This window comes from Aurantiacibacter xanthus (assembly GCF_003584015.1).
Classification (GTDB): domain Bacteria; phylum Pseudomonadota; class Alphaproteobacteria; order Sphingomonadales; family Sphingomonadaceae; genus Alteraurantiacibacter; species Alteraurantiacibacter xanthus.
In genome coordinates this window covers 1-56,114 of sequence record NZ_QXFM01000145.1, presented here as the reverse complement: position 1 = coordinate 56,114, position 56,114 = coordinate 1, and the positions used below count along the sequence as shown (strand labels likewise).

At 60.9% G+C, this 56,114-nt stretch carries 55 protein-coding genes (1 of these 55 running past the window's edge); 26 read left to right on the top strand and 29 right to left on the bottom strand.

All coding sequences use genetic code 11. The features are described 5' to 3' along the window. A protein-coding gene (locus D2V17_RS20520; RefSeq protein WP_119594995.1) for an MbcA/ParS/Xre antitoxin family protein crosses the window boundary here: on the top strand, positions 1–393 show its 3' portion. Its footprint begins 21 nt before the window's first position; 393 of the gene's 414 nt are visible here — the last part of the coding sequence; its start codon lies off the left edge, out of view; it ends in the stop codon at positions 391–393. Further along, positions 390–1,109, top strand: a complete 720-nt coding sequence (locus D2V17_RS20515; protein WP_119594994.1) for an RES family NAD+ phosphorylase — start codon at positions 390–392, stop codon at positions 1,107–1,109. Before D2V17_RS20520 ends, D2V17_RS20515 begins: the two co-directional genes overlap by 4 nt. Before the next feature lie 39 nt (positions 1,110–1,148). Here the strand turns inward: D2V17_RS20515 and D2V17_RS20510 are convergent, their stop codons facing one another. Continuing rightward, positions 1,149–1,634 carry a hypothetical protein gene (locus D2V17_RS20510; protein WP_082135037.1) on the bottom strand — a complete coding sequence of 162 codons (486 nt, stop codon included), beginning with the start codon at positions 1,632–1,634 and terminating at the stop codon, positions 1,149–1,151. Between the two features lie 167 nt (positions 1,635–1,801). On the opposite strand from D2V17_RS20510, the gene D2V17_RS20505 reads away from it, so the two are divergent. From D2V17_RS20505 to D2V17_RS20475, 7 genes are all read left to right on the top strand, one after another. Next, positions 1,802–3,781 (top strand): ParB/RepB/Spo0J family partition protein, encoded by a 1,980-nt coding sequence (locus tag D2V17_RS20505; RefSeq protein WP_119594993.1) that lies wholly within the window; start codon positions 1,802–1,804, stop codon positions 3,779–3,781. A gap of 155 nt (positions 3,782–3,936) precedes the next feature. After that, positions 3,937–4,878, top strand: a complete 942-nt coding sequence (locus D2V17_RS20500; protein ID WP_119594992.1) for an ArdC family protein — start codon at positions 3,937–3,939, stop codon at positions 4,876–4,878. Positions 4,879–4,889: 11 nt separating this feature from the next. Next, positions 4,890–5,312 carry a hypothetical protein gene (locus D2V17_RS20495; protein ID WP_119594991.1) on the top strand — a complete coding sequence of 141 codons (423 nt, stop codon included), beginning with the start codon at positions 4,890–4,892 and terminating at the stop codon, positions 5,310–5,312. Positions 5,313–5,613: 301 nt separating this feature from the next. Continuing rightward, positions 5,614–6,567, top strand: a complete 954-nt coding sequence (locus tag D2V17_RS20490; protein ID WP_119594990.1) for a DUF2493 domain-containing protein — start codon at positions 5,614–5,616, stop codon at positions 6,565–6,567. Positions 6,568–6,684: 117 nt separating this feature from the next. Next, entirely contained in the window at positions 6,685–7,122 is a 438-nt protein-coding gene (locus tag D2V17_RS20485) for a DUF6878 family protein (protein WP_119594989.1), read from the top strand. A gap of 10 nt (positions 7,123–7,132) precedes the next feature. Beyond that, positions 7,133–7,561, top strand: coding sequence for a DUF6915 family protein (locus D2V17_RS20480; RefSeq protein WP_119594988.1), 429 nt, complete (start codon positions 7,133–7,135; stop codon positions 7,559–7,561). Between the two features lie 300 nt (positions 7,562–7,861). Further along, positions 7,862–8,251, top strand: a complete 390-nt coding sequence (locus D2V17_RS20475) for a single-stranded DNA-binding protein (RefSeq protein WP_038575578.1) — start codon at positions 7,862–7,864, stop codon at positions 8,249–8,251. 116 nt (positions 8,252–8,367) lie between these two features. On the opposite strand, the gene D2V17_RS20470 is transcribed toward D2V17_RS20475, so the two are convergent. Further along, positions 8,368–8,598: a DUF6437 family protein gene (locus D2V17_RS20470; RefSeq protein ID WP_119595022.1), complete on the bottom strand. Its 231-nt coding sequence runs from the start codon at positions 8,596–8,598 to the stop codon at positions 8,368–8,370. Between the two features lie 326 nt (positions 8,599–8,924). Here D2V17_RS20470 and D2V17_RS20465 point away from each other — a divergent pair, with 326 nt between their 5' ends. After that, positions 8,925–9,161: a hypothetical protein gene (locus tag D2V17_RS20465; protein WP_119594987.1), complete on the top strand. Its 237-nt coding sequence runs from the start codon at positions 8,925–8,927 to the stop codon at positions 9,159–9,161. A gap of 102 nt (positions 9,162–9,263) precedes the next feature. Here D2V17_RS20465 and D2V17_RS20460 read toward each other — a convergent pair whose 3' ends face one another. Next, positions 9,264–9,464 carry a hypothetical protein gene (locus tag D2V17_RS20460; protein ID WP_119594986.1) on the bottom strand — a complete coding sequence of 67 codons (201 nt, stop codon included), beginning with the start codon at positions 9,462–9,464 and terminating at the stop codon, positions 9,264–9,266. 434 nt (positions 9,465–9,898) lie between these two features. On the opposite strand from D2V17_RS20460, the gene D2V17_RS20455 reads away from it, so the two are divergent. From D2V17_RS20455 to D2V17_RS20440, 4 genes are all read left to right on the top strand, one after another. Further along, entirely contained in the window at positions 9,899–10,231 is a 333-nt protein-coding gene (locus tag D2V17_RS20455) for a ribbon-helix-helix protein, CopG family (protein WP_119594985.1), read from the top strand. Next, positions 10,221–12,605, top strand: a complete 2,385-nt coding sequence (locus D2V17_RS20450; protein ID WP_119594984.1) for a type IV secretion system DNA-binding domain-containing protein — start codon at positions 10,221–10,223, stop codon at positions 12,603–12,605. The genes D2V17_RS20455 and D2V17_RS20450 overlap by 11 nt, the downstream gene beginning before the upstream one ends. 37 nt (positions 12,606–12,642) lie before the next feature. Further along, positions 12,643–15,579 carry a MobF family relaxase gene (gene mobF, locus D2V17_RS20445; protein ID WP_119594983.1) on the top strand — a complete coding sequence of 979 codons (2,937 nt, stop codon included), beginning with the start codon at positions 12,643–12,645 and terminating at the stop codon, positions 15,577–15,579. Positions 15,580–15,642: 63 nt separating this feature from the next. Then, the gene (locus D2V17_RS20440; RefSeq protein ID WP_245978843.1) at positions 15,643–15,891 is read left to right on the top strand and encodes a hypothetical protein; all 249 of its coding nucleotides are present in this window, start codon (positions 15,643–15,645) and stop codon (positions 15,889–15,891) included. Positions 15,892–15,924: 33 nt separating this feature from the next. Here D2V17_RS20440 and D2V17_RS20435 read toward each other — a convergent pair whose 3' ends face one another. From D2V17_RS20435 to D2V17_RS20420, 4 genes are read right to left on the bottom strand one after another with little or no spacing between them, the layout of a single operon-like run. After that, on the bottom strand, positions 15,925–16,122 hold the full coding sequence (locus D2V17_RS20435) for a DUF6961 family protein (RefSeq protein ID WP_119594982.1): 198 nt from the start codon (positions 16,120–16,122) through the stop codon (positions 15,925–15,927). Continuing rightward, complete coding sequence (locus D2V17_RS21620; protein ID WP_220474174.1) at positions 16,122–16,430, bottom strand: DUF5818 domain-containing protein; 309 nt, start codon at positions 16,428–16,430, stop codon at positions 16,122–16,124. Before D2V17_RS21620 ends, D2V17_RS20435 begins: the two co-directional genes overlap by 1 nt. Next, complete coding sequence (locus D2V17_RS21860) at positions 16,421–16,846, bottom strand: thermonuclease family protein (RefSeq protein ID WP_119595020.1); 426 nt, start codon at positions 16,844–16,846, stop codon at positions 16,421–16,423. Before D2V17_RS21860 ends, D2V17_RS21620 begins: the two co-directional genes overlap by 10 nt. Positions 16,847–16,857: 11 nt before the next feature. Continuing rightward, a complete protein-coding gene (locus D2V17_RS20420; RefSeq protein WP_007011047.1) occupies positions 16,858–17,502 on the bottom strand; it encodes a S24 family peptidase in 645 nt (214 codons plus the stop codon). A gap of 689 nt (positions 17,503–18,191) precedes the next feature. Between D2V17_RS20420 and D2V17_RS20415 the strand changes: the two genes are divergently transcribed. From D2V17_RS20415 to D2V17_RS20405, 3 genes are all read left to right on the top strand, one after another. After that, positions 18,192–20,195 carry a site-specific DNA-methyltransferase gene (locus D2V17_RS20415; RefSeq protein WP_119594981.1) on the top strand — a complete coding sequence of 668 codons (2,004 nt, stop codon included), beginning with the start codon at positions 18,192–18,194 and terminating at the stop codon, positions 20,193–20,195. Further along, on the top strand, positions 20,196–22,532 hold the full coding sequence (locus D2V17_RS20410) for a DEAD/DEAH box helicase family protein (RefSeq protein WP_119594980.1): 2,337 nt from the start codon (positions 20,196–20,198) through the stop codon (positions 22,530–22,532). Positions 22,533–22,867: 335 nt separating this feature from the next. Then, positions 22,868–23,098 (top strand): hypothetical protein, encoded by a 231-nt coding sequence (locus tag D2V17_RS20405; protein ID WP_119594979.1) that lies wholly within the window; start codon positions 22,868–22,870, stop codon positions 23,096–23,098. Between the two features lie 4 nt (positions 23,099–23,102). Here D2V17_RS20405 and D2V17_RS20400 read toward each other — a convergent pair whose 3' ends face one another. From D2V17_RS20400 to D2V17_RS20315, 18 genes are read right to left on the bottom strand one after another with little or no spacing between them, the layout of a single operon-like run. Continuing rightward, complete coding sequence (locus D2V17_RS20400; RefSeq protein ID WP_119594978.1) at positions 23,103–25,805, bottom strand: conjugal transfer protein TraG N-terminal domain-containing protein; 2,703 nt, start codon at positions 25,803–25,805, stop codon at positions 23,103–23,105. 39 nt (positions 25,806–25,844) lie between these two features. Continuing rightward, a complete protein-coding gene (locus D2V17_RS20395) occupies positions 25,845–27,269 on the bottom strand; it encodes a conjugal transfer protein TraH (protein ID WP_119594977.1) in 1,425 nt (474 codons plus the stop codon). Position 27,270: 1 nt separating this feature from the next. Then, a complete protein-coding gene (locus tag D2V17_RS20390) occupies positions 27,271–28,107 on the bottom strand; it encodes a conjugal transfer protein TraF (RefSeq protein WP_067184712.1) in 837 nt (278 codons plus the stop codon). Further along, positions 28,088–29,791 carry a conjugal transfer protein TraN gene (locus D2V17_RS20385; RefSeq protein WP_119594976.1) on the bottom strand — a complete coding sequence of 568 codons (1,704 nt, stop codon included), beginning with the start codon at positions 29,789–29,791 and terminating at the stop codon, positions 28,088–28,090. Before D2V17_RS20385 ends, D2V17_RS20390 begins: the two co-directional genes overlap by 20 nt. Beyond that, positions 29,788–30,498, bottom strand: coding sequence for a type-F conjugative transfer system pilin assembly protein TrbC (trbC, locus tag D2V17_RS20380; protein WP_119595019.1), 711 nt, complete (start codon positions 30,496–30,498; stop codon positions 29,788–29,790). Before trbC ends, D2V17_RS20385 begins: the two co-directional genes overlap by 4 nt. Positions 30,499–30,548: 50 nt before the next feature. Then, positions 30,549–31,577, bottom strand: coding sequence for a conjugal transfer pilus assembly protein TraU (gene traU, locus D2V17_RS20375; protein WP_119594975.1), 1,029 nt, complete (start codon positions 31,575–31,577; stop codon positions 30,549–30,551). After that, complete coding sequence (gene traW / locus D2V17_RS20370; RefSeq protein ID WP_191229331.1) at positions 31,574–32,218, bottom strand: type-F conjugative transfer system protein TraW; 645 nt, start codon at positions 32,216–32,218, stop codon at positions 31,574–31,576. The genes traU and traW overlap by 4 nt, the downstream gene beginning before the upstream one ends. Then, positions 32,215–32,739 (bottom strand): S26 family signal peptidase, encoded by a 525-nt coding sequence (locus tag D2V17_RS20365; RefSeq protein WP_119594974.1) that lies wholly within the window; start codon positions 32,737–32,739, stop codon positions 32,215–32,217. Before D2V17_RS20365 ends, traW begins: the two co-directional genes overlap by 4 nt. Beyond that, positions 32,726–33,121, bottom strand: coding sequence for a TrbI F-type domain-containing protein (locus D2V17_RS20360; RefSeq protein ID WP_245978841.1), 396 nt, complete (start codon positions 33,119–33,121; stop codon positions 32,726–32,728). Before D2V17_RS20360 ends, D2V17_RS20365 begins: the two co-directional genes overlap by 14 nt. Positions 33,122–33,129: 8 nt before the next feature. Then, entirely contained in the window at positions 33,130–33,525 is a 396-nt protein-coding gene (locus D2V17_RS20355; RefSeq protein ID WP_119594972.1) for a hypothetical protein, read from the bottom strand. Positions 33,526–33,557: 32 nt separating this feature from the next. Further along, entirely contained in the window at positions 33,558–36,104 is a 2,547-nt protein-coding gene (traC, locus tag D2V17_RS20350; protein ID WP_119594971.1) for a type IV secretion system protein TraC, read from the bottom strand. After that, entirely contained in the window at positions 36,104–36,859 is a 756-nt protein-coding gene (locus tag D2V17_RS20345) for a TraV family lipoprotein (protein WP_119594970.1), read from the bottom strand. The genes traC and D2V17_RS20345 overlap by 1 nt, the downstream gene beginning before the upstream one ends. 5 nt (positions 36,860–36,864) lie before the next feature. After that, complete coding sequence (locus tag D2V17_RS20340) at positions 36,865–37,755, bottom strand: DsbC family protein (protein ID WP_119594969.1); 891 nt, start codon at positions 37,753–37,755, stop codon at positions 36,865–36,867. After that, positions 37,752–39,086 (bottom strand): TraB/TrbI/VirB10 family type IV secretion system protein, encoded by a 1,335-nt coding sequence (locus D2V17_RS20335; protein WP_119594968.1) that lies wholly within the window; start codon positions 39,084–39,086, stop codon positions 37,752–37,754. Before D2V17_RS20335 ends, D2V17_RS20340 begins: the two co-directional genes overlap by 4 nt. After that, complete coding sequence (locus D2V17_RS20330; protein ID WP_119594967.1) at positions 39,083–39,838, bottom strand: type-F conjugative transfer system secretin TraK; 756 nt, start codon at positions 39,836–39,838, stop codon at positions 39,083–39,085. The genes D2V17_RS20335 and D2V17_RS20330 overlap by 4 nt, the downstream gene beginning before the upstream one ends. Then, positions 39,838–40,410 carry a type IV conjugative transfer system protein TraE gene (locus D2V17_RS20325; protein WP_119594966.1) on the bottom strand — a complete coding sequence of 191 codons (573 nt, stop codon included), beginning with the start codon at positions 40,408–40,410 and terminating at the stop codon, positions 39,838–39,840. The genes D2V17_RS20330 and D2V17_RS20325 overlap by 1 nt, the downstream gene beginning before the upstream one ends. Positions 40,411–40,422: 12 nt before the next feature. Continuing rightward, positions 40,423–40,710, bottom strand: a complete 288-nt coding sequence (traL, locus tag D2V17_RS20320; protein ID WP_119594965.1) for a type IV conjugative transfer system protein TraL — start codon at positions 40,708–40,710, stop codon at positions 40,423–40,425. A 26-nt stretch (positions 40,711–40,736) separates the two neighbouring features. Further along, entirely contained in the window at positions 40,737–41,081 is a 345-nt protein-coding gene (locus D2V17_RS20315; protein ID WP_119595017.1) for a TrbC/VirB2 family protein, read from the bottom strand. A 348-nt stretch (positions 41,082–41,429) separates the two neighbouring features. Here D2V17_RS20315 and D2V17_RS20310 point away from each other — a divergent pair, with 348 nt between their 5' ends. The 3 genes from D2V17_RS20310 to D2V17_RS20300 all read left to right on the top strand — a co-directional run bounded on the left by D2V17_RS20310 (position 41,430) and on the right by D2V17_RS20300 (position 43,124). After that, positions 41,430–41,891 (top strand): transcriptional regulator, encoded by a 462-nt coding sequence (locus D2V17_RS20310; RefSeq protein ID WP_119594964.1) that lies wholly within the window; start codon positions 41,430–41,432, stop codon positions 41,889–41,891. Between the two features lie 49 nt (positions 41,892–41,940). Further along, positions 41,941–42,192 carry an AlpA family transcriptional regulator gene (locus tag D2V17_RS20305; RefSeq protein WP_119595016.1) on the top strand — a complete coding sequence of 84 codons (252 nt, stop codon included), beginning with the start codon at positions 41,941–41,943 and terminating at the stop codon, positions 42,190–42,192. A gap of 134 nt (positions 42,193–42,326) precedes the next feature. After that, a complete protein-coding gene (locus D2V17_RS20300; protein WP_119594963.1) occupies positions 42,327–43,124 on the top strand; it encodes a 4'-phosphopantetheinyl transferase family protein in 798 nt (265 codons plus the stop codon). Positions 43,125–43,313: 189 nt separating this feature from the next. Here the strand turns inward: D2V17_RS20300 and D2V17_RS20295 are convergent, their stop codons facing one another. From D2V17_RS20295 to D2V17_RS20285, 3 genes are all read right to left on the bottom strand, one after another. Beyond that, positions 43,314–44,393 carry a transposase gene (locus D2V17_RS20295; protein WP_119594962.1) on the bottom strand — a complete coding sequence of 360 codons (1,080 nt, stop codon included), beginning with the start codon at positions 44,391–44,393 and terminating at the stop codon, positions 43,314–43,316. Between the two features lie 134 nt (positions 44,394–44,527). Then, a complete protein-coding gene (locus D2V17_RS20290) occupies positions 44,528–44,758 on the bottom strand; it encodes an MbtH family protein (RefSeq protein WP_119594961.1) in 231 nt (76 codons plus the stop codon). Between the two features lie 49 nt (positions 44,759–44,807). Next, on the bottom strand, positions 44,808–45,998 hold the full coding sequence (locus tag D2V17_RS20285) for an aromatic ring-hydroxylating oxygenase subunit alpha (RefSeq protein WP_119594960.1): 1,191 nt from the start codon (positions 45,996–45,998) through the stop codon (positions 44,808–44,810). 98 nt (positions 45,999–46,096) lie between these two features. On the opposite strand from D2V17_RS20285, the gene D2V17_RS20280 reads away from it, so the two are divergent. Both D2V17_RS20280 and D2V17_RS20275 read left to right on the top strand, forming a co-directional pair. Beyond that, positions 46,097–47,344, top strand: a complete 1,248-nt coding sequence (locus D2V17_RS20280) for a cytochrome P450 (protein WP_119594959.1) — start codon at positions 46,097–46,099, stop codon at positions 47,342–47,344. Continuing rightward, positions 47,341–48,591, top strand: a complete 1,251-nt coding sequence (locus D2V17_RS20275; RefSeq protein WP_119594958.1) for a cytochrome P450 — start codon at positions 47,341–47,343, stop codon at positions 48,589–48,591. Before D2V17_RS20280 ends, D2V17_RS20275 begins: the two co-directional genes overlap by 4 nt. A gap of 18 nt (positions 48,592–48,609) precedes the next feature. On the opposite strand, the gene D2V17_RS21075 is transcribed toward D2V17_RS20275, so the two are convergent. Continuing rightward, positions 48,610–49,422, bottom strand: coding sequence for a CmcJ/NvfI family oxidoreductase (locus D2V17_RS21075; protein ID WP_281270625.1), 813 nt, complete (start codon positions 49,420–49,422; stop codon positions 48,610–48,612). Between the two features lie 82 nt (positions 49,423–49,504). Here D2V17_RS21075 and D2V17_RS20260 point away from each other — a divergent pair, with 82 nt between their 5' ends. From D2V17_RS20260 to D2V17_RS20245, 4 genes are all read left to right on the top strand, one after another. After that, complete coding sequence (locus D2V17_RS20260) at positions 49,505–50,398, top strand: ABC transporter substrate-binding protein (RefSeq protein WP_245978840.1); 894 nt, start codon at positions 49,505–49,507, stop codon at positions 50,396–50,398. A gap of 11 nt (positions 50,399–50,409) precedes the next feature. After that, positions 50,410–52,377, top strand: a complete 1,968-nt coding sequence (fhuB, locus tag D2V17_RS20255) for a Fe(3+)-hydroxamate ABC transporter permease FhuB (protein WP_245978839.1) — start codon at positions 50,410–50,412, stop codon at positions 52,375–52,377. Further along, positions 52,374–53,168, top strand: coding sequence for an ABC transporter ATP-binding protein (locus D2V17_RS20250; protein ID WP_119594954.1), 795 nt, complete (start codon positions 52,374–52,376; stop codon positions 53,166–53,168). Before fhuB ends, D2V17_RS20250 begins: the two co-directional genes overlap by 4 nt. Before the next feature lie 547 nt (positions 53,169–53,715). Further along, positions 53,716–56,114: non-ribosomal peptide synthetase (locus D2V17_RS20245; RefSeq protein WP_119594953.1), on the top strand; the 2,399-nt coding region annotated here is incomplete at its 3' end.

Here is a 56,114-nt window from a genome sequence, read left to right as displayed (position 1 = left end):
GATACCGTCCCCCACGCCTTCCGACCCGATCCTGTAACTCAGGAGGAAGCATCGGCGATGTTTCGCGCCGTGCTAAACCTGTTCGGCAAATGGGAACTCACAGACGAGCAGGCAGCGACTTTGCTCGACATGCCGGTTCGCTCCTACCGGCGGTGGAAGGCTGAGGGTGCGGGCCGTGTCTCGCGCGATGGTGCGGCACGGCTCTCCAACCTGATGGGTATTCACAAGGCGCTGAGGATCATCTTTTCCGAAGCCCAGCGGGGCTACGCCTGGATCAAGGCAGGTAACGCCGCCTTTGCCGGAGCGAGTGCGCTCGACGTCATGCTTGGCGGTGAGCTGACTGATATCATGCGGGTGCGTCGCTATCTTGATGCCGAACGTGGTGCCTGGTGATTGATTCCAAGGCAATTCCGGTTGCCCAGGTCGAGTGGAAAGGTGCTGTGCGGATTATCCGCAGTGCCTTTCCACCGATCGACCTGTTCGAAGATATCGCAGACCCCGCAGATTGGCCGCTGCTGATCTCTGCCGAGCAAAAAACCAATCCCCGCATCATGGCGACGATCGGCAATCTCGATCTGGTACCTGCTGACCGCCGGGTAGGGGGCAACGGCGCATCCTATCTGATGGCCCCGTTCACGCATGTCAGCACTGACCGACCAAGTCGCTTCACCGATGGGACTTACGGCGTCCTATACGCGGGGGATTCATTCGAAACTGCGCTGTTCGAGACAATCCATCATCATGCCCGCTTCATGGCTCGCACCGTAGAAGCGCCAGGCTGGACCTCACAGTTCCGTGAGATCATCTTTTCGGTAAGCGCCGATCTTCACGATCTCAGGAGCCTTGTCGCAGGCAATCCCGCGCTTGACCCCGACAACTATGCCGCATCGCAAGTCCTCGCTGTTGCGCTCAAAGGGGGCGGGGCCGAAGGTCTTGTCTATCCGAGCATCCGGCATCCGGGTGGTGAATGTGTCGGCTTGTTCTACCCGGATTGTGCATCCGACCCCACTCAGGGACGTCACCTTGACTATCACTGGGACGGAAAGGGTGTCGATCTGGTTCGAGACGCTGGTACAGGGGCGGTGTTTCGGGTGGTGGGTTCTGCTTGAGCGAAAGATCCACGGCGCGCAGGCTAAAAAGCAATCCAGCTATGAAACGACATCCGCCCAACTTAATTTCAACGAAGTGCCCTTCACCTTGGGCAGGGCTTTGCGGTCGATCAGCTTGCCCTGCACCTCAAAGTCAGAATCAATCTTCACGATCAGGACCTTGCTAAAGTTGCGCTTGAGATTGAGCGTAATTGTGTCGTTGCTCTTGAAAGGCGTAATCGTCTTCACTTCAACGAAGTGATTGCCAATTTTGCCGTCCGACCCTTGTGCGTAATTCCGATGCAGTTTGAGCCCGTGAGTGATGGCCCCATAGAGTTCACCGAGATCGCCATACACCTGAAGGTGGCTGCCCGTGAGCTCGTAATAGTTCTGCGCAACAGCGAGCAAGTCTTGAAATATCGGAACCAGATCGACGTCGAGGTTCGGGAACCGGGCTTCGAACTCCAAACGCGCGAGATGTGTGTTGATCTCAGTCCAGGTAATCCATTCACCATCGTCGTAAATGGCGTTGTCTTCGTTCCACATGTCTGTTGGGCCGTGCATCATATTGGCATGACATGCCATCTTACCAGTAAATGACTGGTTTCCCTATCAACGACTGCGCCCAGAGAAGAGGAAAGGAAGCTTGCTTCTGACTGAGCCGAAGGAGCGTCGATGGTCGATGCTTGAGCTCGCAATCAGGAGTATGTCCCATGATCAAGTCGATCCCGCTGACCAAGTTGGTCCAGTCCCCTCGCAATGTACGCCGTCACGGTGACCCAGTCGCAGATTCCGAACTGAAAGCGAGCATTGCAGCCCATGGGTTGTTGCAGAACCTCATTGTTCGGCCTGCGGCTCGTGGCAAATTCGAGGTCGAAGCCGGAGAGCGCCGCCGGTGCGCCTTGCTGGCGCTTGCCGAAGAGAAAGTCCTGCCGAAGGGCTACGAGGTTACCTGCCTCGTGCTTGAGGACGATGCGGAAATAGCCGTCGAAACGAGCCTGGCCGAAAACTTCCATCGCCTCGCGATGAACCCAGCCGATGAAGCGCAGGCGTTCGCTGCCCTTATTGATGCTGGTGCCTCGACGGAAGATGTCGCGCGCCGCTTCGGACTGACGGTCCGCTTCGTCGAAGGCCGGCTGCGTCTCGCGACCCTTGCACCCGTCGTCCTCGATGCTCTGGCATCCGGCGAAATCACTCTCGATCTCGCCAAAGCTTTCGGCGCGACCTCCGACCAAGAAATTCAGGCTCGCGTCTATGAACAGTCGTCCTCGGGCTATTATGCGCCCAGCGCCGACAGCATCCGGCGCATGGTGCTCTCCGGCACGGTTCGCGGCAGCGACGCTCGGGCCCGTCTTGTCGGGCGCGAGGCCTATATCGCTGCAGGTGGCCGGATCGAACGCGAACTATTCGACGACGATGACAGCGAGTCCTGGGTTGATGTCGCGCTTCTGGAAAGCCTTGCCTCGGAGGAAATGGGGAAACGCGCCAAGGCGCTCGCAGCAGAGCAGGGTCTTGCCTGGGTCAAGCCGACGCTTGACGCCTATGCCAGTCACGATCTCGTAGAAGGCCTCATTCGCCTTCCAGCGGAGCCGGCTCCGTTGACTGACGCCGAACTGGCCCGCCTTGACGAGCTCGATGCTTCCTACGACGAGCATGCGGCTATTCTCGAAGACGAAGACAGCGCCGAAGAAGCAGTTGCCGCGGCCGAGGCGACGATCGAAGCGATCGAACGCGAATGCCAGGACATTCGGGCAAAGCCCCCGGAGCTGGCACCCGAACTGAAGGCCGATGCCGGAATGATCCTCGTCCTCTCGCGCGACGGCACACCGGTTCTCCAGCCAGTGTTCTACGGCGAGCGCGACATCGAAGTCGTTGGTGACGAAGATGTCGTCGAAGTCGTCGCGAGTGATGACAAACGCCGTGCAGCTCTTTCCAAGCGTCTGGTCGACGAACTTGCGATGCAACGTCGTGACGTGCTCGCGCTCCACGTGGCATCGGATCCCGGCCTTTCGCTCGACATCATGGTCTTCACCCTCGCGGATGCCGACACCCACGACTGGCGGTCACGCGCGGCCACGACCCTGCGTGGCGGCGTCCCCGCGGGTCCGATTGTCGGGTTCGAAGCGAAGGATGCGCCGGCAAGCGCATCCCTTGCGGACCTGCGCTCGGGTCTCGATGAGAGCTGGAGATCTGGCGAAGACGCTTCGTCGCGCTTCAAGATGTTTCGGGCACTCGCTGATGAAAGGCGCGCAGCATGGCTCGGCTTCGTCGTCGCTCGCACACTCGAGGCGAGCCTCAACATGGCAGGCGAACGTCAGATCACGTTCCAGGATCATCTGGGCAGCACGATCGGCATCGACATGGCGCAATGGTGGCGTCCGACCGCGGCAAACTACTTCGACCGCGTCTCGAAGCAGGTCATCCTTGATGCGCTCACCGATGTTGGCGGTTTGGAACTGTCCTCACGCTTTGCATCGGTGAAAAAGGGCGATCTCGCGATGAGCGCCGAGCGCGTCTTCGCCGGGACCTACATCACCGAGGTCGAAGTTCGGGAAAGAGCCCTCGCCTGGGTGCCCGAAGTCATGCGTTTTGCCGACCAGCCGGAAATTCCTGCCGATAACGAAGCGCAAAGTCCCGATGCGGATTTCGTCGCCAACGACGACAATCAGCCCCCGAGCGAGCTGGCCGCCTGACCTCCTCCTGACAGGAACGGCTGCTCGCCACCGTGAAGCGGTCCTCCGGCACATGCCGGGGGGCCGCTTCCTTCATGGAAAGAGAGCGGAGGGGGCTCCGGGATCTCCGGCACTGACCGACGGAACTGTCGTCAGGCCATTTCAGGAGATACAACATGGCCTATCGGAAGGGACAAAGCGGCGGAATGTCGCCTGCTACCCGTATCACCCAGGAAATCATCGCCCGCCTCGAGTCCGGCACGAAGCCGTGGATCAAGCCATGGCGCGGTGTGCCAGTCTCGCGCCCATTGCGGGCGTGCGGCATCCCTTATCGCGGCATGAATGTATTCTGGCTCTGGATGGTTGCCGACATGTGCGGTTACGCCTCGCCGTTCTGGATGACCTACAATCAGGCCAATGAACTGGGCGCACAGGTGCGCAAGGGTGAAAAATCCACCATCGCCATCTTCTACAAGAGCTACACCAAGGAAGTCGAAGCCCCCGACACCGGCGAAAAAACCGACGAAAGTCGTCGTGTGTTGAAGGCCTATCCGGTTTTCAATGCTGATCAGGTCGAAGGTCTGCCGGAGCGTTTCCATCCCGCCGCGACGCTTGAGGTGGTGGAGCCCGAGGGCCGTCAGGCTGAACTCGACTCATTCTTTGCCCGTATTCCGGCCGTCCTACGTCATCAGGGCGACGAAGCCTATTATGAGCCGGTAGCTGACCGGGTGACAATGCCGCCCGCGCATCTCTTCTCGGGCTTCGACCACTATTACGCGACGCTCGCGCACGAGCTGTCGCATTGGACCGGTCATGCCAGTCGCCTCGACCGCAATCTCAAGAATCGATTTGGTTCTGCAACTTACGCTGCCGAGGAACTCATTGCCGAACTTTCGAGCGCTATGCTTGGCGCTGAACTCGGTCTGCCAGTCACCCACCTCGATAGCCATGCGAGCTATATCGAGCACTGGCTCAAGCTCCTGAAGCAGGATGACCGTGCCATTCTCACCGCTGCCGCAAAGGCGGAGGAAGCATCAAGCCTTCTGCTCAGACTCGGAGCACGGATATCTGCCGATGATCCCGACGAAGCGTCCGCCGACGCTGCGTTGGCCGCTTGAAGGAGGGTATCATGGGCCGATCGGTCAGTTACCCCAGCGGGGCCATCGTGGCCTTCACGGTGCTCGAAGTCGAAAACGACGACGACTGGGACTTCGAATATGAGTGGCTCCGCGAGGATCTGCGTGAGCGCGCAGGGCAGGCATTCCCTTCTCTGATCGCGCACGACGGTTGGCGAGGCCGCGAAGACCGCATCCTCATGCGCAATGCCTATGCGGATTTCGGCGTGTCGGTTTACGCCGGCCTGGTTGCGGTATGGATCGTCGAGCGTGACGATGGCGCCTATTGGGATGCCGATTGGCGCACGGCCAGATCGCCCAGAGCACAACGCTGGCTGTCCCAGATCGCCTCACGCTTCGAAGCCTTATTCGGCGACTACGTCTGCCTCGGTCACATGTCGAACGGTGAAGGCGTCTACGCAAAACGGGTGGCCTGAATGCGCCGCTCACCCGTGAGCGTATACATGTACCTGTCCTGCCTGACGAAGCCTGCATGTGCGCTCATGGTCTGAAGCCATACGAGAGAGGCCCTGGGCCAGCCGCCAGTCTTCCGCAACCCGGCTTGCGCAGGCCCGAGTTGGCCCGGCCCTGTGGGCCGTTGGCCTGCCCGCGCCAGCCTGCCCAAGCGGGTTTCCCCTGTCGGGTGCGGAGACTGCCTCAAGCTGGCCCTGACGGGCTCTCGCTGGCGCAGCCATGAGCGGGTGCGTCAGCCTCACGCCAGTCAGGAGGACAATACCCATGCACTCATCATTTTCTGACCAACTTGCCGGCCTCGATCTTTCCGGTTTTTCGATTGGTCCTGCCCCGGTTTCCACCAATGACTTTCCGGTCCACGAGGCGGTCGTTCAGACTCTCGAAGCGGTCTGGTCCGATCTCTTTGCAATGGTCACGGGGACTGCGCTGGAGGCCGATGCCGAGGACCTCGGCTGGGCGTTCGTCAACATCTTCCACCGTTCCGCGACCCGCAAATCGACCGCCGTCGACCGCGCAACCGACGAAGTCCGAGCGCTCGTCGCCACTGCAGATGGGTCCGAAATTCACACCCATGAACTCGAGACCCAGGTTGAGCGTGCGCAGTGTGCCGAAGGGGCCATGATCGCTCTCGAAGAGATGCGCGAAGTGGCCGCTGCCCTCTATCTCAACGAATTCGGCTCCTCGTGGAAGCCCGTGTCGAGTTCGCGCTTCAATCACAGCGCCATGCTGACTTCCGCGCTTGTGGAGGGCCGCGAGTTCGTCCGAGCCCGGTCCGAAGCCAAGCGCCGCGCCGCCATGCCAGAAGGTACGCCGGTGATATTTGCCGGTGGCCGCACACGCCATCCAAACGAGCAGGACGCTCTCACCTTTGCCAACAATGTCTGGGCTACTCTGGACAAGGTCCACGACCGGGTTCCTGACATGGTTCTTGTCCATGGCGGTGATACCAAGGGTGTTGACCGTCTGGCATCCTCATGGGCGGAACGACGCAACATCCCGCAAATCAGCTTCTCCCTCGACATGCGCCTGGGGGCACGCGCAGGCTTCAAGCGCAACGAGCGTATGCTCTCGCTCGACCCCCGTTATGTCGTCGCCTTTCCCGGAAACGGAGTCCTGGAGCGCCTCGTCATCGAAGCCAAATCCCGTCGGATCACGATTGTAGATCGCCGTGGTCCGCTGGGCACTTCCCCCAAGCGCGCGGCGCAGGATACCGACTGATGCGTCGGGCATCGCGCCAGCGCTATCGGCGCTGGCGCAGCCCGTCAGAGGAAAGAGATCGCCTGTTATCGTGGGCAAGACGATTGGTGCTTGCCCGCACATATCAGGAGATATCTCATGACTGATTTTCAGGCAATTATGGCGGACTTTGCTGTCCGCCAGGCCGAACGCGCGGCGCAGGCACAAAGTGAAATCCAACGGCTCAAGGCAGCTATCATTGACCCGCTGCTCAATGCCGAAATTGCCCGCGTAGAAATCCGCTTCGATGGGTGCGGCGACAGCGGTGCGGTCGAAGAATGCGTCTTCTCTGACGCCGTCGGGGCGAGTGTTCCGTGTCCCGAAGTTACGATCGACTGTGCTGGAGAAGGCGACGACCAGAGCCTCAATTCCGCCCTCGAGCAACTGACTTACCTTGCTCTCGAACGCCATCATCCCGGATGGGAAATCAATGATGGTGCTTGCGGCGAACTGCTCATCGACGTGGCTACGCCGAGTTTCGTTCTGGACTGCCAGCTGCGTTACACGGCGACCGACGACCATTCGACTGATCTCTAGGAGAGGTGCGATGGCTCATTGCTACTATCACGCCCTATCGTCAGTCCGGAAATGGGGAGGGGTGGTGGAAGATTACCTGCCGCTCCACCAATGGTTTGACCAGTCGAAGGCGATCTTTGCTGATCCGCGGCACCGCGCCCTTCGGCACCATGCCGAAGGCATTTTCACGCTCGAAACGCTGTTCGGGCCTACCATCGTCAACGCCGACAACCGTGTCGTGCCTGTTCGCCTTGAAGGCGAGCAGCACGTCCGCGAGGACTTGGGTACGATTCCTTCCTTTGCGGATTGGGGGCGCCTCATCACACCCCAAGACTGGATGTTGCGGGGGCACCGTCTAGACGAGCCTATACCGCTTGGCACTGTTGAGACTGCTGCTGGCGGTGCGTTTTCAGGGGGTCTTTCGTCCGCTTCGGGAGGAGCGTCCGTAGTCGAGATATGATGTCGCCTTAGAAGGTAGGCGAGGTCAGGGGGTGCGTCGCATCCCGATAATACGAAAAGTCATGGCTTGGCCTGTTGCAAGGCAGTCGGGACCAACCCGGCCTGTAAGCAAACCTTTCCTGAAGCATCCCCGTCGAGACGCGCAACCCCGATCAGGTCCGGCCGAGTTGCCGGGCTGCGCCCGGCTGCCCGCACCACCCGAACCAGATCGAGGTTTCCCTTCGGTGCGCTTCGCCGTGGCCGCTTCCTAGTCGGGTTTGCAGCCGGGATGGACCCGGAATGCTCGATCAGGAGAAAGACCATGACCAATCTCGTTATCCTCGTTGGCCGCATCGCTCGCGACCCCGAAACCCGCACGACCCAGGGCGGCACCAACATCACCTCGATCTCGGTCGTCACCGACCGTCCCGCCCGCAAGGACGGCAAGACCTACAAGGACGAAAACGGCTACACCGCCAAGGACAGCGAATTCCACCGCGTGACCTGCTTCAACGGTCTCGGCCAGAACGTCGCCAAGTACTGCACCAAGGGCCAGCTCGTGACGGTCGAGGGGCGCATCCACTATACGCAGTGGGAAGACCAGGACGGCACCAAGCGCTACGGCTGCGAGATCATCGCCGACAAGGTGGACTTCCTCACCAAGGGCCGGGCGTCGAACAATGAAGGTGCGCCCGACATCGATGAGGACTGAGTTCCTCCCGCAAACGACAAGGCTCCGATGGTTCGCGCCATCGGGGCCTTTTTTCTGCTCGCAGGCGTGAACGGCGAGGCGGAGCATCGAGCCCACACCCCGCCGCGGTTGAAGCATCAGGCGGGGGAGAGCCTTTTGAGAGCATCGTCGATTCCGATGGTGAGCGATGCGCGGATGAGCTGCTTCAATTGCGCAGGTTCGATAGTCTCGGCTCCGCATTCAAGAAGAACCTTGCCCAGTTCGCCTGCCGCTTCCTCGCGCAGCCTGGTCTCCTGTGCATCGAGTTCTTCGCGCTGCTCGCGCAGCTTTTTGAGCGCATTACGCGCGCTCGGTTTGGACCTGGCCATCAGATTGTCCTTTCGCTGGCCGTTGGTCCCCTCCACGCGCGACAGTGCCAGCATGGGGCCATGTAGGAAAACGGTTTTTGCCGCGATGCCAGTGCTTCTTACGCTGACGTTGGAGAGGTCTCTCTCGCAGAAAGTCCAAGCGTGATGCGGGCTTTGGGGCCGCGTCAAGGACGACGGGGCCCCACCATTTTTACCGGGCAAGCCCGGCAAAAATCGTTTCCCCCATCGCCGCTTCGCGGCCGCGCTATGCGCGGTCCCTGACCCGGCCCGTCGCCCACATCCTCGCAGCTCCTGATGCGACGCATCGAACATCAGGAGGAAAGATCATGTACGCTTCACTGAATATCGCGCAGGGTTTATTCCAGGCAGATCAGGCAGCCTTCGTTGCCGCACTCGACAAGGCTCATGCCCGGTCCCTTCACAGCTACTTCACCCAATATGTCCTGACCGATGGTGAGGCAGGTTACATCGCGGTCGATGAGGGCGATTACGGCGCACTGCCCAAGGCCATGCTGGACCGGGTCATCGACACAGTGCCTGGAAAGCTGAGCGATGAATTCTGATGCCACACACAAGGAGGAAGTCCGTCAGGGCTTCCTCCTATCTTTTTGCTCGGGTCCCGTATTGTCGCTCCCGCAGGCATCGCGCGAGCATTCCCTGCAGCATCAGTCCTCGGCGTCCGACGCATCGAATTTCTCGAGCCGATCGGGCATGTCGAGTACCTTCATGGCCGCTGCTGATATCGCTTCTGCCTTCGTCGAAAAGGCTTCTGCCGAACTGATCGACACGCCGCTCGAATAGGTCACGGTTGCCTGGAATCCGTTGCCTTTGGGCGTCGCGCTCAGTGTTACATCCGCCGTAGCCATGCTCCTGGTGGGATGCCCGCGATACCATTCTTCCTGCTGGCGGACTCGATCGATCTTTAACACAATCGGCAATCGAGCGGCATGGTATTCATCCCTTGCTTTTGGGACTTCAAAACCGCCGATCCCGTGCTGGTCATGACACTGGAACCTACCCTCTAAGCTGGGGACGGAAGAGCACACCGTACGCGACAAATCGCATTCGGATGGGGTTAAAAAGCATGGTATATCAGTTAGTTGAGAGTATTTTTGCGAAATGGCAGCTTCTCAATCAGAAATGGATGGGCCTGCATCTGCCAATCATATTCGGATGAACAGGGGCTCGAAACGGCGCAATTCCGCGCTCCGCTATGTTCTTGACATGTTCTCATTTCTGATTTAGACAAGCCAGGCCTTTCGCAGTGCGTTCCGGGCTCCTGACCACAAGGAGTCCGTGCATGACACGGCCAAAATCGCTCCAAGTTCATGTTTCCCTCGACCTCGCCGAGCGGGTTCGCGCTGCCGCCAGGCGGCGGGATATCAGCGTCAGCGAATGGATCAGATCGCTCCTGTCGCGGGCCTGCGATGACGACGATCTTGTCTCCAGGCTCGAGACAACGATGGAGCGCGTCAGCCGTCAATCCGTCTTTGTGATGGTCGGCGTCGATGCGCTTCTCGCCGGGCATGCCGATCACAGTCTGCGTGAGCGAGCCCATCAAGCCTACGCGCGCAAATGCAAGGAACTGGGGCTTACCGCAAACGCCGGCGAGGGAGGTTCCGATGAAGCGTAACCTCGTCAACTTCACGCGCGGAAGTCAGCTGCTCGGACATTTCAGCTTCATGTTTGCAGCAGGTCTCAAGGGGCCGCTGATCATCGCCGCCATCGGCATTTCCTGGACTAGCTGGTGGACCATTTCGGCAGGGCTGAGCGATCACGAAGCCTACCTCGTCTGGATGCGAATTTATGCTGCCATCTACGGCTTCATGGAGTTCGATCCAGCCAAACAGGTCGCACTCGAAACGGGGTTTGGAGGAACCGTCCAGCTCCCCATCATCATGCTCGATGCCTATCCGCCGGTGATCAATGCCTGGGATCATCTGCTCGACTTGCTGGGCGATGCTCTGGTGCGTTCGGCCTTGCTTCTCGTGCCGGCCTTCGTGTTGTTCTACTGGTTCGCAGCGCGCTTCGGCAGTCGCTCGAAAGAGCGAAAGCATGAACGCGGGGCCATGCTCGTTACGCTACCGGAACTGGTCGATGAGCTGCGCGGGCACAACCAGCGCGAGCGCGCCCGAGAGCTTTCGAGCGCCATGGGTTGGAAATGGCATCTGTGTTCGCCCAAGGAACTGTCCGCGGCATTTCCATACCGGCCCTCGCATCTTGCGACGGTTGTCTATCCCTGGCGGCTCGAGCAGAGCCATGCCATGCTCATCGGGACCACCGGCATGGGCAAGACAGTCGCCATGTCGGACATGATTGCCGAAGCCCGCGCCAAGGGACAGCGCTGCGTCGTATTCGACCTAACCGGCGCTTTTATCGAACACTTCTACCAGGCCGACCGGGACATCATTCTGAACCCGCTCGACGCGCGCTGTCCGCAATGGAGCCTCTTCGACGAATGCCGCACCGAAGGTGAATTCTGGGCGGCAGCGGAAGCCCTCGTACCCCATGATGGGGGCGGGGAGGCGCAGTTCTGGGTTATCGCGGCGCGTGCCCTATTCGTCGAGTTCTGCCTCAAGCTGGTGGCCGAAGGGCGGGGCACCAATGCTGCGCTTGCCCGCGAACTGATGACCGCTGATCTCTCGCGGGTCCACGCAATGATGCGAGGCACGATCGCTGATCCCCTGACTGCTCCTGAAGCCGCGCGCATGGCGGAATCGATCCGGGCAGTGTTCAACGTGAACGCCAAGGCGCTGAAGCTCCTGCCCACTTCCGGGCGCCGCTTTTCGGTCCGCGACTGGATCGAGGAGGGCGCCCATGACGACGAAGGCACGAACGCCAAAAGAAGTGGCTCGATGGTCTTCATCTCCGCGCGCTACGTCGACATGAGCGTGTGCGCGCAGCTGCTCACGCTGTGGCTCGATACGGCGATGAACACGCTGATGACGATGCCTCGCACCAAGGACCTCAAATGCTGGTTCTTCATCGACGAGCTGGGTGCGCTTCACCGGCTCCCCGCTCTCGAAAAAGGCCTGCAGACGGCGCGCAATTTCGGCGGCGCAATCGTCACCGGCATCCATGCCTATGCCAAGCTCAAGGAGGTCTACGGTGAGAACATGGCGATGACGCTTGCATCGCTTGCCAGGACCAAATTGATCCTCGGTACGGCAGACCGCGAGACGGCCACCTGGTGTTCCGACTTCATCGGTCATCGCCAGGTTCGCGACATGGAAGAAGGCTACACCTACGGCTACAACAATGCCCGCGACGCCGTCAGCCTGACACCGCGCAAGCATATCGAGCCTTTGCTGCTGCCCGACCAGTTGATGAACCTGCCGCGCCTGTCGGGCTTCATCAAATTCCCGGACGGCTTTCCAGCGGCACCGGTTCGCCTGAAACCAATAGACCGGGAAAGAATCGCGCACGTCTTCGTCGGCCGGGCCAAGGATCGAGAGCCCATCCGGCAGGTCGAAGGCAAACCTGAGGGCGGCCAGGCAACTGCCAATCCCCGAGCAGACCAGAGCGAGCATCCCTCGTCGAACGATGACGGGGCAGGCAAGCCTCTCGTCCCAAAGCAAGGTACTCTTCCGCTCGAACCGGCAGCCGTGGCCGATGCCAAACAGGCACGCCAGCAGGCGGCCAAAAAGGCCGAGAAGGACATTACCGACGACACTGAGAAGGCTTCAGGCAAGTCCGGTCATCCGCGAAAATCGTCGCCCCAAGCGCGCAAGGCAACGCCGCGCAATTCCCGTCCGCTGCTGCCGACGAATGCGACGCTCCGAAAAGGCGATCATCCCGATGAGAAGGATCCGTCGAATAGCGCGAAGGAGGGACAACGAAGCGACTTGCCGCGGGCCAAGCCGCCCTCGGATAAGCCGCAAGCCGTCGATCGGACAGCCCAACGCCAGCTAGAGGCGGAGGCCCGCAAGCTCATGCTCGAAGACGGCGTTCCCGAACAGGATCAGCCATCGCACGAGGGTCCCGATCTCGGCGATTTTGAACTGTGACGCACGAGGCAGACGCCGCCGGGCGGAGTGAGACCTGATGCTCTCTGTAGCCAATGTCCGCACTGCTGGCGGCGCTGCCAACTACTTTGCCGCCGACAATTACTACACCCGCGCCGATGCCGAGAGGTCGGGTCAATGGCTTGGTAAAGGCGCGGAGACGCTTGGACTGCGAGGCGTTATCGAAGCCTCGCAGTTCGAGGCCGTGCTCAAGGGCAGGCTGCCCGATGGAAGCCGTGTCGGGACCGACAACAGGGCCCATCGCGCTGGCACTGACCTCACATTCTCGATGCCCAAGAGCTGGTCCATCCTTGCCCTCGTCGGCGGCGACAGGCGTATCCTCGATGCCTATGGCGCTGCCGTCCGCGAGACGCTGGCCTGGGCCGAGAAAAATCTCGCCGAAACCCGCATGGATGTCCGAGGTAAGGAGCGAGTGGTCGCGACACGCAATTTTGTGATCGGTCTTTTCCAACACGATACCAACCGCAATCAGGAGCCCAACGCGCACTTTCACGCCGTGATTGCCAATGTCACCCAGGGACCCGATGGCAAATGGCGAGCGCTGAGAAACGACAAGCTCTGGGAGCACAACACGCTGCTCAATGCCATGACCATGGCGCGCTTCCGCCTGGCGGTCGAAAAGCTCGGCTACCAGGTTGGGGAATACGGCAAGCATGGCAATTTCGAAGCGGTGGGCGTTCCTAAACCCGTGCGTGATGCCTTCAGTTCGCGCCGCGCCGAGATCCTCGACAAGCTTTCGACGATGGAGAGCAAGGGCCTCGCTGCGCGTAACGCGGCCAATCTGATGACCCGCGCCGACAAAGGGCCAGTGGCAGACCGCCAGGCTCTCGTGAGCCAATGGCGTGAGGCAGCCGCGCAGCTGGACTTTGATCCGAGACTTGTCATTGCGCAGGCCAATGCACGGGCCGCCACCGACATTGGCTCCGTCTCCGGAATTGGAAATTTGGTGCGATCGATCGGCCAGCGGGCGCGCCTTCTGGCTGCGACCTTCGCGGAGCGTCTGGGGCTGCGTGAGGGCGACCCGCTTGTGCCTCGCGACATGGGGCGCCGGACGCCCGAGCAGATCGCGGCGGTTCATGCGGTTGCATCGGCGATCCGGCACTTGGGCGAACGCGACGCGGCCTTCTCGCGGACCGAGATTTATCGCTCAGCGCTTGGCTTTGCCTTGCCCACCACGCTCACCGACATCGAACACCGCGTCGACCAATTGCTGCGCCAAGGCCACCTGCAAAAAGGCAGGGGCGCAGATCGGAATCTTGTCACAACCCGCGATGCGATCGGGCTCGAACAGCGCATCATTGCGGCCGTCGAAAGCGGACGGGGACATGGCATAGCCGTGGTCGAAGCTGATGTAGCCGGAGAGCGCCTTCAGGCGCTCTCCCAGCTCAAATACGGCCTGACATTGAACCACGGCCAGGAAGGGGCAGGGCGCCTGCTTCTCGCCTCCCACAACCGGATTGTCGCGATCCAAGGCGTAGCTGGCGCCGGCAAGAGTACCGTTCTCAAACCCGTTGCAGACATCTTGCGCGAGGAAGGCAAGTCCGTGCTCGGGCTCGCAGTCCAGAACACGCTCGTGCAGATGCTCGAGCGTGACACCGGCATACCCTCGATGACGGTTGCGCGCTTTTTACACCAACATCAGGGCCTTCTGGAAGGAGCGGACCAGGCGAGGCTTGCCGAAGCCCGCGCGTCTCTGCGCGGCACCACGGTGCTGCTCGACGAAGCCTCGATGGTCGGCAATGCCGACAAGGAAAAGCTCGTGCGCCTCGCCAACCTGCTCCAGCTCGACCGCTTCGCGAGCATCGGGGACCGTAAGCAATTGGGCGCTGTCGATGCGGGCAAACCTTTCGATGTCATGCAGAAGGCAGGCGTCGAAATCGCCGTCATGAACACCAATCTTCGGGCGCGCGAGAAGGCACTGCGCGACGCTCAATATGCAGCCCAGGGCGGACATATCGATGAGGCCTTGCGGCATCTTGGTCCGCATGTCGTCGCGTCGGGAAATACAGCCGCCGTCGATGCTGCGGCGGCCTGGCTCTCGCTATCGCCGGTCGAGCGCGAGGTCACCGCGATCTATGCGTCGGGTCGCAACTTGCGCGGACAGGTGAATGACGCTGTCCAGATTGGGCTCAAAGCCAATGGGGAGTTGGGGCCGGGTTCCTTGCGTCTCAATGTGCTGTCGCGCGTCAATCTGACGCGTGAGGAAATGCGCTATGCGCGCAGCTTTGCGGCCGGCATGGTGCTCGAAGTCGACCGCCGGCAACGGGGGCAGGGCCTTCAGAGAGGGCGCTATGAGGTGATCGAAGCCGATCCCACCCGCGAACGCGTGATGCTGCGGAACGAGCGGGGCAAGCGCTTTGAATTCCGGCCAGGCCAGATGCGGCCGCAGGGTGATCAGGATCCGCTGCGCCTGTTTGAGGTTCGCCCGCTCGAAATCCACGATGGCGACCGCATCCGCTGGACGGCGACCGATCACAAGCGCGGCCTGCTCAACGCCGATCAGGCGCGCATCGTGGCGGTTGATGCGAAGGGTGTCACGGTGAAAACCTCGCTTGGCGCCGAACACCGGCTGGGGCTAGGCGACCCCATGCTCGAGCGTCTTGATCTCGCCTACGCGCTCAATGCGCATATGGCGCAGGGCTTGACCTCTGACCGCGGGATTGCCGTCATGGACAGCCGCGAACGCAATCTTGCCAACCAGCAGACATTCCTCGTCACAATAACCCGTCTGCGCGACGGTCTGACCCTGTTTGTCGACAATGCGGGCAAGCTCGAAGCAGCCGTTGAGCGCAATCCGGGAATGAAGCGCTCGGCGCTCGAAACGGTCAATCAGCTGCGCGATGCGGCAGCAACGGGCCAGGCGAAGGGCAAGGCGCCTGATCGTTCGCAAGAACCGGCTCGCGAGCCGCCCGAACTTGATCGCTCGATCACCAAGCCCTTCGAAATCGGAATCTGACGCAGCGTCTATCCGCATGGGTTCATATGGCACCGGTTGACTGTTAGTTCTGTTTTTGTTCTCATGGCGGCCATGTCCCGAATCGCCGATGAAATCCTGTTCACGCATATCGAAGTCGCGCTTGCGGTTGCGTCCGAGGCAACGCTTATCGGGCTCGGCGCTGACGATCCTCGAACCCAGCGCAATGCTCGTGTCGATCTCGCGCGCCATCTGGTCGAACGCATGCAGGGTTTGGAGATCGAGAGAGAGGGGAATGCGGGCAGGAGCTCTCAGCCCACTCTCTTTCCGGGCGATCTATCGCCGATAGGCTAACCGCTGTTGTGACTTGGCTGAGGCAGTTCTGGTTTATTGAAGCTGGGTCGGGCCTTCCTTGCCCATCAGCTCCGCCACGCGTTTGGCAATGGCTTTCCAGGTGGCGATGCCCACCTCGTCCTGTGCAAGCGCCAGCGCGCCGATCTGCTCGGCGACATGAAGCGGTGCATTCTCACCGTGGGTCTTCAGGACCTGGTTGGCACAGGCCCAGAGTTCCCAATCGCTCAGCATCAGCCGAGACGTCCAAAGAAGCCGAGGAAGAACGCGATCAAACCGTAGCCCACGACACTGCATGCCAAGAGTAGTTCGATATCAAATTTGGAGCGAGGAGGGCGGGGTTGTCCTGCTGGCCAGATCTGATCGCAGATGAGCTCATTGAAACCGCCGCGGCGTCCGCAGACTTCCACTTCGCATCCAAGCAACCGGCGTGCTCCACGCCCGGTGTCGAGCTCCCACACCCCGCCGCCCGAATGCAGTTCAAGTCCGAAGGGGCCTTCGGCAAGACGGCCTGTCAGACAGAGTTCCGGGCCTAGCGGCATGCAGGCCCTTTCCAGTAGCGATCCCAGCGCAGCACTGTGCGTGTCTGGATCATCGCGCAGGAGAGATTGGCTCCGTTCGGTAGTCGGCACCAGGCAGCCGTCCGGTTGCCGCCTGCCGAACCTTCCGACCGGCACGTCAATCTCGGTCCACGAACCACGACGTGCCTTGTCGAGATGGTACCGCGAGGGCCACCAAGAAGATCGACGAGCGCGTCGCGCGCTTCGATAGCCGACGCGTCGGGGCAGGGCTGGTTGGTCCGGCATGTCCCGTCCATTTCGCGCGCGGCGATTCCTGCAATGCGGACATGGGGGCCTTCGGCGCACCATATGGGCCCGTCGCCATCCCAGACATGCGTGGGCGTGCAGGTAAAGGTCTGGCCGGCAGCGACGATCGAGGCAGCAAGAAGCGCAAGCATGGGTTCGCTACCTAGCGCAGCGCGCGGCCGAACCAAAGCACGCGGCCGACAATATTGATCGTCCGCTTCTCCAGACCGCGCCAGCTAGGATAGGCCGGATTGTCGCTGAGTACAGAAACCCGCTTGCCCTGCGGTTCGATAGCGACCCTCTTGACGCTGAGCATGTCATCCATGCGCAGCACATAGATCCCGTCGCGCAGCCGCGACTGTCCATCATTCAGGTCAACCATGACTTCATCGCCGTCATGCAAGGTCGGCTCCATCGAATCCCCGTGCACGGCGATGATCGAAAGGCTCGTTGCCTTGCTTGCGGTCAGACGGCGCAGCCACTTCTCGTCGAATCCGAACTGGGCGCATTTGGATTCCATTTCGGCCAAAGCGCCGTGCCCTGCCGAGGCTTCGACATCGAGAACCGGGACATGGACCAGTTCGACGACTGGGCCGGATCGCCGTTCGGGCGCACCGAGGATCTTCTCGTCTACACCGAAGAAGCGGGCGAGCACGGAGCGGTCCTGCTCGTCCAGTTGCCGGGGACTGCCGCGACGGATGTATTGCTGGATGTAGGCCGCGTTGCGTCCAAGAAGGCGAGAAATCGAGGAGTAATTACAGCCTCGTTGCTGGATCAGATCGTCCAGTGCTTTGCGTGCATCTTCCATCGCTGCGGGTCCTATCGCATCCGTCTAGGAAATTCGATCCTAGACTCTAGGAAGCCTTCCTAATAAGAACATAACAAGAACGCAAGCGGAAAGCGAGTCGAAGGCGATGGAACTCCTGGAGCAGATTGAGGGCTATTTGGCGCGAAGCGGTACGAAGGCTAGCATGTTTGGGAGGGACGCGGTCGGAGACCCCCGGTTCGTTCAAGACCTGCGCGAGGGACGGCAGCCGAGGCGTAAGACGCAGCAGAGGGTCAGGCAATTTCTAGCGGAAAGGGACTGAGTTCTCGCTTCTTCCGCCCACGACGCGGTATTTCATGTCTTCAGAACCGTCTGACAAAGCCCGACGTACTTGCACGCGATGGTCTATCGGTGAAATTGTCCGCCAGCGTCAGTCTGCATTGGTGATTGGAGGTGCATACCAAATGACAACCGATAAAAGAACGGAGTTCATAACGGCACGCTGCGACAAACGATTATGGCTCTGCAGCGGGCGAAGCTGGCCGGAATCGGCACGTGTTTCGAAGGTCCAGCGATAGTCGACTATGAGCGAAATGTGCTCCTAGCCAAGAGCCGGATTGTCTGTCTAGAAGATCAAATCAGGGCGGGGCATTGCCGACAAAGGCGGAACACACTAGGAACATTCTGGCGGCAGACGGGCCGCACTTGAGAGATGAATAGGGCGCGCATTAATGTCGATACCGCAGGCCGATGAGTTGGGCAGAGAGCTAGCGAAGCTTGATCGCGATGACCTAGAACGAATGGTGCGGGGTTTGCTCACGAATGGGGTGGCTCTGAGTTTTCACGGCAAGCGTACAGCTATGGAGATTGCCCGCCGCGTCAGGCCGCGTGTGACCCGGCGAGAAGCGAAGCTGCATGTTGGCCCCGCAGCAGATCAGGCGAGGAACCTGTTGATTGAGGGTGAAAACCTTCAAGCTATGGTCACGCTCTACAAATATCGCGGTGAGGTCGATCTGATCCTAACTGACCCCCCTTACAATACGGGTCAGTATTTTCGATATAATGACCGGTGGGATAGCGATCCAAATGACCCTGAGCTTGGCACATTGGTCGCCAAGGAAGATGGGTCCCGCCACACTAAGTGGATAAAAGCAATGATGCCACGACTTCAGGTGATGAAGTTGATGCTCAAGCCATCTGGCGTCATTGCCGTCTGTATTGATGACAACGAGCTGTACCATCTTGGGATGATGATGGACGAGGTCTTTGGTGAGGAAAACCGGCTCGGCATAATCAACTGGCAGAAGGCATACTCTCCCAAGAACGATGCTAAGACTGTATCAAAAACCACGGAATACGTCCTCGTATATGCCAAGGATAAGTCGCGTTCTCGCACTGGCCGCGTCGACTTTGATCGTGGATCGATTAAGAACCTTGATAGTGATCCGAATGGCGATTGGATTCCAAGCGATCCGACTGCGCGCCAGCACCGGAAGGATACCGCTTATGCCATCCAATCGCCAGTAACCGGGAACCTTCACTATCCCAATGGCGAATACCGCTTCGACGGGCTGCTACCCGAAGCCCGATCGCACTGGGTCAACTTTACGAAAACTGAGGCCAAAGCATACTTGGCGGAGTGGGGATCGCCTTATGTCGAAAAGGACTTAGGGGACGGTCGTGGTAAAGCCCTCGTTATTAAGGGTTCGGGCGTCACACTAGAGAATTATGATCCGTCCAACGATCCAGCCGTTATCAAGGCAGCGGAGCGCGCCCTTGCACGTCGCAATGCTGGCAACTGGCCAAGCCTCTATTTCCGCGATGACAAGAGCCGGCGGCCCGGCCATGGGCGGCCTCGGCTAAAGACCTATGTCGATCGGATCAAAGAGGGAAAGGTTCCAACGACGTTCTGGGACGAGGACCAATACGGCGCCCCGGTCGACATCGGGTCGGTCACGTGGCCCCATGCTGAATCAGGCCACACCGATCTCGCCAAGCGCGAATTAGACGAGGTAGTAGGACGCGATCACGGCTTCGATACCGTCAAGCCGCTCCGCCTATTGAAGAAGATTATCCAGATTTGGTGTCCCGATGGCGGTCTGGTTATGGACCCATATGCCGGGTCTGGTTCGACCGGTCATGCGGTCCTTGAGATGAACGCAGAGCAAGACGCTGCTCGCCGCTTCATCCTTATCGAACAAGGCGCACCTGAAAATGGTGATAAGTACGCCCGGACCCTGACTTGGAAACGACTGCGTAACGCTGTCACCGGAGAAAGGCCGAATAACGCAAAGGCGGAACCCTTGGGCGGCGGCTTTGAATATCGCCTTCTCACAAAGACTATTGATGCGAAAACTGTGCTGTCAATGCAGCGAAATGAACTGATTGATATAGTGCTGACTTCGCATTGGGAAAACCAACGCCGAAGCGCACCAAATCTCAGCGTTTTTGATAACGCAGATTATCAATACCTGATTGGAACGGACGATGACGGCGAAGGCTATTTTCTGATCTGGGATAACGGCGGTCCAGTCGGCTCCCTCGATTTGGATACGTATAAAACTGTCGTGACAGAAGGAAAGCGCGCTGGGGTGAAAACGCCGTACCACGTCTATGCGCGGTACGAGACGTTCCAGTCCCCTAACGTAAGGTTCTGGAAAATTCCCGATCGCATCTTGGCTCATCTTGGCCTTAATGAGAACGATGAATTTAATAACCCAGAAGGGACGGAATAAGTGGAGCTTTTCGGGTTTCAGGAGCGGGCGGCTTCCTCTATTGCAGAGCGCTTTGCAGAGTACGCTATCAATCCACTCATGGTTGATAGAACCACAACCGTGCCTTTCATTCAAACCCTAGTATCGATTACCGGCAGCGGTAAGACACTTATTCTTGCTGACGCCGTATCCCAGATTCGTGATCGTCTGCCTATACAGCCAATTGTCCTTTGGGTTTCAAAGGGAAAGATCGTTGTATCTCAAGCGTATTCCAATCTTTCGGCCGGGAAATATGCCGATAATCTTCCGGGCTTTACTGTTAAGCCTCTCCTTCAGGTTGCACCATCGGATCTGGAGGATTCAACACGTCCGGTACTTTTAGTAGCGACAGTCGGCAAATTTGCAGTCGAGGATGAAGAGGGCGGGGATCGTAAGGTCTTTGAGGCGCAGCTTGATTTAGCCACTGATTCCCTGTGGGAGCTGCTAAAGCGTAGGCGGGCGGCGAGCGGCGCGCGACGTCCGCTAATTGTGGTTTATGACGAAGGGCATAATCTATCGGACCTCCAGACGCGCAGGCTATTAGAGCTGTCACCTGACGGACTGATCGCCGCAAGCGCGACGATGACGCTTCCATCCCGTCTGGAGAACACCATTACCCGCCTACGCACTGATCGAGGCTGGCAGGATAGTCAGTTTACAACGGCAGTAGCCAGCAAAGATGTCGTCTCGGCAGGACTGGTGAAAGAGCGAATTGCCATTGGCGGTTATGTCACTCCCATGGAAACGGCCGTTGATGCTATGCTGTCGGACATGGCGGAAGCTAGAGCTGCCGCCGCGCTACTCCCGGCTCCATACAAACCAAAGGCAATATACGTTTGCAGCACAAATACTGTTGATGGAGTTCCGATAGCTGAGGATACGAAGCGACCATTTAATGAGAGGCAGGCTCGCCCTATTCTTATTTGGCGGCATCTTGTAGAAAATGCGAAAATCGATCCGTCGAAGATCGTCATATACAGTCAGTTAAAGTTTACCAAAGATGCTCCAGCCCCCAAGGGGATGCGGGTTCTGTCTGGTGGTGATAAGGATTACACTGACTTCATTGAAGGCGATTTTGAACACATCATCTTCAACCTTGGCCTGCAAGAAGGCTGGGACGATCCAACTTGTGGATTTGCCTATATTGATAAAGAAATGGCGTCACCAAGACAAATAACGCAGGTCATCGGTCGTGTTCTTCGTCAGCCTGGCGCAGAACACTATACAAATCCTGTCCTAAACACCGCACACTTTTATATCCGCACAGACGAACGCGGTGTCTTTGATGAAATTCTTGATGATATTCGTCGTCAGCTTGTGTCAGAGCATCCTGCGGTGTCGCTGCTGATTAAGTCTGATAGCACCGGCAGGGTTATGGAGAAGGTGCATCCGGAGCCACCTCGCACGGTCCCGACAATTGGCATTCACTCTGCAAAGGCGAAGGACCCGATCGCCAACCTTATAAACAAGATGATGGACTTTTCCGCTGGTGGCCCAAACACGGTGGGTCAAGGAAGCCGTATGCTAGTCCTTCAGGAAATTGGAGCTGGAGCAGAGTCATCTTTTGAATGGATTGAAGTAGAGCATAGCAATCGCGTCACCGTACGATCAATATTTAGGCGAGAACTTCAAAGGCTCTATGCCGGCGCGCTACGGCGTGCTGGTGGCCCCGTCAATCTTGTCGATATCGAGTTGCCAAAATTTGATGCGATGATTGAGCTAACTAGCCCTGCGGCGGATCATGTCCGATCCGTGGCTAGGTCAGTTGTAGAAGCTTACATTGCCCATTCTCGAATCTTTCAAAATGATTTTGATGCACCCTATTCAGTGGGCCCGGTGGCAATCGATCTTCGCGATGCGACCGATTTTAGTAAATCACTGCACGCGAAATATTCTGGGCTAAATCCACTTGAACTACGCTTTTGTCGCGCGCTTGACCGCACCCAGCGAGTATGGGCGCGAAATCCGCGAAACAGTGGATTTTACATCCCCCTTTTGGATTTAGCGTCGTCATCTACCTACTGGCCCGATTTTCTCGTCTGGGTAGATAAGACCGTCATCGCTATCGATACAAAGGGCGATCATCTTTTGGCTGAAGCGAGCGTTGGCAAGCTTTTTGATATTGATACTCTCGGCGAGCCTGCAAAGGTTGTGCTGAGACTCATTTCCGAAGGCGAGGCCGAAGCATTACCCTCCGGCCAGATCAACAAAGTCGGGAAGCTCGGCTTCACTGTATGGAGTTGGAAAAACGGCAGACTGCATGGAATCCATGCTTCGGATGAGCGAGCCGCGATAAAGCTAGCGTTGGACCTATCATAATGATGACGGCTAATGGGAACGGGGCGACCATGGTGGGCGCCCCCCGTTGGGGTCGCGAGGCGCGTGTGATGACGGCAGCGGGACACCGCTTACTTTGATTTCAGATGTCACGTAGTTGATCGTTACTCGACAGAAACTGCGGCGCGTCGCTCACAGTAGGACTGGTAGTGCCAATGTCCGCTTACTCAAATTTCGTTGCCACAAGCTGATCGAGCGGATTGTCGCCGCACGCAGTCATCGCAGAGTAAAGGCGCGCGTGTGGCACACGAGCGCGAGGGCGCGAGTTTCCGCTGTCTTTGAGCCATTGTTTTCGCTATGTTCCAAGGAGAAGCAATGTGAACGCGATCATGACGAATTTCGACATTGAGAATGCAGAGACGCGCGGACCCCGCAAGTGGGAAGGGCTGTCTGAGATCGATCAGGCGATCCATGACAATCGTCTGATGGAGTATCGGATCAAGAAGTCCTGGGCCGATCCTTGGGGACGGAAACTCACAATCGCGGTATTTCTAGTTCTCGCGATTTTCGCCTCCTTTGTCCTCTACTGGGATGTCTTGAAGGGCTGAAACTCTACCATTCCTTGACGTCATCGGCTGCTTCCGCGCTTGCTCCATGCGCTCCTTTGGTAACCTCGTCCAGACGTCCTCTGGATCCGCGGATCCGCTGGCGACCGGCATCCTGAGCGCGCAGCACTTCGTCGTGAACATTGCCCGGGTCCACCTGCGGCACGGTTCCTGAACCCCCTCCACCAATTTGGGCACGACCACGGATAGATTCGGGTCCTGTCACCGAAGGGCGCGAGATTGGCTGTCCTGGCGTCAGTACGAGCCTCTCCTCGATTCCGTCGCGCAGCTGTTCCGCGTAGCTTTCGATGAATTTGCCCTGCAGCGCCTGACCTTCCGGGCTGAGCTGGAAGGACAGGTCGTCGAAGCGGACATTGCCGTAGAAGTCGCGATTGCGTTCAATTTCGACCAAACCCCATTCGCGGTAGGCCTGTGACAAGTTTAGGCTGCCTGCGGCGCTGTTACCTTCAAAGAACGATGCCTGGCTTTCGAGGCGGTTCGCCAGTTCCTCAGCCCGCCGTGCTTCGCGACTGTAACTCTGGGCCTCGGTCAGCGAAGCGTTCATGCCACTCGCGGTCGACGAAATCGAGGAACTCGACGAGGTGCTGACGCTGCGAACAAATCCATCGCGCGTGCTCGACCAGTTCCGACTGTCCGACATCTGCGCGAGGCTCCCGAAGATGCGTGAGCGGTCTTCGGATGCGATGCCGATGTCGCTGTCAGTCCACGATTGGTTTCGCCCACCCTTCGCTCCGATATTCGCGGAAGCCACACCATTCGTCACACCAGCGCTGGCGCCGGCCTCGCCGTTAAGGAACCAGGCAACAGTAATGTCGTCAGCGGCCTTTCGTGATAGGCCGAACTGACGCTGCAGGTTGGTGGACGCCTGGTCGACCTCGCTGAAGGCGGTCTGGATGCTGTCGGAGTTCGATGTGCCGGTTGCGCTCTCGAAAGCCGATCCGCGGCTGAATTGGCTGCGCAGCTCCCGGAACTTCGTGACCGCGCTGGTGGTCGATTCCGTCGCAATGTTCGCATAGCTCTCGCTGTTCGAGCGGGCCTGCGATGCCATCGTCGACAGGCGCGAGGTGAACTCCTGTCCGAGGCTGGGCGTGAAGGGATAGCTCGAGTTCGGAAGCTGGTCATAGCTGGCTTCAGGGAAACTCGTCGTCATCGAGCCCGTGTCGCTGAATGTGCGGGTCTGCGCCGCGCCATAAGTGAAGCTTGGCGCGATCGTCCCTTGTGCGAACTGGCGCGTCAGAACGCTCGAATTCTCGAAGCTGGTATTGCCCAGCGAGACGTTGCCCGTGCTCGCCTCGCGCGCCGCTTCCTCGGCCGCGTTCTGGCTCGGATTGAGATAGCTAGTCGCATGGTGTGAAATCGCCATGGCGCCCTTGGCAACGCCGCCTGCCAGAAACGGCACCGAGGCGATGAGATAGCCTGCAAGCAGCCCGATATCGCTGTTCACATCGGCCATGCCGGTGAAGCTTGCAAGACTGAGACCATTGCCACCGGCAACCGCGCTCATGTCCGCGGCGCCTTTGTACATCAGCATCATGTGCAGAATCACGAACAGCGGCCCCCATGCTGCCAGGTAGAAGAAACCTGTCACATAGCCTTTGAGTGCCAGCGGCCCGGTCTTGGGCAGCAGGAACAGCGGGAAGAGGACCGGAAACAGGGCGTAAAAGAGCACGGTCAGCACGACATTGAGGAGCGGCACCCACTTCATCGCGTTGCTGGCGATCGAACCATAGGTCCGCTCGGTCTGAATATCTGCGCGCGTCTGAGCGTAGACATCGACATTGCCCGCGCCGCTCGTCGCCGCCATCGAATGCATGGCCTGGCTCATCGCGTTGATCGTCAGCGTTTGCTTGAAGATCTCGGTTGCATTCGCGGAGACTCCACTGAGATACTGGTAGGCCACTGGCAGGTCGGCAAAGAGCTTGGCCTTGGCGAGGGCGGCAGTCTGGTTGGGATAGAGCTGGCGCCCGAATACCGTGCCCATTGCGTCGATCAGTCCGGCCCACTGCGTGTTCAGCGCATCATAGGCCTCACGGCAGGTGATGATGTTGGATGTTACCTGTCCAGTCCCCGCATCGCGGGTCAGGAAGCGCTGGGCCCGCGCCTGGCTGCCGGGGGCAATGGTCGCCCAGATATCGCCCGATTCGGCGAGTTCCTTCATTGAATAGCGGCCAAGCAGCACGTCGTAGAACACGCATTGCCGGAAATGCTCATCGAGATTGGCGGCAAATTCCGGGTCGGAAATGCGCAAGGACCGCGTGGCATCGTAGAGCCGCGCGCCGTAGATCATGCCATTCTTCGAGTAGTTGAGATCGCCCGGCATCCCGAACACCACCTCGGCAGAGCCAGTCAGATAGTCGCCGACCTGGCTCGTGAAGCTCGCCATCAGTGCAAGCCCCAGCGGCACATTGCTGACATTGGCAGGGGCGAGACTGGGGTTTAGCCGGTCGGTCACATGGACGTCGAGCCGCGGCACCATCAGGCACGAATAGATCAGTGTCGCACCAAGGAACCAGTTGATCCAGGCCCGCCAGTCCTGATTGAAGGCCAACGTAATTGCGGAGAGGCCGAGCCCCATGACCATGACGACCTGCAGAAGGCTCTTGTAGCCCCCATTGCCCGTCCAGGCGGCGACCGCCTGAAAGACATTGACCAGGTAGTCGCCGCCGCCAACCGTGAAAATCTCGACCATGATGCTGGGCTCCCGCCGCTTTCGGCGCGCTGAAAGGGATCAGTGGGTAAGGGCGCGCGACTGCACGCCGCGCGACCAGTCGAGCGAGGCGGCCATGCCCGGCGACATCGAGGCGGCGAGCACGTTCTCGATGAACGCGGTCTTCTCGATGATCTGCATGATGGCGTTGACCTTGAGGTGCGTGTTCGCCTGCCTGTCGGCGAGTGCCTGCCGAACGACATTCACCTGGCCCTGCCACATCGCGATCTTGGCTTCGTCCGCGCCGATAAAGCTCGACATCGAGCGACCCGCCTCGCTGACGATCCGGTCGAGGACCGCGAACAGCAGGTCGACGCTGGCGATCTCCGCCAGCGTCTCGCGATCGTCGGTTGGCATCCCGCGGCCATAGGCCGCCTGGACCGTCAGGATCTTGTAAAGCGGGATCGAAGCCACCTGGAGCAGCTCCTTCTGCGCGTCGGTGATCGCGGTGTCGTCATTGATTGCCTGGATCATGCCGGCGATCAGGGCCGCAACGCGCGGGCGCAGCGCCTTTGATGCGGGAAGGCTGAGCGACTTGAAGCCGGGATCGAGGCACTTGTCCGGCTCGTCGCAGTCGAAGATCAGGACGTTCCCGTTGCTCGTTCCATCGAGCAGTGAAGTAACCAGCGTCGAGGACGCTTCCCCAACGATCGGCACAAACTTGCCCGGCTCATCGTCCGTTGGGGGCACGTAGATTATCGTGCCGAGCAGCGTCATCGCATATTCGGCAAGTTCCTCGTCAAAGGTGCCATTTGGCGAGAAGAACGCGGATTTCTTGAGGATCGTCCAGGTGTAGTTCCTCGCCACGGCAGGATTGACGTCGTCATATTTGCCTGCGCCTTGCGCCGTGGTGCTCGAACGCTGGCCCTTGGTTCCGCAGCCATGCTTGGCGGCGGCATAGTCGGTAAAGATGCCTTCCGAATTGCCGATCGCCTCGCAGATCGCCTTGTCGGCCAGATCGCCCTTGGGCCAGATGCCGCCCACCAGCCCCTGCGCCATCTCGCAGGAGTTGATGTTGAGGTTGTTCATGAGCTGAGCCTTCTGGCTGAACTCCTGCATGATCTTCGAGCATTCCGGGCAGACCGTGTCGATCGCCAGGCTGAAAGCGAAGCCGACCGCATTGTTGGCCACCGCCTTCAGCATCGCGACGATCTCGCTCGCGTTGATGAAGCTGAAGGACCCGGCAAAAATGTCGATACCGCCGCACCCCGCACGGGCGCGCGGCAGTTGCAGGTTGGCGATGTTGGTCGTCTTCTGAGGAAAGCGCGTCCAGACATTGCCGAGGCTGTAGTATCCGGCCGACTGGCCTTCGAATGCGGTCGGCCCATTGATATTCGCAGCGCCGCCGACATCGTTGAGGAACGAGTCCATCGAACTGCCGACATCGGCCGATGCACTGGTAAGGGGCAGGGTGGCCGCGAGGATCGCGGCGACGGCACGTTTCATCCTAGTAGTCACGTCCGGCTTCCTTCGATGTGAGGAGGTAAATGCGGTCCTGAAGCTCGTCGGCGCTCATCACGCCGTAGCCGATCGGGATGGGCTGGCCCTTGGCGGCGTCCCAGAGCACGACCGCCGGCGTGACCTTGGGCTCGAGCCCCATCCGGCTGCGCTGGTTGGTCTCGACCGTGTAGTTCGGGAAATGGCGCGAGGGCCCGCCATCGGTCGAGATTGCGCGCACGGTGATGTGCCAGGTCGAAGCTACGCTCTGGACGATCGGGGACATGACTTCGCAGGCGCCGCAGCTTTGCGCGAAGAAATAGAACAGTCCGTAGCGCTCCGAGAGCTGCGCCATGACCGCATTGCGCTCAGCGCTGCGCGTGTCCTGCCATTGACGCTTGCCGAGCGTCGAGACCGGACGCTGGAGCGTGTAGTCGAGATCAGGATCCTGCCAGATTGCCCGCTGCCAAACATCGCTGAACAACGATGCCCGATCGAGCTGGGCGCGCTGGAATCGGATATAGGCCGTCACATTGGCCGGTGTGGGCTCGAGGATAGCCTTGGCTTTCAGTTCGCGCAGATTTGCCGTGATGGCGTCGAGCTGGCTGGTCGCGCTTGGCGTGACCGCCGGTGCTTCGACTTCCATTTCGGGCGGCCTGGGCTTCGAGCAGTAGAACCAGTATCCAAGCTTTCGCTCCTCGCAGTAGAAGCTGTCCTGCCGGTCGCTGGTTGTGACGAGGGGCGGTTCCTGAGCCTGCGCCGAAGTGCTGAAGGCACTCGGCACAAGGCTAAGGGTGAGGCAGGCGGCAAGCAGCCGCCAGGCGGCCTTATTGGCTGGCGCGGGCATAGTAGTCCTCGATTTTTTGTTGGATTTCGGTGGCGGCCTGAAGCTCGTCGGGCAGGCGGGCAGCATCGGTGAACTCGGCGTAGACTTCGCTGAAATCCATCTTCGAGAGATCGAGCCGCGAAAACTCTTCAATGGTGAAGCCCAGGCATTGCTCGGTCTTGGGCTTGCCCCAGGGCTTGTTCAGCTGCTGGCGGCCCTGTTCCTGTAGAATCCGTGAGAGCTTGGATTCAAAGCAGCAATAGACCTTCTTCTTGGTCAGGCAGACGCCGAGGAAGCTGTCCGAGCAATAGGTCCCGACATAGGCGCACAGGCCCTGCGCATCGCGTTGGTGGAGCAGGATCTCTTCGCGGCTGCAGCCCAGTGCAACGAGCAGCTGGATGCCCGGGATCAGCGGAAACCCCTTGCCCTTGCAGCAATTGAGCACGCCGAAGACTTTGGATGAGCAGGTGTTCCGCGTGCCCCTGAACAGGGTGAGTGTGTCAGGATCGAACTCGCGCCGCGCCTGGTCCATCGCGTTGAGCGCGACAACCGCATCCTTGAACTCGTCATTGGCCTCGCGCTCGATCGTCTCGCACGAGCCATCGATGCAATAGACGTCGCCGTCGCAGATGAACTGGCTGGTATCGGCAGGCTGGTCTGGGACCGGGCAATCGTAGACCCGCTCCCAGGTCCGACAGGGCTCACCCGAAAGGCAGTCCTCGCGCACGAGCGAGCAGCCGGACGTGTTCTCGAGGGTCTGGCAATCCTGCGCCTCGGTGAACTGGGCGCAGGTGTAGCTGCGAGCCCATGCCCAGCAAGGCTGGGTGACCGCGATGCCATCGACGATCCGGGTGACCGGATCGCTGTCGGTGCAGGTCTCGGTGTCCTGCTGGCAGGAACTGTCCGCGGCGAGGCCAGCGCATTGGCTTTCATCGCGGCTCGTCGAGAATTCGATTCTGGAACTCGTTTGGATGATGCGCTGACCCGCGACGGTTTGCGAGCAAGTGTATTCATCGATCGGATCACCTGGTTCGGTGCAATGAAAGCCCCAGCCATCCTTGTAACCCTGCAAGCACGGTCCAGGATGACTGCCGCTTCGCCGACAATATGGGAGGTCATAGATCGTGCATTCGGGATCGAAACGCGGACAGTAATAGAGATAGTCGGTAACCGTTCGTGCAGCGGCGCGCAGCGGGATAGCGCAGCTGCGCGTTTCCTGCGTCGCTGTATAGCCAACGTTGCAGGTCGCCATGTAGCGCGCCGCCGTGCCGCTTCCGGGAGGGAGAGGGACGCAGCGACTCTGGCTGCCGCTGATGCTCATCCCGCTCGTGTAGGAGAGCGGATCATCGCTGATGATATTGCTGCGCGCGACGACCGCGTCGAGGTCCTGGGGCGCGAACTGCGCTCGGCGATCCATGGAATCGCGCATGGTCCGGTATCCGGTATTTGCGGTGGCCTGGCTTGCCGCTTCCCGCGCTATCCAGTCGGGATCGTCGAAATAGCCCGACTGGCTGGGCACGCTCCCGAAATTGGGTATCCGGTTTGCGTCCGGTTCGGTCGTTGCCGCGCCTTGCGCGTCGGCCGCCTTGTCGCGTCCGAAGGCCTTGCCGTCGGCTTTGGCGGCCTCGGTCGTGGTCTGGGCCAAAGCACCTGACGAAAGGGATGCGCAGGCGAGGCATAGCAGGGGGAGGAGAAGCCGCTTCATTGTGTACTCCGCTGCAAGCGGGAAAGGTGCTGGGAAGCGAGCAGCGCGCCGGGGCCGCCGCCCTGCGCGAAGGTTTCGAGCGCATAGGACACGCTGACATTGCCACTCATCCGGTCGTGAGACGGAACCTGCGTCCGGCAATCGAAGCCATCGCACAGGTCGAAATCGCTGCTGGTCACGACATAAGTGGGCACCGCCTCGATCCCGAATGCGCGGAACAGGCGCGGGTCGATGCCGACTGCGTCGAGCGCCCCGCCGTCATCGGCGATTTTCGCCAGCGCAGCCGTAAGGATCTTGGCGCTGCCACCCGGCAGGCCGCGCAGCACAACGACGCCGCCAGCCTTGGCGACATCGTCCGCCATGGCCCGCAAGGCAGCCGGCGGCATGGAGAGCGAGGCAAAAGCGATGAAGCGCGGCGCTTCACCCAGGTTCTCGCTGGCCATGGTCCCCGCATCGGCGACCATCTTGTCGAAATCGAAAACATCCTCGCTGTTCGACTTGGCGGACTGGGCGGACTGCTCGGTGTAGCGTCTGCCATGGGCCTCGGCTGCCGCCGCGCTGTCATTGGCTTGCCTGAGCATCGCTTCGGCCCGGGTGCGGGCATTGGCAGCCAGCGCATCGGCTTCGCTCGCCTCGACTTTGGCGCGCGCACGGATGTCCTCCAGGTCGATCTCTGGTTCGCTCGTTTGCGCCGCAGCCCCTGCCATGATGGCAGTGCCAGTGATCGACGCGATTACAAGGAGATGAGGAAATATCTTCATAGCGCACAGCAGTTCCGTTTGCGCCAGACCAGATAGCCCATGTCCTCGCCGATGGCGGGATAGACCTGACCTGCCGACATAAAGGTGGTGGAGGCGCCAATAGGCGCGCAGGCGTAGCGGCCCTTGGTCTGCGGATTGGGATTGGTGGCCTGGAAGCGGTACTGCTGCTTCCTCATCACCGGCATCAGATACTTGCCGCAGAGCCCCTTGCTGCCCATCGTGCCCCAGGCGACGAGTTCGCGGTGCAGCTTGTAAGAGAAGCGGGCGAGGGCGAGCCGCGATGCCTGGACGTGCCCGATCGTCGCCGAGACATTGCCGTTCAAGGGATACATGCTGCCCTGGCATCCGGCACACCAGAACAGTTCATCGGTCGGCAGCTTGGCCGTTGCCGCCACGCAATCGGCCGCGCAGGCCGCAAGCGCCAAGGGATTGGCGAAGAGCACCGCTTCGGGATTGATGATCGCGGTGAGCTCGCTGTCCTGCCAGAGCGGATCGATCTCGGTGATATAGAGGATGTCGACCGAGCCCTGTTCCAGGCACAGGAAATCGGCAACGATCTCCATCCAGTAGATCAGCGGATAGGCATACCAGTGGACATGCCACTGCGAATTGTACTGCGTCGCGCCGCCGACGGCCGAAGGTCCCGCCATCGACTTGAAGCCGATGTCGAATCCCGGATCGAGCTTCATCCCGCCGAGATTGACGAAGCACCAGGGCTTCATGCTGACGTCGGCAAGCCGCACCGGCTCCCAGAAGCCCATGGCGATGCCCGGCCGCAATCCGCAGAGGCAAACGGGAAGCGCCGGGTTGCTCGTATCGGGTCGGCTCGAGGGCCAGATCTTCAGGCCGCCGATCGAGATCGGAAACAGGCACGACCAGCAGATGTCGGTGATCGGATTGACGAACTTGCCCGTGCAGCGGCCCGGGCCTGCCGATGCCTGTGCGGGCGCAGCCGCAGCGAGCATGAGACCGAGAAAGAAGATCGCACTGCATAGCCATGTAGATAGGGGAGACTTTGTTCTCATGACGGTGCGCGCTCCTTGGGCCGGACAGGCTGCTCGGTGATGATGAGGATGCGGCCCTGCTGCTCGACCGTGGCGGGCACGGCGCGGATGCCGAAGTGCTTCACGAGGCTGCCGCCTTGGTCGAAATAGAAGCGGCGCTGGCGGGCCTTCATGAGTTCCAGCGGTGCACCGCGCACGAGGATGAGCTTGGCCTTGGTGCTGGCATAGCGCCGGGTCGCCCAGGCAAGCTGCTTGGGATCATCGCCATCGAGAAAGACCAGCGGCACCCGCAGCGGCACGGTGTCGAGCGGATTGACCCGGGTCCCGGCCGCAACGATCACCCGTCCCTTGTCATCGGCAATGTCACGCTCGACGCTGATCGTCGGATCGAAACGCCAGCTGCGTGCTGCCGCTGCGGCGTTCATCCCCGCGACTGGCTCGGGGCGGTTGACGCGCGCGATCGTGCGCCGCTTCAGCTCCTCATTGAGCTTGGCCGTCTCGCCGGTCTTCTCGAGATGGGTGAGACGCGCATGGATTTGCTCGAGCAGGTCAGGCTCGATCACCGACCAGACCGTGCCTTGCTGGCCGTAGTCGCGGGCGCTTGCCGGCGCGGCCAAAAGAAGACCGGCTACGAGGAATGGGGCGGCGCGCAGCGGTGTCACAGGATCGGCCTCCCGACCCCGAGAATGCGCTTGGCGCAGATCCACCCGATTGCCGCATAGCGGCTGTCGAAACCGTCCTTGTGCGCGGTGCTGACGAAATAGCAGCCTTGAGGCACCACGCCTGTCGGACCGAGCGCCAGCGGCTCGCCGAAACGGCTTGCCCGCTTGGCTACCGCGACCTTGCGGCCATTGACAAAGAAGCTGCGATCCTTCTCGATCACGACATCGCCGGGCATGCCGCTCACCTTCTTGCCGAACGGCTTGGGCTTCTTGCCGAAGTGCCTTTCGAGCAGCGGCGAGGCGGGCGGATCGAACAGGATGATCTCGCCGCGCTGGGGCAGCGCGCCGCGATCGAGCCAGATCGCCCAGTAAGGCAGGCTCGGACTGGCGTTGATCATCAGCGCGTGGTCCTTCGAGAAGGCGGCGAGCGAGGTGAGCGCGAGCGCGGCCGCGCCAAGCCCTGTCCACAACGCGAGGCGCCGCCCGGTTGGCGAGTGGAGGACAAGATCAGCGGCGCGCATCGGGAATGGCTCCCACGCGGCGAGCGACATCGGCGCGCACGGCTTCGGTGAGATCAGGCGTGCTGCCGGCCACCACCGCTTCGGCGACAAGCACTGTGCGGCCCTCGCGGCCGAGATGTTCGACGGAGGCTTCGACCGCCTGGAGGTAGGCCTGGACGCGCATCTTGGTTTCTTCAGGCGGTCGGCCTGCGCGCGCCTCGGCTTCGATGAAGTCGCCCATGATACGGCTCAGCTGCACGGTCACCACGTCGCGCTTGTCGAGCGCGAGCAGCTTGTCGGTCGCCCAGACGCCCCAGAGCGCCGAGCCGACCATGCTCAAACCGAGCGCGACGGCGGTCCAGTTCACCGCACCCATGCGGCCGCGCAGGGACTGTGTTGCCAATATGTTCTTCACAGCTTTTCTCCCGAGAGTTCGCGCTCGAGATCGTTGATGAAGCGCGGCAGGCGCCAGACCACGACGAGCGTCGCGACACCGATGAGGACGAACTTGAACTCGTCGAGGAATCCGATCTGGCGGCCTTGCTCGGCGCCGAGGAACCGGTCCGAAATATTGGCGAGATGCGCAAAGAAAACCCCGGCATCGCCGCCCGAGATCAGAAGGAAGAAGAGCAGCGGGAGCCCGAGCGCCATGAGGTAGCTCGAGGCGAGGAAGGTGCTGCCGCGAAGCACGATGTAGCAGAGGTCGGCGGCATGCGAGCGCCAGCCCTTGGCGGGCAGGTCGAGGCTGTCGCTGTCGGCACGGGCGTCCTCGGCCTGGTCGATCGGCGTGACGAGATGGAGTGGCATCGGTTCTGGGTGTCCTTGGATGGAGGGAGAAGTCAGGTTCGATTGGCAAAGGCGATCAGTTCGATCGCGTCTGCAAGCTGATGGCCGCGCGCGATCTCGGCATCGATCGCGGCAAAGGTCTGGGGAGAGCTCGAGAACAGCGTCGCTGAATAGTCGTCGAGCACGAGCCGGCCGATGGCTTCGGTTTCCGGTCCCTTGATGAAGACTTCGGAATAGTCGCTGCCCGAGCGCTTCAGGCTGCGGATCAGGGTCTCGGTGCGATCATCCATGTCGAGCCGCTTCGACGCCTTGAAATCGGCGATCGTCTCGGGCTTCTGTTGAAGGATCAGCATCCAGTCGCTGTTTTCCAGCGCAGCGGTCGCACCGTCCGACTTGTAATAGTCGTTGAGCGACTGCGTGGCGGTCGCCAGCGCCCCGCCATATTTGCGGCAGGTGCGGGCGTAGGTCTCGACGAACTCACCCATCGAGCCGCCCTTGAGCATCGACCAGGCCTCGTCGATCAAGAGCAGTTTCCTCACCGAACGCGGGCTGCGGGTCATGGCCTGGCTGGTCATGAACATGATCGCCGAGAGCACGACCGCGCGCAGTTCTTCGCGCGTGGCGAGATCGGACATTTCGAAGACGGTGAAGTCGGTGTCGAGATCGAGGCTTGCCTGGCCTTCGAAGAAGGCGCCATAAGTACCGCCTGCCATGTAGGGCGCGAGCGCGGTCGCAAGATCGCTCGCTGTCTCGTTGCCAAGACCGGTCAGCGCTTCGCCGACGCCAGTGATCGAGGCTGCTACGCCTTGGTCGCTCCAGACCATGTTGACCGCACGGTCGATCAGGCCGCGCTCGGTATCGTTGAGCTGCGCGCTGTGCCGCGCCATCTGGCCAACAATGGCCTTGACCATGCCGAAGCAGTCGAGCCGGTAATCCTCGTCTTCGGCTGCCCGCTCGCCATCAATCATCGAGAACGGGTTGAGACAGAAGCCTGCCTTCATGGTGAACTCGACGAACCGGCCACCCTGAAGCTTTACCGAATGCTCGAAGCTGCGGCCGTCGTCGATGACGACGACCTGCGCGCCCGCACCGCGCAGCGCCGCGCACATCTCCTGAAGCAGCACCGACTTGCCCGAGCCCGACTTGCCGCAGATCGCGACATTGTGGTTGCCGGCCTCGTTCTCGAATGGCGACCAGAAGAAGGGCTGGCCGCGCCGGCCCACGAACAGGAGATGCGGATGGACGCTGCCAAGATATTCGCCCTGCATCGGCGCGATATTGGCGGCGGTGGTCGAGAGCACGGTCTTGAAGCGCTTGAGACGCTCCATGTCGGCGCCAAGCCCGTCGGCCAGCGTCATCGGCATGGCTGCCAGCAGACCCTGGATTTGCAGGTAGCGCTCGTCGGCAAGGTCCCAGCCTGCCGCCTTGTAGATCGACTTGATCGCGCGTTCGTCCCGGTCACCGCGGCCGAGCGGCGAATAGGTCGTCAGGCCATAGAAGACCCGCACGAGGCGGCGACCCTCCTGCAGCTCGGACTGGACGTGCTGCCATTCGGCGGCCTGCTCGCCGATCCGCGGCAGGAACCGTGCGCTGCGCGTTCCCGCAAGGCTGGTGGTACGCATGAACTTGAAGCCGGCCTTGGCCGAAGCGGCCTCTTGGTCAGGATAGACGAGGCACAGCATCGTCGCGGCCGGGCAGGGGAAACGCAGCTTGTCGGTGAACATGTCGCCGATGAGCCGCGCGCACTCCCACGGCGCCCAGCGCTGGGGCATGTTGCGCGAGGAAAAATGCCGCACATCGAAGGCGTCGGGGTAGACCGTGCCGATCTCAGGAACCCCATCGTCAACCTTGCCCGTTGCCCGAAACCGCTCGGTGACGAGCCGCATCCGGTCTTCCAGGATGACGAGTTCGATATCGTGGCGGATCGCCTGCGCCGCGATCGCGTCATTGGGATTATAGGGCACAGCGTCGTCCTGCGGCGCGGTCGTCGGCGAGGTCAGGTCGTCGATGATCGCAATCAGCTGCTGCGGCTCGACTTCGGCAACGCCCAGATTGAGCGACTTCAGCATCGCGATGAGGCCGTCGCGCGTCTGCTTGAGATCCTCGTTGCTCACCGCTTTGGCAGCGGGCACGCCGACCGAAACGATCACCTGATGATGCCGCGCATGGAACGGCGCGTCCTGCGAACCCGATTCCCAGACGAGGCCGTAAAGCCGACGCGCGCGGTGGCGGGCAATCGCCTCGTAGACGCCGCCCTGGACATAGCGCGGCGCAAACCAGGGAGCGACGATCCGGCTGATGCGCGGAGACGCGAGATGCAGCACCTGGAGGCAGGCCCCGGGTGGCAGGCCCTCGGAGAAGAACGATCCAAGGATCTCGCCGGTACGCTCATCGGCACCGATCAACGGCGTGACAGCAAGGACAAAGCCCTTTGATCGCGCGTTGAAATAGAGCCGGCTCGCCGGATCATAGACCCGGTAAGGGAGCCAGTCCGACAGCAGATCGAGCATCAGGGCAGGGCGGCTCTGCTCGGCATGTTCGGCATCGCCCAGAAGTCCGGTGAGGAGCCGGTCGACAATCGTCTTCAGTTTCTCGGCCATCACTTGGGCTCCTTCTGTGCCTGAGCGGCGTTCTTCGCGGCCTCGATTGCCTCGATGGTCGGGAAGATCAGCGGGGCCTTGTCGGCAGAAGGCCGAGGGGCTCGATCATGCGGGGGCTGCGCCATGTCGAACCCCTCGACCGCCGGGGCTTTCGCTCCGGCAACGGCCTCGCGCGCCGTGGAGGGGAGGACCAGCGGCGAGGCAGAGGGGGTGTCCTCGAGTGAGGATGAAGGTTGAAAGGGCTGTCCGAGATCGAACGTCTCGGCTTCGGGCTGTTTGGCAGGCTGCTCGGCGGCGACACCTTGATGCGTTTCGCCCGATTCCTCGGTCTGTGCCTGTACGGCTTTGAGCTTGCGGCGCAGCTGGCGCATCAGCGGCGGGGCGGTGTCCTCACCAACCTTGCGGCGCAGTTCTGCGGCCCAACGCGGATTTTCGACGACTGCCCAGGCGACCGCATCATCGTGCAGCGTCCCGGTCTCATCAACATGGGCCGGAAACACGATCCTGAGCGTTCGCTCGGACGTCCGGGCCTGATCACCGGCAGCAACCGGGACGGTCGCAGGATAGTCGTTCTCCAGCGAGCCGGTTGCGGTCATGTCACCGGTTGCGCGGGCGTCGATGACATGGCTGGGCGCGCAGTCGCCTTTGGGGGCTCGGCAGGTGAAATCGCCTTCGATGTTGGTGCCGAAAGTCGCGCACGCGCTTGTCAGCAGAGCAAGGCAGGCAGAGGCGAGAATACGGTGGGGAAATCGCATGACGATTATCCTTTCTTGGCCGAAGCGGGCGCGGCCGCTTTGGCGGGCGTGAGAAATTCGCGGAGCACGGAAGCGGGGCGATAGCCTTCGAGGATCGCGCCATCGGACGGGCGCACGATGACCGGCGTCCCGTTGAAGCCATGGGCCTTGGCGAAGGCTTCGTTGGCATCGAGCCCGCTCGTGTCGCAGGGCTTCGGATTGGCGAGGGCGAGACCCGAATAGGCCATGTGCAGCGACACCTCGGGGCGCGGCGAACACAGCACCCGTTCGGCATCACGGCGGCTGTCGGCCCCGAAGATCGAAATGGGCCGCTCCTCGACGCGCGCACCGATCGCCTTCAGTTCGGCTTCGAGCTTCTTGCAGTAGCCGCAGTGGAAATCGGAGAAGACGACGACCTTGGGGCCGTTCACCGGTCCCCAGGTGATCGCGCCGTTCGCGGGCAGGCCGGCGAGCGATACGTTCTGCGGGGTGGCGCGCGGGGCGGGCTGGCTTTCTTCGCCGGCATTGCTCCGCCGTGCAGCACCAGCAGCCAGCAAGTCTGGGTTGAGTGCGAGGAGACGGGCTGCCGTCAGGTCTTGCCGCGCCTCCATGTCGTAGATGCGCCCGATCACCAGATACTTCGCCGCGCGATCGACGTAGAACAGCGTCGATTTCGAGGCGACTTCGCACAGGCCGCCAAGGCCATCGCAGGTGATGGCGTCGATCGGCGTCTTCGGGAGGCGCAGCTTGAGCGCGTCGCGCACTTTTGCCGTGTCGGGAGCCTGGGCCGGGGAAGCGAGGCTGGCCACGCCCCAACCCGTTGCGGCTGACAGGGCGACGACGGCAGCAACGGTCGCCACCGGTCGCAGCCAGCGCCGCGGCTTGGTGGGGGTTGGATCGTTTGTGGCGGGGGTCATTGGGAGTTCCTCACGTAGACGCCGTCGAGGAAGACGATCTCGACATCGATGCCGGTCGGCATCTCGACGACGGGTTGGTATTGTTCGGCGCGCTCGATCAGATATTTGCTGACCGTATCGGCGGCATCCGCAGCGCCCTGGCCGAGCCCACCGCCGAGGATGTCGCCGGCAGAGAGCTTCGAGCGGGTGCCATCGGCATTGGTCGTGACGCCGGAGAAGACGCTGTTGGCGTTCGCCGAAAAGCCGCGCCCGAAACCGCCCACGATCCCGGCAAGCAGGGCCTGGCTCACAAGGCTGCCCTCGCGGCTGACGACACGGCCACGCACACCGGATTTTCCGGCGAAGCTGATGAAGCCTTTGACCTCGCTCACCGCGACGCGCCCGCCGGGCTGATCGCAGGTCATCCGGGCCAACTTCACGTAGACTTTCTCCGAAGAGAGATCGCCGCGCGCCGCGCCATTGACGATACAGCCCTGGATGCGGGTCGTCAGAACCTTGCCGTTCTGCATGACTGATCGCGCTGGGCCCGTGATGCGCAGGACAACCGGAAGCGGATCGGTCTGGCTCGCGACACCGGCCGATGCATCGACGCCAACGATGACGCGCGCCGAGGCATAGGAATTGGGCGGCAGATAGTCCGGTGAATCCTCGATCACGACCGGCGGGGTTTCGGGACGCGCAAACCTTGGACCACTTGCCCCGGCTTTGTCCGACGTGAAGCTCATCAGCTTGACTTCGCCTGGCCCGGGCATTGCAGCTTCACCGGCCCCCACCGGCGCGCCGCCGAGCGTTGACGGGGCCGTCCGGCCGCGCGCGTCATAGCCGCCAGCTTGCGGGCCATAGGCCGGCGGCGGCACGCTCGGGGGAGCCGAGGTGCTCTGGCTGGCAAGGCGCGCCTTCAGATCCGCGTTCTCGGCGGAGATCGCATCGATCGCGGCCTGGCCGTCAACGTGCATGGCCTGGTTCTCGGCCTTGAGGGCGGCGAGCTGGGCTTCGATTTCCTCACGCGGGAGGCTCGCGTCCTTCATCGCCTTCTGCTCGCGGGTCACGGCATCGAGACGATTGCCGTAGGTCGCGACGAATTCGCGCTGCGAAAGGTCGCGATTGATGAGTCCCGCCGTGTCGATGGTCTGGGCGGCGGTGGGATCGTCGCTCTTCGCGCCGTCGTCGCCTCCCAGGATGAACCAGCTACCGCCAATAAGCGCGAGCGCGCCCAAGGAGCCAAGCAGAAGCTTCTGCCGCCGCGCGGTCTTGGCGTTGAGGCTAGTGACTGGCGAAGGCGATGCGGGGTCGGCTTGAACCGGGGTCGAGGGGATGGCTGTGTCGCTCATTGACCGATCTCCCCGTTCGTGCCGACGATGAAGGCGACGGTGCTCTCGCCCGATTGGAGAGTTGGCTGGGCGATTGAGATGGCAAGGGTCCCGGACGACGCGAGATCCGCTTCGGCAAGCGTCAGCGGTTTGCGGCCACGGTTCGCCAGACGGATGACCTTCCCGGCAAGCGCGCTGCCGCGGTAATCAGCAATGAGCTGGACCTCGAGGTCGCCGACCCGTGCCGGAAGAGCTGAGGATTGCCGGACTTCGAAGCCATCGACCGTGCGGTCATTGGCCATGGCCTGGATGAGGCGTAATGCGCTCGTCTCCAGCGGCGTTTCGCTTTCCCAGCCTGCCGCCTTGTTCGTCGCGATCGCCGGGTTGGTGATGAAGACCTGGACTGCCGGAACAGGCTCGACCTGACAGGAAACCTTGTAGACGAAGCCCTTCTTGGTCGTGGCGAAGAAGCTGATTGACCGGGCCGCAAAGGTCTCGGGCACCGATACGTAGATGTCGCCGCGCAGCGGCTCGTTGGTGACCGCAAAATCGTTGTAGGGCGTGCCGGTCGAAATCTTCGAAACGCTGGCAAACTGGTCGTCGACGAGCGCAAAGCGCGTTAGTTCGCGGGCCGAAACGGCGCATTCGATGCTCGCTCCGTCTGCAGCCTGTTTGAACTGGTCGGCGGCCTGAGCGCCGCTCCCGGAAAATGCGAGGATGGTGCTGGCGCAAAGAGCCAGGCTCCATACGCGCGTCTTGCGTCGGTAAGCCATCACTGGGCCTCCTTCGTTGGGTCTTTGGGGGGCAACTGGCTGAAGCCTGACAGCGCGAGACGCAGGCCCCGGTAGGTCCAGTTGAAACGGAAACGGCGCTCGTCGCTCGCGATGACCTGGGCGCCGACAAAGGTCTTGAGCGTGCCGGTCACATCGGAAGTCAGCCCCTTGGGGTCGACGGTCATCGACCGGATGACGAAGGCCTGGGTAAGTTCCGAGCCCCGCTGTTCCTCGACGATCCGGACGAGATCGGCCTTGAGGCGACCGTAGCTTGCCGGATCGGCGAGCTTCAGGATTTCGGCCATCCAGTAGTCGAGGCCCTCGGGGCTGCGATTGAGCAAGACGAGCGCGGCATCGCGGGTCACGAGTTCGAGATAGTCGGCCTCGACCCCCGCGCTGCTGACGATGAGCTGCTTGGGGAGTGTCGGCAGGAGCACGACTTCGCGGTCGCGGGTGGCAGCAAGGCTGACGGCGACGACGAGCGCAATGCCAAGCCCGGCGCTGGTGAGCGCGAAGAGGTTGCGCTGGCGCAGCAGCGACTGCTGACGCTCGTGTGAAATGTCGGCAAACATGGATATCTCCCCTCAACCGGCAAGCAGGCGGCAGTGGGAAGGCGGCGTCGATTTCAGGCCCAACAATCCGGCCGGCAGATACCAATAGGCGGCATGGGCTACCCAGGAGCTGGCGCGTCCTGCTTTTGCCTTTCGCAGCGAGAACCAGGCGCCGAAGGCAACGATGATGCCGATAAAGATATGCTGGCTGAGGATCCCCCAGGTGAAGGGGATGAGCATCCCGCAGAACTCGTCGATGGTCCAGAAGCCGATGAGCTCCGGATCGTCGAGCCGACGCGGGATGATATATGGGTCCGTCATGGCGACGCGCCTTCCCGTCCGATGCGTCAGATGACCGCGGTGACGACCGAGGTGACGATCGGAACACCCGTGCCGACACCGATGCCGACACCGACCGGAACAGCGACCTGCCCGAGCGAGAACCGGCCCGAAGCGAGACCGATGAGGCCGCCTGCAAGGCTGAGGACGGTGATGATCTTGCCGCCCGAGCCTTCGAGGAAATCGGTGAATTTCGTGAGGGCAGGGGTGAAGGTCGTGTCGGCGCCCGCGTAGGCGGCGCTTGCGGCCAGTGCTGCGACCGCAAGCGGTACCGCGAAGGTCATGGCTCGCCCGAACTTCGAGGGGCGCTGGTCGATGGCGCCGGAGCGCCGGGAGAGGGTGAAAGACTGCATATGGAGCTCCATCTGGAGGGGTGAACCCAGCGTTCTCTCGTTCGCTGTGTGTTCCACATGCATCTAGGAATTCGATGTAGGAAAGTCGGAACGCCTCTCGAGCTGATGCGGCGGACGGATATGGACGCATCGAATGGTTGCTGTCGGCGATAATACGCAGAAACAGCGGTTTATCTCGTAATCAGCGTCGACGAATCTCGACAGGAGTGGCGGCGATTGTCGACGACTCGAGCCTAGGGAGTGATTCGCCTAGAAACGAGATGTTCCATATATGTTCTTTTCATTTTCCTACATGGACGGCGCGCGATATGGCTACGACTCAGTTCCTAATCGTTGGAGTTTTTGTCGATGCACCAGCCCGCGCCATTCCGAGGCGAAGCCAACGCCAGCCTCGCACACATTCTTGCCCATGCAATCGAGTCGTCTGACAAGCCCAAGCACCGGATTGCCCGGGAAGTCGGCATCCACCGCGAGACCCTTCTTCGTGTGATGCGCGGCGATCGGCCGATCGGGCTTGATGAGGCCGCGCGGGTATTGGACGTGTGCGGAGCGTTTCCCCGCGCCAGCATGATCCTCGCCTTGGCAGGTCAAGAGGATCTCGCCTGCGAATGGATGCGCAGCGAAATGGGGGAGTTCCTTGAGGACTTCTTCACGGCCTTGCCAGGCCAGCTCGAACGCACGCTTGGGCGACGCGTCGAGGATTTGCGGCCCCGATGGGCGAACGGCACTTCGCAGCTCGTCGCGCGCATGCTCGCCAAGCACATCGATGATTTTGCCAATCGCGACATTTCGATGGCGCTGCCGCGCTGATCAAATTCACCTCGGAGGGGACCGAGAAATTGAACCGACAGGAATGTACATGAATGCACATCCCCAACCTGCCGAGGACGGCGCAAACGCAGAACATGCAACGCCATCTGGCCCCCCGCCGGCCAGGCTTTTGCGGCTGCCTGAAGTTATCAACCGTGTCGGCCTGCGTCGTTCGGCTATCTACCAGCGGATGAGCGAAGGCCGCTTTCCCAAGTCCCGCTCGCTCGGGCCCAAATGCACGGTGTGGGTCGAGGAGGAAATCGACGCGTGGATAAGGGGTATTGCCGATCGCGGTGGATAAACTAGTGTCATTGAATGTAAGATTGAGGAAAGCTGATTATGCGGTCCCCGTACTCCCTGTGCGCGCCCCCGTTCGTCGTCGTTGACCTCTGTCTCCGAGTTTTCGGCTAGTAATTCGCGCACCGGAGAAGGTTTTTGTCTCATATTCTCTCCGCGTTACCGTTAAGAACGATGGCAGAGCCCGGTGAAATGATGGTTCATCATGCGGCAGCATGGGCGATCGAGGGTGACGCTAAAATGCCCGTCATTCTTCCAAATCTGTTGAGCTATAGTAATTCAATCCAAACCGATTTGCCGATAGTCTGGCTTGGCACTCCCGCAAGTGGAGATTTTTCTTCGTTATTTCATTTTCTTCCTGATGAGGAAAAGGTCTACATTCTTCGACTTCGTGACCGTAAAGATCAATGGAGTGTTGCATCAGCTCGCGTGGCTGCACGAATACTATTGGGTAGGCACCTTGATTGTCCGGCTCAAGATATAGCCATTATCCGGGACAATTATGGAAAACCTTGGCTCGACTCCGGACGTCATGGGGCTATAGCGAAACAAATTTACTTCAGCATCAGTCACACCAGAGAATTGGTAGCCATCGCTGTCGGGCGTAGTCGAGTGGGAATCGATGTTGAAATGGTTCGTAAATTTCCTGATATGATGCAGGTTGCTACCATGCAATTCGCTCAAGAAATGAACCATGATCTTCTTTCGGCTCAGTCAGAAGCCGAAAGGGTCGAACTATTCTACAGATTTTGGACGCTTGGTGAAGCTTTTATAAAAGCTACAGGCGAAGGAATTGCGCAGGGACTGCAATCCTTTGCTTTTTCTGCTTGTGAGCGCCCTGCATTGAAACGGGTGAGTAACTTCTGGGGGCCAACAGATCGCTGGAGCTTCGGAGTAATGCGATGTGGATCGCTTCCTGTTGCTAGCCAATCTTAGCTTGTCCTGCTGGTCATAGTCCGACAGACGAACCGCTCCAGCTGGACACCCGCAACAACCACGGTTTTTGCGCGGGGACTGGCCTGATTGCGGGGATGGCATCGAGAGGTGCTATTTGAGGGGTGTGATTGGCCGCTTTTCGGCGTTGTCCCTTGGCCTTTCAGCCCCTTCCGCGGATTTCAGGCGCACCTATCCCGTGGTTGCACACCGCTGATGGAAGATCAGGCGGTCGAAGTTGTAGGCCAGATTGGCGAGCGTGAGTTTTGTCTGCGCACGGGCAATGCCGATGGTGCGGATGAACAGGCCATAGCGGTTCTTCTGGTGCGCGAAGACATGCTCGACCCTGGCACGGATCGCGGACTTTGCCGCATTGGCGCGCGCCATGCTCTCGGGCATCGGCTTGCCCTTGGGTTTGCGACGATGGATGCGGCTTTTGAGCATGTTGCTCTTCAACAATGCCTCGTTCTTGGCGCTGCGATAGGCGCTGTCAGCCCAGACATCGCCAGCGGTGTTGCTCGTATCGATTACGCGCCGCAACTGCCGACCGTCGCTATCCGCTGCCGACGTCACCGCCGCCTGGCGGATAAACCCATAGCGCCGGTCGATGCTGATATGCGACTTATAGCCGAACACGGGCGTGGCGATCTGCGGCAGCGGCGTCCCGTCGGGGCGGTAGCGGATCTTGCCGCCGATCTTCACCGTCCAGCGCGCATCGACATCCTTCTGGTGCGCCTTGTTCGGCTTGCCGCGCCAGATCTGCTTTGCCGACTTGCCTGCCTTGATGGCAGCCTTCTCGTCCTCGGTGTTGCGCTGCTTGGGCGCGGGCACCAGCGTGGCATCGACGATCTGGCCGCCCATTGCCAGGTATCCGGCCTCGCGCAGTTGCTGCTCGAACGCCTGCATCAACGCCTCGAGCGTCCCGCTCTCGGTCAGCCGGTTGCGATAGTGGCGGATGGTGTTCTCGTCCGGCATCGCGCCGCCAAGGTCGAAGCCGAAGAAGCGCATCCAACTCAAGCGGTCCCGGATCATGAACTCCATGCGCGCATCCGACAGATTATGCTGCGCCTGAACCACCAGCACCTTGAACATCGCTACGGGGTCGAACGCCGGGCGGCCACCCTTGGTGCCGGCGCTATAGCCGAGACCGCGGGTCAACAGCGGCCGGAAACGTTCGAACTCCACCGTGCCCGCCAACACCTCCAGCGGGTCGCCGTCCTTGCTCAGCCGCTCAAGGTGCTCCGCCAGCGAAAACAGGCTGCCTGGCTGCATCGAAACTCTCCGTCTAACGCACCGAGTGAATCAGATCATAGCCTCAAATGCGAGGCGTTTTTGCGGGTGTCCAGCTGGCGGAAAGTACCGGTGGTCAGCGGCTTAGACAGGTTCTTTTTGTCAGATTCTCTGCGTTAACTCGCGCGCGAATTTGCAAATGCGTCCATTTCCCGCACCAGGCTCAACGGACGCATGTCGGTCCAGTTCTCGTCGATCCAGGCCATGCACATTTGCCTGTCGCCCTGCGGTCCTATCGTCCGCCATCCGGCTGGCACGTCAAACTGAGTGGGCCACAGCGAGTGCTGCCCTTCATCGTTGACCAGAACCAAGAACTCGCCTTCATCATCGTCGAAGGGATTGGTCATCTGTGGTGGGTTCCTTTCTCCAAGCTGACAAACACTCTAGCGCCGCATTTCAGATGGGCAAGCCGACAACATCCATGACTGCCCGGTGAAAGGCCTGCACGGCCGGCTCATTGCGCCCCACGATGAGATCGGGCCCTTCGTCCTTGGTCGCCAGATTGGACCAGATGCCCTCAGCGACCTCATAATCCTCCACCGTCACGTCGCTCTTGCTGTCGTCAATGGTCCCGAATTTGGCTTTATAGTTTTCAACCGAAAGACCAGAAATGTAGACTGAGAAAAGGCAGACCATTTCACCCGGCGTGTCACCAGGGAAAATCCGGAACATGCGCACGAAACGCTCAGAGGGCCCGATATCGCCGGCGACCAGAACGGTATTCGGGAAAATGAAGTAGGTTCCCACATGTCGCGCTTCAGGCCACTCTTGCTCAGAAGTGCCGACCAGATCGGCAAGCGCACGTTCGGCAAAAGTCAGAACCCAGTGTGCGCCATGATCGTCGAACGCCGCTACATTCGAGATGTATGCATTGCCTATAGAGCGGGCATGGAGCACGCCGAAATGATAGCTTTCCGCATAGGTGTCGATTGCGATCTTCCAGTTAGTTCTCGCATCCAGTCGGCTAGCCTGAACCGGCACCATTGCGGTCAGGTTGAGCGTCGCCAGGACCGGCGCAAAGCTACCTAAATGCATTGGCAAGTCGAGCGGCTCGTTTCCCCGCATTCGCACGAAGACCACACCGTCTTGCTCCGCTGCGACCACAGGCGACAGCCGACAATTTTCGAGCGTCTCCGGGTCAAAGCCTGCTCGACCGGGGATGTTGACCAAGCGGCCGGACAGATCATAGCTCCAGCCGTGGAACGGGCAAACGATGCGCTGACCGCGCCTCAAGTCTGGATCGCCCCCAGCCCCGACAAGCCGCGCGGCACGATGTGCGCAACGATTCCGAAAGGCGCGGACCTGCCCCTTCTCATCCCGCAGGACCAAAACCTCATGGTCCGCGACTTCGAACACTATTCGGTCGCCGGGATGCGGGATGTCTTGTGCGAGACAGGCGATCAGCGGCACCCCATCGAACAAGGTCTGTCGCTCGGCTGCCCAGCGCGCCGGATCGGTATAACAATGCGCAGGTAAACGCATTTCCGATGACGCCAAATCTGTGGTTCCACCGGCTGCGATATGCGCAACCAAGCGCTTGCGAACCGATTGAGCTTGCGCGCGTCGCGCCTTCTGAAACATAGTCATTCGAGTCAGTTCTTTATAGCTTGAGAAGCAGTAATCATGGATATTCAAACAGGGAAGTCGAATTCAGGTGTGGTGGAGCGAAAGTGGGTGTGCCCTGCATGATCGAAGACCAGATCGATCTGATTATGGGAGATGCCCCTGTGCCGAGGCCTGCCCATGTGCCGGTGGAGCGGATGGTCGATCTCGACATATATCGCCTGCCGGGATCGGGTGACGATTTTCTCCGAGCTTGGATGGAAGTAGCTGAAAGCGCTCCAGCGCGAGTCATCTGGACTCCGCGCAATGGCGGACACTGGGTCGTGCTGGGGGGAGCGGACATTGCCCACGTTTATTCCGATCACGAGCATTTTTCGTCTAAGATCACGCTTGTTCCCCGCAAATGGGGCGAATTGTATCCGCTCAGGCCCACCACCCTCGACCCACCCGAGCACCAGCCATATCGGCGCATTCTGACGGGCTTGTTGTCGAGCCGCACAGTGCGCCGCTCCATACCGATCGTGCGCGAACTTGCATCTCGCGCCGCCGAAGGCATCCGCGATCGTGGAGAGTGCGACATCGTTGCGGATTATGCCGCCGCGCTACCTCTTGCGCTTTTTGCAGGGCTGGCGGGAATCGAGGCCGACCGCATGGCAGTTTTGCCTGGTTATGCCGCACATCTGCTTGCGGACGAAGGGACCGATCTCCCTGAGCCTGTAATGGATCGCTTTGCAACCTTTCTGCGGGCGTTGATCGCGGAGCGGCGGGCCTTACCGGGAGACGATATCATCACAGCGCTTCTGGCTGGACAAATTGACGGTCGACCTATCGAAGATGATGAGGCTGCGGATGTTGCGACCGCTCTATTGACCGGCGGACTGGACACTGTCGTGTCGCTGTTTGCGATGATGATGAGGCACCTCGCCGGCGAAGACGCATTACGGAGCAGACTCGTTGCCGATCCAGAATTGTTGCCAGCGGCGGTGCGCGAAATGACACGGCGCTTCGCCATCATGACAAAGGCGCGGCTGGTGCGTGCCGACCAACTCCTCGACGGGGTGACCCTGAAGGCAGGAGACATGGTCATTATGCCTCCACTGCACGGCCTGGATCCAACGATTTTCCCCGATCCTTTGCGCGTCGACCTGAATCGGGATGCCGCGCCGCATTCCGCATATGGTAACGGCGTTCACCGTTGCCCGGGTGCGCAACTGGCCGAAGCGGAAATGACAGTCATGCTGGAAGAATGGCTGGCCCGGATTCCGAACTTCATGCTCGACCCTGATCGCCCGGTGCGCATGCAAGGCGGTGTGCTGGGTACGGTCGTCACTTGTCACCTGCGCTGGGATACTGCGACCGCAGCGCCATGACCTTTGATGCCGAAGCCCTACTAGCGCAGGCAACGCACGAGGCTGATCGTTTGCCTCTCGAACAGATCGACGTCAGCCTAGGAGAGCGATTTCAAAGCCAGACGGTCGGACCCTACTTCGCGCGCCTACGGCGAGACGATCCGGTTCATTGGTGCCCTGACAGTGCTTACGGTCCCTACTGGTCGATCACGCGGTACGACAATCTCATTGCAGTGGAAAAGAATTTCCAAGACTTCTCGTCAGCGGGCAACGTCATCATTAATGATGTTCCACCCGAGTTCGACGCGCCGGCGTTCGCCACAGCCGATCCGCCCGGCCATACCGCCGAGCGTGCTGCTGTGGCGCCAGCGCTTGGCAATCGGCGCATTCGCGCGCTGGAAGACGAAATTCGGCACGAGATCGGGGCGATCCTCGATGCGCTTCCGGTCGGCGAACCCTTCGATTGGGTGGAGCGGGTGTCGGTCGAACTGACGACTTGGATTGTGGCCGCGCTATTCGACTTTCCACGCGATGAACGACATCTGCTGCCCTATTGGGCCGAAGTGCTGGTGACAAGCCCGGAACCTGGCGCACTGGTCGAGAGCTGGGATCAGCGCGCGGCGGTCCTCGATGTCTATCTGGCGCGCATAATGGAGATGTGGCGCGCCCGCACAGGCGGATGCGGGCATGACATCATATCCGCGCTCGCCAATGCGCCTGCAACCTGCGCCATGCCGCAGGATCCCAAGCATCTCATCGGCACCGTGACCATGATCGCTGGCGCCAACGAAGCGGCGCGCGGTGCGCTCTCGGGCGGAGTCGTTGCATTCGACCGTTTTCCGCAGGCTTGGGAGAAACTGCGCTCCGAGCCGTCACTCATCCCCAACGCGGCGGCGGAGATCGTCCGCTGGCAATCTCCGATCATCCATATGCGGCGAACGGCAACGCGCGATACCGATCTTGGCGGCAAGTTGATCCGAACAGGTGACAAGGTCGTGCTTTGGTACTGGTCGGCGAATCGCGACGAAGTAGTATTCGAGGACGGTGATACATTCCGTGTCGATCGGCCTAACGCTCAACGTCACGCCGGCTTTGGTTCGGGCGTCCATCGCTGCCTTGGCAGGCGTGTAGCTGACATTGAGCTACGGCTGCTTTGGGAAGAAATCCTGCCGCGCTTCCGCCGTCTCCGCCTCTGTGAGCCACCGGAGAGGCTAGCCTCAAATTTTTCGTCCAATTACAAGCGCGTGATGGTCATTGCCGAGAGATGAACGAACCCGGTCGGGAGCCTACTCGAAGAAGGCGATTAGCCGCTCGTCAATGCTCTCGCGGGGCGGGACGCCTTCGGGGCAGGTCGGATCGCTGAAGGCGGCATGGGCAATGCCCTGCGGTCGGGCCGGATCGGAGTCGTGGCCGGTAAAGACCATCAGGTCGTTCCGACCTAGGTCTGGAAAGTAGAACCAGTTCTGAGCTGGGTTGTAGTGGTAAAGTCTGAGTTCGAAGCGGATTGTGCTGCCATCTCTGGCCGTAATCACCTGATCGCAGCCAACAATATCCTCCGGCAATACGCTGGCCGGCTCGCAGAATGCGAGCGGCGTATCCTGTGGCGGATCGGTCAGGCACTGCCAGACATTGTAGATCGCATAGCGACGAGCCATTCTCACCTGCGCTTCTCCGCCAGACAGCAGATGCTCCACCCAAAAACGTGAACCGGCATCCGAGGGACTGAAATCGCAATGGGCAAAGCGTCCGAGCACGGTCGTCCCATCACGCCTGTGGCGTACCGAGCGTTCGCTACGACGGACGACGCCATTCCCCAGCGCCACGACCTTTACGGCTCCAGTCGTACTGGCGACGAATTCCTCGAGCGCTCGAAGATAGGCGATGCGGCCTTCACCTGCCGAGTGGTATTCCAGCGGACATGCCCGTTGAACAATCTCGATGCCATCACGGTCGAGCGTGAATCTCGTCCGCTCGTCATGGACCGCGCTGATTGGAACGATGTGTTGTGTAAGCGGGAGAAAATCCTTGTCTGAAGGTATATCATGAAAGACAGGACGCCGCTTGCAAGGCGCTAGGAACGCGATCTCGGCTTCGACCATCGCCAACGAGTACTCCGCATGATCAGAACTCGGGTCTACGGGCTTGTCTCTCCACTATGCCCTTATTAACGAATAGGACATCATGAGGGGCAAATCCAATTTATTCCTAAGGCGGAGAAATCTGCTTGGAGCGATCGCTTACTCGGCGTTGTTGCCAAGCCCCCTCGGCGCGTCAGCGGCGGCTCAGCGCGTTGCCGTACTGGATTGGGCCATTGCCGAGACCCTCTTTGCGCTTGGAAAACCGCCGGTTGCGCTGGTGGCGGCGAGCGATTGGAACCGATTCGTGGTTGAGCCGCGCCTGCCGGCCGGCACGGCCGACATCGGCATCCAGCAAGAGGTCAATTTCGAGCTCTTGGCCGCTCTGCGCCCGGACATCATCCTGACATCGCCCTTTTCGCAAGACCAGGAACCGGCGCTCGCCCGCATCGCACCGGTTCGCCGCTTCACCGTCTTTGAGCCGACACCGTCGCCGCTCGAGCGTCCACGCAGATTGACCCGTGAATTGGGAGCGATGATCGGTGCCGAACGACAGGCAGAAGCCCTGATCACATACAGCGATGCACAGTTTGCCGCTTGCCGCGCTCGTCTTGCGCGTTTGCGCCTGCCGCCAGTTCTGCTTGTGGGCTTTCTCGACGCACGGCACGTGCGCGCTTATGGCGGAGTTGGGCTCTACCAGAATGTGCTCGAGACACTGGGGCTCCAGAACGCCTGGACCAAACCCACAAATGCCTGGGGCTTTGCGACGACGGGGATAGAAGGGCTCGCAACCGACAAGGACGTGCGTCTCATCACCTTCCAGCCCGTCCCGCCAGATGCGTTGCCGACACTCGCGCAAAGTCCTCTCTGGCGCGAGCTGCCGTTCGTCAAGGCGGGCCATATGTCGACATTGCCGCCGGTTCTCATGTTCGGGGCGCTGCCGGCCGCCTTGAGATTCGCGCGTCTCCTCACGACCGAGTTGGAGCGCGTAGCGGAATGAAGGATGGAAGGGTGAAATTCGGGCCGGCCCTGCTGGCCTTGCTCCTCGCTCTGATCGCCTGCGGGCTGGTGGTTGCAGTAATTCATGATCCGCTTACGGCCTTCCTGCAAACGCCCTCGAAGGCCGAAGGCTACGACGCAGACAGGATGGTCTTCATCTATGCGACGCTGCCCCGGCTGGCCATGGCTGCGCTGTGTGGCGCGGGGCTTGCGGGGGCCGGAGCGATCATGCAATTCGTGCTACGCAATCCGCTGGCTTCGCCGACGACGCTCGGTGTCGAGGCTGGTGCGCGAGTTGCACTGGCAATCGCCACAGTTGCAGCGCCGGGCCTTCTCGGATTCGGTCGTGATCTTGTTGCTATCTCGGGCAGCGCGATCACCACGGGTCTGGTTTTCCTGCTCGTTCGACGCCGCAATTTCGAGCCGGTCGCGACGGTGATCGCCGGCTTGATTGTCGGACTTTTCTGCGGCGCTCTGGCCGCCTTATTGGGCCTTGTCGAGGCTCGGCAAATGACTGCGGTTTTCCTTTGGGGTAGTGGCTCTTTGAGCCAACAGAGTTGGTCGCCGTTCCTGGCATTGGCGCTGCGTTTGGGGTTAGCCTCGTTGGCCTTGCTGCCGCTCCTGCGCTCCTTGGCCGTTCTGCAGTTGGGCGATGAAGGGGCTCGAGGGCTTGGCCTGTCTGTCGTGCGGCTGCGTTTCGTCTCGATCGCTATTGCCTCAACCATGACCGCCTTTGTCGTGAGCACTGTCGGCGTGATTGGCTTCGTTGGCCTTGTCGCGCCGGCTCTTTCGCGGTTGGCGGGCGCGCGTCGGCTCGGTGCTCAACTGGGTTGGTCGATCTTGCTTGGCGCATTGATGCTGCTGATCACCGATGCGACCGTCATGCTTTTCGCCGGCCAGCTTTCGGAGTTTCTTCCGACCGGGGCCGTTACGGCCGTTCTCGGTTCGCCTTTGCTCCTGCTGCTCATTCGCCGGATGAAGCCATCGGCGCCACCCGCCATCGCTACGCCGCCCAGTTGGAGTGATCCACCCGCGGCGCGGACGCCTGTTGTCCTCATGGGGCTAGGACTGCTCGTCATTGTCGCCTTGCTCGTCGGCCGAGGGCCGACAGGCAACTGGTCGCTACCATTTGGTGCGTGGGACGCGGTTGCTGTCTGGCGGCTTCCGCGGATCCTGGCGAGCGGCGCAGCCGGTGCCCTGTTGGCTATCTCTGGTGTCGTCCTGCAACGCCTGACTCGCAACGAGCTTGCGAGCCCCGAGGTGCTGGGAGTTTCGGCCGGTGCATTGCTGGCCGTAACGCTGAGCCTGCTGCTCTTCGGTGAGATCGGCGTCGCAGGAGAGGCGGCGACAGCCGTTTTTGGCGGCCTTGCTGTCTTGCTGCTGATTTTGGCTCTCGGAAGGCGCAGCGCTTTTGCTCCAGACCATATGTTGCTGGCGGGCATCGCAGTCAGTGCACTGGCTGATGCGCTTGTTGGCGTCCTGACGGCTGTTGGCGATCCGCGCGCGATGCGCTTGCTAGGCTGGATGTCGGGTTCAGTCGCCGGCGTTTCGCTCGAGGCTGCGGTGCTGACGATGTTGGCTGCAGCGCTGACGCTGATCGCAGCGCTTGTGCTGCGCCGCTGGCTTGAGATTCTCCCGCTGGGGCCTGAGGCCGCTCAGGGGCTGGGCGTAAATCTGCCACGGGCGCGGCTCACGCTGTTGCTGCTGGCCGCCCTTGCCAGTGTAGCGGCTATGCCAATCCTCGGGCCTGTCACATTCATTGGATTAGTCGCACCGCACATCGTCATGACACTCGGCTTGCGCAAGCTCCAGTCGGTGATCTTAGCAGCGGCGGGAACTGGTGGCGCGATTATGATCGGGGCGGACTGGCTGGCGCGGACTGTCAGTTTCCCGCTGCAATTACCAACCGGCCTTGTAGCCGCGTTGTTGGGGGCGCCGGCTTTGATGCTGCTATTGAACAGAAGGGCGCGCGGCAAATGAACGGATCGACGACCGGAATGACCCTTGCTGGCCTGCAATTCGCGGTCGAAGGCAAGATACTGTTGCATCCTTTGACGCTTGATATCGGTAGGCAGGGTGTGACCGGTATCATAGGTCAGAATGGCTCCGGAAAATCCACCCTGCTGCGGCTACTCGCCCGCCAGCAACCGCCGAGTGGAGGAACGATCTACTATGATGGCCGTGACCTCGTCGACTGGTCGGATCGCGCCTTCGCTCGTGCAGTTGGCTATCTGCCGCAACATGTGCCAATCACGACACGACTGACAGTCCGCGAACTGGTCGCTTTTGGGCGCTATCCTTGGCACGGGGCTTTTCGTCGTTTCGGCGAGGGAGATGGCCTGAAGGTAGAAGAAGCGTTGCGCCTTACAGGGATGGTTGGGTTGGCCGATCGCTTCCTGGAAACTCTCTCTGGTGGCGAACGACAACGCGCTTGGCTGGCTATGCTCGTAGCCCAAGAAGCACGGCTGCTTCTCCTCGATGAGCCGATCGCGGCGCTGGACGTGGGACATCAGATCGAAGTCCTGGGTTTGCTGAGGCAGCTCAGCGAGGCGCATCGTGTTGCGAGCGTGGTCGTGATTCACGAGATCAATATGGCAGCGCGCTTCTGTGACCGGATCATCGCACTTCGTGAGGGCGGGCTCGTCGCTGATGCAACGCCGGACGACTTGCTGACTCCTGATAGCCTGAACGCAGTTTACGGTATTCCCATGGGCGTAGCCCCGTTGCCTGAGGGAAGGGGCCGATTTGCTTTTCCGGTGGCTGTCGGGTGAGTTGACCCACGGATGCCATTGTTAGATCAAGGAGGGTATGTCGGATCCAAGCATAAGGGACGGCCGGGATGCTTCAAGGTGCCGCAACGCTGAATCTCCTCGCAGACTCCAAGCTGGCGCGGGGAATGCTATCTATGCGGTCAATCTTAGGTGGCGCGTGTCCAAAGCTTGGCGAGTATTTGTAGCCATTAATGGAGTCGCGCGTCTCGGAGCATTTTTGAAGCTCAAGTCATCCGAACGCCCTTCAATATTGGCCCGCTCCTCCTACTGCCGAAATCCGACACGCCAAATTGCGGCAAACGCCATTTCGCAGTGGCAAATCCTAGCATGTGCGGATACCGTTTCGTCACCAGTTTTTCGGGGACGAACTAACGGATTCGGGCGAAAGGTGCGTCGACGGTCCTGTCCCAAGATTTTGTAGGGGACGATGGCCAAGGAGCGTCAACACCAGCCAACTACGGACCGTCAGGGTTCAAGCAGCCAATCTGCTGATGGCCTTTCTGCATCAGGAACCGAGACCGGTCACGCGGGCCAGAGGAACCCGCTTTTGGCTACGGATTCCCTCAATCTGGCCGAGTTATTTGAAGCCCAATCCGGCGCGACACCCGATGCCATTGCTCTGGTTGAGGGCAAGCGGGAGCTGACCTACGCCGAGCTTGACCGGTATGCAGGGCACTTTGCGGATATCCTGTTGAAGACTGGAGCTGGTCCCGAACAGGTGTTCGCGATCCTGTCACCGGCTACGATCGAGAGCATTGTCGCGATCCTGGGCATCTTGAAAACGGGTGCAGCCTATCTGCCGCTCGACCCCAACCAGCCCGATACCCGCCTCGCATCGATCCTTGGCGACGCCTGCCCGAGCGGGATCGTGGCCCCTGAGGGAGTAGGGAGGCGCCTGCCCGAGCCTCTGCGCTCGCTCAGTTTGGCGATGCCAGTTCTCCCAATTGCGCCTTCGGCGGTTCCAGTGGCGCCGCAGAGGCAAGTTTCGCCGGATCAGATCGCCTATCTCATCTATACTTCCGGTAGCACGGGAGACCCGAAAGCCGTCGCAGTCTCCCACCGTGCCGTTATGCGCTCGCTTCGAGCGCGCGGGCATCTTTATCCGGACGCGCCAGGCGTCGTCTGCCTGACCGCTCCGCTGACCTTCGACATCTCCGTCGCCCAAATCTTCGCGACCCTCGGCGGCGGTGGAACCCTGGTGTTGGGTGTCGATCTGGTCGGATTTCATGACTTGGCGCCGCGCTGGCGTGATGCGGTCCGAACCGTTATGTTGACGTCGTCGGCCTATGCCGCCGTGCTGACAGATGACGATGCGCCGTTCGGCGCCAACTTGACGCGGGTCATCGTCGGTGGCGATGCGCTGCAACCGGGTCTCGTCCGGCGGCATTACGAGCGGTTCGCCGCCGTCGCCCTCGTCAACGAATATGGTCCGACGGAAGCAACGATCTTCTCGACGGCGGCGCTCATCGCTCCGAAAGAAGATTCGCCACCAATCGGGGCGCCGATTGTTGGGACGAGCCTTTATCTTCTCGATGAGCAACTCAGGCCCTGCTGTCCGGGTGAGACCGGAGAACTCTATATCGCCGGAGACAACCTGGCCCGTGGGTATTGGAGGCGTCCCGGTCTGACGACCACGCGCTTTGTCGCCAGCCCCTTTCAGCCAGGGGAACGTCTTTATCGAACCGGCGATCTGGCCAGCCAGCGGGCGGATGGACAGTTCGTATTCCAAGGGCGCGTCGACGATCAGCTCAAGGTTCGCGGCGTCCGGATAGAACCCGGCGAGATCGCAGCCGCAATTCTTCGGGCGCCCGATGTCGAACAGGCTGAGGTGCTTGGCCTTCCGGCGGCCGATGGCGAACTGCGACTGGCCGCCTATGTCGTGGCGCCTGCGCTCGATGAGGAAGCGCTGCGCCGGCATCTTTTTGCGGTTCTGCCGGATTATATGGTTCCGTCGGCGATTGTGGTGCTGGACGCGTTGCCGCTGACGGCGAACGGGAAGGTGGACCGCAAGGCGCTCCCTGCGCCGGGGCCTCAGGTGCGCGGGGGCGTGTCGGGGACGCCGGAAGAGGCGGTGCTGTGCGGCCTGGTCGGCGAGCTGCTGGGCATGGAACGGGTCGGTCCGGAGGACGACTTTTTCGCGCTTGGCGGTCACTCGTTGCTGGCGGCGCGGCTGGTGGCGCGGGTGCGCAGCGTGCTGGGCCGGGTGCTGGGCATCCGCTCGGTGTTCGAGGCGCCGCGGCTGGGCGATCTGGCCGAGCGGGTGCGGCAGGCGCCGCGGGCGACCCATGTCCTGACGGCGACAGAACGGCCATCGCGTTTGCCGCTGTCGTTCGCGCAGGCGCGGCTGTGGTTCCTGGACCGTCTGGAGGGAGCCGATGCGGCCTACAACATCCCTCTGGCGGCACGGCTGTCCGGTAGGCTGGATGTGGCGGCGCTGGCGGCGGCGCTGGACGATGTGGTGATGCGCCACGAGAGCCTGCGCACGCTGCTGAAGGATGATGGCGGAGAGCCCTACCAGGAGGTGCTCGAACAGGCACATGTCGTGCTGGATCGGCGGATCTGTGAGCCGGACGCGGTCGACGCGATGCTGGCAGCCGAGGCGGCGCGGCCGTTCGATCTGGCGTGTGACCTGCCGCTGCGAGCGGTGCTGCTGGAACTGGGGCCGGACGATCATGTACTGGCATTGGTCGTGCATCACATCGCGACCGACGGTTGGTCGATGGGGCTGCTGCTGGATGATCTGGCGAAAGCCTATCGGGCGAGGGCGGTCGGAGAGGCGCCGGACTACGATCCGCTGCCGGTACACTATGCCGACTATGCGCTGTGGCAGCGGGCGCTGCTGGGCGAGGAGGCTGACCCAGAAAGCCTGATAGGACGCCAGATAAACCATTGGCGAACAGCATTGGCGGGTGCTCCAGCGGAATTGATGCTCCCGCTGGATCGTCC

Excerpts from the sequence above, each read along its gene's own strand:
- D2V17_RS20510 (WP_082135037.1), bottom strand. The coding sequence starts at position 1,634 with ATGTGGAACGAAGACAACGCCATTTACGACGATGGTGAATGGATTACC.
- D2V17_RS20505 (WP_119594993.1), top strand. The coding sequence starts at position 1,802 with ATGATCAAGTCGATCCCGCTGACCAAGTTGGTCCAGTCCCCTCGCAAT.
- D2V17_RS20500 (WP_119594992.1), top strand. The coding sequence starts at position 3,937 with ATGGCCTATCGGAAGGGACAAAGCGGCGGAATGTCGCCTGCTACCCGT.
- D2V17_RS20495 (WP_119594991.1), top strand. The coding sequence starts at position 4,890 with ATGGGCCGATCGGTCAGTTACCCCAGCGGGGCCATCGTGGCCTTCACG.
- D2V17_RS20490 (WP_119594990.1), top strand. The coding sequence starts at position 5,614 with ATGCACTCATCATTTTCTGACCAACTTGCCGGCCTCGATCTTTCCGGT.
- D2V17_RS20485 (WP_119594989.1), top strand. The coding sequence starts at position 6,685 with ATGACTGATTTTCAGGCAATTATGGCGGACTTTGCTGTCCGCCAGGCC.
- D2V17_RS20480 (WP_119594988.1), top strand. The coding sequence starts at position 7,133 with ATGGCTCATTGCTACTATCACGCCCTATCGTCAGTCCGGAAATGGGGA.
- D2V17_RS20475 (WP_038575578.1), top strand. The coding sequence starts at position 7,862 with ATGACCAATCTCGTTATCCTCGTTGGCCGCATCGCTCGCGACCCCGAA.
- D2V17_RS20470 (WP_119595022.1), bottom strand. The coding sequence starts at position 8,598 with ATGGCCAGGTCCAAACCGAGCGCGCGTAATGCGCTCAAAAAGCTGCGC.
- D2V17_RS20465 (WP_119594987.1), top strand. The coding sequence starts at position 8,925 with ATGTACGCTTCACTGAATATCGCGCAGGGTTTATTCCAGGCAGATCAG.
- D2V17_RS20460 (WP_119594986.1), bottom strand. The coding sequence starts at position 9,464 with ATGGCTACGGCGGATGTAACACTGAGCGCGACGCCCAAAGGCAACGGA.
- D2V17_RS20455 (WP_119594985.1), top strand. The coding sequence starts at position 9,899 with ATGACACGGCCAAAATCGCTCCAAGTTCATGTTTCCCTCGACCTCGCC.
- D2V17_RS20450 (WP_119594984.1), top strand. The coding sequence starts at position 10,221 with ATGAAGCGTAACCTCGTCAACTTCACGCGCGGAAGTCAGCTGCTCGGA.
- mobF (WP_119594983.1), top strand. The coding sequence starts at position 12,643 with ATGCTCTCTGTAGCCAATGTCCGCACTGCTGGCGGCGCTGCCAACTAC.
- D2V17_RS20440 (WP_245978843.1), top strand. The coding sequence starts at position 15,643 with ATGGCGGCCATGTCCCGAATCGCCGATGAAATCCTGTTCACGCATATC.
- D2V17_RS20435 (WP_119594982.1), bottom strand. The coding sequence starts at position 16,122 with ATGCTGAGCGATTGGGAACTCTGGGCCTGTGCCAACCAGGTCCTGAAG.
- D2V17_RS21620 (WP_220474174.1), bottom strand. The coding sequence starts at position 16,430 with ATGCCGCTAGGCCCGGAACTCTGTCTGACAGGCCGTCTTGCCGAAGGC.
- D2V17_RS21860 (WP_119595020.1), bottom strand. The coding sequence starts at position 16,846 with ATGCTTGCGCTTCTTGCTGCCTCGATCGTCGCTGCCGGCCAGACCTTT.
- D2V17_RS20420 (WP_007011047.1), bottom strand. The coding sequence starts at position 17,502 with ATGGAAGATGCACGCAAAGCACTGGACGATCTGATCCAGCAACGAGGC.
- D2V17_RS20415 (WP_119594981.1), top strand. The coding sequence starts at position 18,192 with ATGTCGATACCGCAGGCCGATGAGTTGGGCAGAGAGCTAGCGAAGCTT.
- D2V17_RS20400 (WP_119594978.1), bottom strand. The coding sequence starts at position 25,805 with ATGGTCGAGATTTTCACGGTTGGCGGCGGCGACTACCTGGTCAATGTC.
- D2V17_RS20395 (WP_119594977.1), bottom strand. The coding sequence starts at position 27,269 with ATGAAACGTGCCGTCGCCGCGATCCTCGCGGCCACCCTGCCCCTTACC.
- D2V17_RS20390 (WP_067184712.1), bottom strand. The coding sequence starts at position 28,107 with ATGCCCGCGCCAGCCAATAAGGCCGCCTGGCGGCTGCTTGCCGCCTGC.
- D2V17_RS20385 (WP_119594976.1), bottom strand. The coding sequence starts at position 29,791 with ATGAAGCGGCTTCTCCTCCCCCTGCTATGCCTCGCCTGCGCATCCCTT.
- trbC (WP_119595019.1), bottom strand. The coding sequence starts at position 30,498 with ATGGCAGGGGCTGCGGCGCAAACGAGCGAACCAGAGATCGACCTGGAG.
- traU (WP_119594975.1), bottom strand. The coding sequence starts at position 31,577 with ATGAGAACAAAGTCTCCCCTATCTACATGGCTATGCAGTGCGATCTTC.
- D2V17_RS20365 (WP_119594974.1), bottom strand. The coding sequence starts at position 32,739 with ATGCGCGCCGCTGATCTTGTCCTCCACTCGCCAACCGGGCGGCGCCTC.
- D2V17_RS20355 (WP_119594972.1), bottom strand. The coding sequence starts at position 33,525 with ATGCCACTCCATCTCGTCACGCCGATCGACCAGGCCGAGGACGCCCGT.
- traC (WP_119594971.1), bottom strand. The coding sequence starts at position 36,104 with ATGGCCGAGAAACTGAAGACGATTGTCGACCGGCTCCTCACCGGACTT.
- D2V17_RS20345 (WP_119594970.1), bottom strand. The coding sequence starts at position 36,859 with ATGCGATTTCCCCACCGTATTCTCGCCTCTGCCTGCCTTGCTCTGCTG.
- D2V17_RS20340 (WP_119594969.1), bottom strand. The coding sequence starts at position 37,755 with ATGACCCCCGCCACAAACGATCCAACCCCCACCAAGCCGCGGCGCTGG.
- D2V17_RS20335 (WP_119594968.1), bottom strand. The coding sequence starts at position 39,086 with ATGAGCGACACAGCCATCCCCTCGACCCCGGTTCAAGCCGACCCCGCA.
- D2V17_RS20330 (WP_119594967.1), bottom strand. The coding sequence starts at position 39,838 with ATGGCTTACCGACGCAAGACGCGCGTATGGAGCCTGGCTCTTTGCGCC.
- D2V17_RS20325 (WP_119594966.1), bottom strand. The coding sequence starts at position 40,410 with ATGTTTGCCGACATTTCACACGAGCGTCAGCAGTCGCTGCTGCGCCAG.
- traL (WP_119594965.1), bottom strand. The coding sequence starts at position 40,710 with ATGACGGACCCATATATCATCCCGCGTCGGCTCGACGATCCGGAGCTC.
- D2V17_RS20315 (WP_119595017.1), bottom strand. The coding sequence starts at position 41,081 with ATGCAGTCTTTCACCCTCTCCCGGCGCTCCGGCGCCATCGACCAGCGC.
- D2V17_RS20310 (WP_119594964.1), top strand. The coding sequence starts at position 41,430 with ATGCACCAGCCCGCGCCATTCCGAGGCGAAGCCAACGCCAGCCTCGCA.
- D2V17_RS20305 (WP_119595016.1), top strand. The coding sequence starts at position 41,941 with ATGAATGCACATCCCCAACCTGCCGAGGACGGCGCAAACGCAGAACAT.
- D2V17_RS20295 (WP_119594962.1), bottom strand. The coding sequence starts at position 44,393 with ATGCAGCCAGGCAGCCTGTTTTCGCTGGCGGAGCACCTTGAGCGGCTG.
- D2V17_RS20290 (WP_119594961.1), bottom strand. The coding sequence starts at position 44,758 with ATGACCAATCCCTTCGACGATGATGAAGGCGAGTTCTTGGTTCTGGTC.
- D2V17_RS20285 (WP_119594960.1), bottom strand. The coding sequence starts at position 45,998 with ATGACTATGTTTCAGAAGGCGCGACGCGCGCAAGCTCAATCGGTTCGC.
- D2V17_RS20280 (WP_119594959.1), top strand. The coding sequence starts at position 46,097 with ATGATCGAAGACCAGATCGATCTGATTATGGGAGATGCCCCTGTGCCG.
- D2V17_RS20275 (WP_119594958.1), top strand. The coding sequence starts at position 47,341 with ATGACCTTTGATGCCGAAGCCCTACTAGCGCAGGCAACGCACGAGGCT.
- D2V17_RS21075 (WP_281270625.1), bottom strand. The coding sequence starts at position 49,422 with ATGGTCGAAGCCGAGATCGCGTTCCTAGCGCCTTGCAAGCGGCGTCCT.
- D2V17_RS20260 (WP_245978840.1), top strand. The coding sequence starts at position 49,505 with ATGAGGGGCAAATCCAATTTATTCCTAAGGCGGAGAAATCTGCTTGGA.
- D2V17_RS20250 (WP_119594954.1), top strand. The coding sequence starts at position 52,374 with ATGAACGGATCGACGACCGGAATGACCCTTGCTGGCCTGCAATTCGCG.